We start from the raw sequence: 57,671 nt of genomic DNA, 5'->3' as shown, positions 1-57,671 counted from the left end.
ACAATAGACCAGTCTCCCATTGGCAGGACTCCCAGATCCAATCCGGCTACCTATACCAATCTCTTCACACCCATACGTGAATTATTTGCCCAGACAAAACTTTCCAAGTCCCGCGGCTATAAACCGGGTCGTTTCAGTTTCAATGTACGTGGAGGCCGTTGTGAGACCTGTGCCGGGGAGGGAATAATCACTATTGAAATGCACTTTTTGCCTGATGTTTATGTACCCTGTGAAGTCTGTCATGGTAAAAGGTACAACAGGGAAACCCTTGAGGTAACTTACAAGGGTAAAAGCATAGCCGCTGTACTGGATATGACAGTGGAAGAGGCCCTTGCTTTTTTTGAGAATGTGCCAAAAATAAAACGTAAGTTACAGACGCTTTTTGACGTTGGTCTGGGCTACATCAAACTTGGCCAGTCTTCAACTACGCTTTCCGGAGGAGAAGCCCAGCGTGTCAAACTTGCTACTGAGTTGAGTAAACGCTCTACCGGTAAAACGGTCTATATCCTTGATGAACCAACCACAGGGTTGCATTTTGATGATGTCAGGAAGTTACTTGAAGTGCTCCAGCGCCTCGTTGAGGGGGGAAATACAGTAATTGTCATAGAGCACAATCTGGATGTTATCAAGGTTGCAGATTGGATTATTGATCTTGGTCCCGAAGGTGGAGAAGGTGGAGGACTTGTTGTTGCAGAAGGGGTTCCTGAAAATGTGGCAAAGGTTGAAGGTTCCTATACCGGTGAATTTTTGAAAAACATTCTCTCCTGAGGATTCGTCCACAAGTTTTATTTTCTTTCAGGAAAAAATCAATATGGCTAATATAATGATTACCGGGTTTACCGGGGGTGTATGTATGGTAAGAAAAATCCGTTGCAAGAATATCAAGAATGACCTCGAATATTTGGGAGACATCATGTCACATCAGGAAGGCAGGGAGCCAACTCCTGATGTGGCCAGATTTAAAACTCAGATAGAATATAAGAAGACACTATGCAAAATACTAAGGGATGAAAAAGAGAAGGAAGAGCTTGATCGCTAATTCCTTCATATATCATATTTTTCAAAACATGGAAGGCAGTAATAGTTGCCGTTCATAACTCTTGCTCGGCTTTCCATCATTCCTTCGCCGCATTCGCTGCAGATGAGGGTCTGGAAAATAACTGCCTTTTCAGGCGGCTTTATTTCGATTTCCTCGATTTTGAACAGCTCTTCAAGAGGCATGTTCAGGACTTCATGGGATTTTTCTTCATGTTTTTGCTTGAACCGTTTCTTTTCCTCTTCCGTGGCACTACCTTCCCTGATCTTTGGAAACAGCTTCTGCTGTTCTTCATCATTTTTCATCCCATCAGGTTTCAGCACAAGCCGCAGAGCTTTATCGTCTCCCCGATTGAAAAAAGTGTATACATGTTTGCCGAAATCACGGTATATCAGATTACCTTTCCCAAAGGTGCATCCATTGACCACCTGTATGGCATCCACAGAGCATGACTTGTTTTCAACTATGCACACGAGCTCTTCATCCTCTGCCCTTATGTTTTTGAAATGTTTCTCTGCTGCTTTTGCAGCCCTGAATCCCAGAGATATTCCGGGACAAAGATGGCCGTGAAACTTTATTGCATCTTCAATTTCCATAAAATCCCTCATAGGTATTGTTTTCTTAAATTTTCAACTGTAATTTCAACTTGCTTAACAGCAGTACCCGTATATCTGTAAGGATCAACAAGTTTCTCGACATCCTCTTCATTAAGATAGCCGGATACTTCTTTATTTGCGAGTAAGGTTTCACGCAGGTGTTTTCCGCTCTCATGGGCCTGCATAGCAGCTGTACGTACTATCTCATGGGCTTCCTGTCTGCCGACACCTCTTTTTGCAAGTTCTATCATGACCGCTTCGCCCATATTAAGTCCTTTGAGCAATTCGAGGTTACGCTTTATGTTTTCTGGGTAGAAGCGCAGGTTATCGGTCACCCGGATGCCGAGTTTCAGGATGTGGTCGGTCAGCACACATGTTTCAGGGAAAACAACCCTTTCACATGAAGAGTTTGTAAGATCCCTCTCGTCCCATAGTGTGTTATTCATAAGTTCAGGCTCAATCATGGAGCGTACAATTCTTGCAAGTCCGCATATCTGTTCGGATTTGATGGGGTTGCGTTTATGGGGCATTGTAGAGGAGCCTACCTGTTTTTTGCCGAAACTTTCCTCTACTTCTGCGAGTTCACTTCTCTGCAGTGTTCGTAATTCAACACCAATTTTATCCAGTGTTGTTACGACATTTGCCATCCACATGACAAATTCCGCATGACGGTCCCTCTGGATAATCTGGTTGGAGACATCCACACCTGTGATCCCAAGATATTCCATCGCTTTTTTCTGGATTTCAATACCCTTCTCACCAAAAGCAGCCTGTGTGCCGACAGCCCCCGTCATCTGGCCTACCTCTACCCTAGGTTTGAGCTGCTCAAGCCTCTCGATATGCCTGCCAATCTCGGCTGCCCAGATTGCAAAACGCAGGCCGTAGGTTGTTGGTACACCGATCTGTCCGTGGGTTCTGCCTGCACATACAGTTTCTTTGTGTTCCTCAGCCTGACGCAGGAGTACTTCCAGTAGTTGTCTGATCTTTGGTTCCATTACTTCAATGGCGTCTTTCATCTGGAGACCGGTGGCTGTATCCAGCATATCGTTTGATGTTGCACCGAAATGTACCCATTTACTGGCATCTTCTTCACATTTTTCCGAGATAGCAAGCACAATTGCCATCATGTCATGATGGATCTCATCTTCGATTTCCTTGACCCTTTTGAGTTCCACATTTCCAATGCTTTGTTCTATTATCCTGGCAGCGTCTTCAGGGATTAATCCTGCATAAGCTTCTGCTTTTGCAAGGGCTGCCTCTGCTTTCATGATACATACCAGACGGTTCTCCTCACTCCAGACATGTTTCATTTCCTCGGTTCCGTATCGGTATTCTATGGGATGAATGGCCATTGATATTCTCCTTTTGTGACTATAATTTCAGATGATTGGTTTTACTGGAACTACAGATTGTTTTTAATTATAATTATGTTTGGGTTTCCAGTGTAAGCATTTCCATTGTATTTTTTTGAATAATAGCCGTCTCCTATCACTCCAAAGGAACTACCATCTTATAGCCGCTCACCTCACCAATGGTCACTTTGACCCCATAAACAGCTTCGATATTTTCAGGTGTGATTACTTCTTCCTTTCCGTGTGCAAACACTTCCCCATCCTTAATAAGGACATAACGATCGGAATATCGAATTGCCAGATTAATATCATGCATGCTTATTACTGCTGAAACGTGTTCTTTCCTGGCAACCTCTACAACAGTATTCAGGATACCCAGCTGGTTTTTCAGGTCCAGGCTGTTTGTGGGTTCATCCAGCAGGAGTATTCGGGGCTGTTGCACCAATGCACGGGCAAGGCTTACTTTTTGCAATTCACCGCCGCTCATCTCATCAATGTAGCGCAATGCAAGCTCTTCCATCCCCATATCCGATATTACCTGACGGGTAATTTTCATGTCTTTTTCTTTCATACCCCATTCGATGTGAGGTTTCCTCCCCAGTAATATTGCATCAAATGCTGTCAGACGACTGGGTTCTGTATTCTGGGGGACATAACCAAGCCTTTTTGCGATTTCTATGCGGGGAAGTTCCAGAACATTTTCCCCTTCTACAATTATACTTCCGGATTTTGGAGCAAGAATTGTGTTGATACAGCGAAGCAATGTGGTTTTCCCTACACCATTAGGTCCCAGAATTGTCAGTACTTCTCCGGGGTTGAGGTCAAATTCAATTTCCCTGAGTACTTCTCTTTTTTTATAGTCGAACTGAAGTTCTCTTATTTTTAGCATTAGTGGCTATACCCCCGGATAAGCAGATACAGGAACAAAGGTGCTCCCATGAATGCAGTAATAATACCCACAGGGAGTACATAGGGTGCAATTATCAGGCGTGCTGCAACGTCAGAAGCAAGTAGCAGAACCGCACCTACAATACAGGCAGAAGGTATCAGGAAACGCTGGTCGTCTCCTACAAACCGGCGGGCGATATGCGGGCACACCAGCCCGACAAATCCTATTATTCCAAGAAAAGACACAGCTACTGCAGTTGCCAGTGATGCCACCAGCATTCCTGTCAGACGCACCCTGTCAACATTCACTCCAAGTCCCCTGGCGACCTCATCTCCTGCATCAATCGCATTATAATTCCAGCGATTATAGAGGAAATAGGCTGAAGATAGCAGTGTGATAAATCCCATTATGTAGATACTTTCCCAGTAAGCTCTTCCAAGATCACCGAAGGTCCAGAAAACGATTTGCGGTAGTTCCGAGTCATCTGCAAAAAACTGTAACAACATAGTGGCAGCCGTAAGCAATGAACTCAATGCCACTCCAACAAGTATAAGCACTTCCGGGGTTGCATTTTTGTATTTTGCAATTGCGAGGATCGTTAAAGTTGATATCAGGGAAAAAGCAAAAGCTGAAAAGGTTGTCATGTAAGGCAAGTCGAGCATCGGTAGCCAGTTGCGTGTACCTGCCAGGATTGAAAGGGTGGCTCCAAAAGCGGCTGCATGGGAGATTCCCAGTGTGTAGGGTGAACCAAGGGGATTGCGCAGGATGGACTGCAATACAACCCCAGATATGGAAAGGGCGACACCTGCAATTATTGCAGCAATAGCACGGGGTATTCTCAGATTCCAGATAATTGATTTGGAATGCGTTAATTCAGTTGGCATTCCAAGGATCGCGCGGGTTATTTCAAAGATTGTAAGGTCGGCATTCCCTACTGAAAGGGAATACAGGAATATTCCTCCGGTCAACAATATTGAAAGGAGGATAAAGGAGACCTTCCTGCCAATGTAACTTCGGTATTCTTCAGGAAGTGTCCCCACTTCATCCTCATATTTTTTGCAGTAATATTCCATGTAATCCCCTGATTGTATTATTCAAAAGAAATCTGTCCAAACTCATGGCCGAAGTTGTCGGTCATAGTTTCGTAGATTTTTTCATTTACAGGCGATTCAGCATAGAGGAATGAATAGATCTCATTTGCTTTTTCCTGTGGATTCACATCTTCGAACTCTGCCGGATAGACAACTTTTCCTACATACCATGCATCTGCAAGCACATTTCCATGGTTTGTTGTATACCAGTTGTACGGCATCACTCCATAAATTTCACTGTTTTTCGCCGCGCCTAGCTCAGCATAAACCCCACCGCTTGCAAAAGAATTAATGCCGTATTTTCGTTGGTATGGGTGTTCCCATTCTCCGAAATCGTAGGTGCTCAGATCAACGAAAATGTAATCTATACCCGGATTTGAATCCCAGTTAAAAAGGGCATCAGCTCCTACCTGATAGCCTTCCCAATCCCCGGTTTTTGAAACGCCGGAAGCGACATTGTTAACATTAACATATTCAAAAGGTGGATAGTCCGGCTGTGTGGAAAGAATTCCGTGTGAGCCCCGGTAACTGATTCCTGCTATGTATGCAGTGGGAGTTTCTTTATCCTTAGTTCTCTCATTGAGTTCTGCAATTTCTTCTTCAAAGAAATTTATTACTTCGTTGGCTCTTTGTTCTCTGTCCATTACCTTGCCCATAATCTGGAGGGATTGCTTCATATTTTCATCTCCTGTATTGCCATAATTCAGACCAACTACCGGTATTCCGACATCAGAAGATAATTTATCCGCATCCTCAGCATTGGAATATGTGTAAAATATAACATCAGGAGTCTGTTTGAGAGTCAAAATGGATTCTGCATCATATTTACCCCTGAAAGCACCAATATAGGGATATTTTTCAGAATCTCCGAACTGGGGATTTGCGATCCTGTATGGTTTTTGAGGAGAATCGATGGATTCCTCCCATTGTTCAATGTCCTCCACTCCGACAACTGTGTCCTGTTCCCCAAGATAACACAGGTATCGTAATGCGCCCGGTCCCACACAAATAGTATGCTCAATGTTATCGGGAATTACTACTTGTCTTCCATAGGGATCTGTTATGGTTAACGCTTCATTATTTTCTTCATTTCCTTTATTTTGTGGTTCTGAGGAATCTATGCATCCACATGATGTTAGTAAAATTCCTAATATTGCCAGTGTGAGTAATATTCTTATTCTATTCATACAATCATCTTCAAATTTATGGTACACAAGAATAGTTCATACTGTCATACCAAGTGCTATTATTATTCAATTTCGTAGCAGTTAATTCTATAAATATTTGTTGCGTATTATTCATGAGTATTTTTTGTATCTTTTTAATACTACAGAGGATACCGATTTACCTAAAAGTTATATATGCAACTTTTTTATCCGGATAACAGAAATGTTGATGGTCTTGAGGATGCCATCAAAGAAGCCGGTGGTTCCATCCTTCCTGAGCAAATTTCAAAACATGAAACCGGTGAATGGTTCAGGACGATGAAAGTCAAAAGGCTTGGGCCTTCTTTTATTCCAGCAGAGGTTGTAGTTCCACAGGACAGGGTCAGTACGATAATCAATGAGATTAACGAAAAAATTTCGCTGCTTGTATTGATCGAAGGGATGGTTTCCCGGGATGGCGAAGTCGTACTCCTCTGTTTCATTCCTCATTCGGAGAGGTCTTTCAAGTTCAATATGGCATTCTCCCTGGGTCTCAGTATCATCAAGATTGCTGAAGATAACGGAGGCAGGATGTATGCTTCCGGTCTCTACTTTGCCGACCAGGCCGAGAAAGTTTACGGTGAAAGGCTCAAACAATTGATGGATGTCAAAAAGGAGTTTGACCCCTCCGATATAATGAATCCTGAGACATTTACCGGCAGAGGATTATTCACTTCTGCTCTTTCCATGGCAGGTAAAATGGAACCTATGATGCGCTTTGTGGGTAACATGTCAGGGGTGGATAAGACTGAATTCAAAGATCAGAAAAACATTCCAGGTGACATAATTTCCCATGCTTATACCTGTGCACAGTGTGGCTATTGTGTAAATGAATGCGATCAGTATTACGGGCGTGGATGGGAATCCCAATCTCCCCGGGGTAAATGGTTCTTTATCAAAGAATACCTGGCCGGAAGGGATGAGATTAATCAGGAACAAACGGATACTTTCCTTGCATGTACTACCTGTGAATTGTGTGATGTACGGTGCCAGCTGGATCTTCCCATTGAGAATTCATGGTTGCGCCTGAGGGAAAATCTTGTGCAGCAGCGTGGTAAGATGACCTTCCCGCCATTTGAGATCATGGCTCAGAGCCTGAACAAGGAACGCAATATCTGGGCACAATACCGCCAGGGCAGGGACGAGTGGGTTCCGGAAGACCTCAAACCCAAAATCAAGGAAAAGGCCGATTATGCCTATTTTGCAGGTTGTACGGCTTCTTTTGTAGAAAAGGATATCGCAGAAGCATCTGCCCGCATGCTTTCTGATGCCGGAATTGATTTTACTATTCTGGGTAAGGAAGAATCCTGCTGTGGTATTCCGATGCTTGCTGCCGGGAAGTGGGATGTTTTTGAAAACATCATGAAAATGAATGTGGGCAACATGAAGAAAAAAAGGTGTCAAAACCGTAATTACTTCCTGTCCTGCATGCTGGTTTGTGTGGCATACCTATTACCGACAGTGGGCTGAAAAACTGGGAATTGATTATGATTTTGAAGTCAAGCACTATTCCGAAGTACTTGCTGAAAGGATGGACGTACTTGAACCCAAACTCAAGGTTCCACTGGAAAAGACCGTTACTATCCATGATGCCCAAAATGATGCCGATGCTCCGCCTTCCCTGATGCCGAAGGTCTGCCGGATATGCTTGAAGCAATTACCCGTCATGTCCAGATGCCCGACCACATGGAAGAACAGCTCCCGGACCTGATGCCAAAAGCAATGGAGAATCTGATGCCCAACATGCTCCCACAGATTGCACCGCTTTTGACACCCCGGATGATAGAATACATCAAGCAGAACTAAGATTCGATACACCCCTATAAGGGGTGTCATTTTTCCTTTTCCTGCTTCCGTTGTGCTGTTACCTGTGTTTCCCTGTATTATTTATAAAATGAACACTTCTCTTTTATGGGGGCTGGAAGTTGTTATCGGAAATTCCTGCAATACTTGAGGAACTAGATCCTGAAAATATCGATAAAGAGGTATTAAGGGCAGCTATTATCGCAGAATTCGATGCGGTTAATATCTATGAACAGATGGCTGGCCTGACAAATGATGATGATCTACGTGCAGTGCTTCTGGATATTGCCAGGGAAGAAAAGCTCCATATTGTAATGTTTCAATCCGTTTTACTTGAATATGATCAGGAGTATCTGGAAATGATGGCAGATTATTCCCTTACACGCAAATGATACTTTGTCAGATAAAATTTATATATTTGCGGCTGTTTATTTTGATGTGAGAGGTGGGTAGGGGACCTTGTGATCAATTATGAACCTAAAAAATAATCGTATTCTGATAGTTTCAATTGTCGTTTTTGTGACATTTGCGTTATTTCTGGCATTTGTGGATGCAGGCGTTTCCACTTCAACTACAGGTGTTGAACAAAAGATAAGTGGCTATTCATTCTCCCAGCCCAATTCATCCGATCCGGCTCCAACAGGTGTTGTTTACCTTGATTTAAAAGGTGAAAATGGATTTTCTGTAATTCTTGAAGATGAAATTGCAGACCTTCTTGAAGAAAAAGGATTTAAAGTGGAAACAGTTTCAATGCAACCGGTTATTTATGACAGTACTGCACTTGCTGTTGTTGTAAATAAACCAGATATTTTCTACAATCCGTTTTACTCAACTGCAACTATGGATGTGGAATTTGTTTATTCCCATACAGGCAACATGGAATACCTGGATATGCTGATTGATGATTTTGATAAACCGGTTGTCTTTTCTTCTATGGATGGTTATCAGTTATTGCGACATGGGCAACTCACCTTAAATGATACTACAAAAGGTCTTGTAACCTATCCCTACTATAGGCGCCATCTTGCTGAAAATATAGCAGCCGGGGTAGTTGATAAAGCATTCAGTGATGATTTGTGAGTTGATAATGGAGGAATTGTATGCAACTGTCCACCAGCAAGCGTATTGAAATTCTGGATATTACCGATAAAGTGTCCGGTGTGGTGAGAAGCAGTAATATCGATGAAGGAATATGTGCGATTAGTACTTCCCACACAACCTGTGCGATAATTGTCAATGAACACGAGTCGGGTTTGGTTTTTGATATTATGGAATTGCTGGAAAAACTGGTTCCTTCAAATGCAGACTACTATCACGATAGAATAGATAACAATGCAGATGCCCACTTAAGAGCAGTTCTCCTGGGAAACAGTGAAACGATGCCTGTGAAAAAGGGGGACCTTGAGCTTGGTACATGGCAGAGTATATTTTTTGTGGAACTGGATGGGCCGCGCAAGAGGAATGTAGATATAGTGGTGTCATCATCTGATTTTAGGGGATGATTTCTCAGCCTCTACTATCTTTAATCAGTGCTAATTATGTATAGGTGGTCTATTATGGTGGAAAAAGAGAATAAGCAAGAAAAAGAAACTGAAGGCAAAGATAAGAAAAAGAAAGCGGCACATGTGGAACCGGTGCATCCTGGAGATGAGCGGGTAGGAAAAAGCCGACACCTGCTGGATACTGGTGAATAATATTTATGCCAGGGTCAGTGTGGTTGATCTTGGTGACAAATTCATCTCATTGCTACCGGTAACAGAAACGGTTCTTATAACGGGATTATTCCTTTTTACAAAAGTCATTTTAAGGTTGAGGGTGAGTGTTCCTTCTTCCCCTGTTTCAAAATTAACATTTAATTCAACAGGTTCACATATCTTGCATTTACTTATTTTGAATTTCCTGGATGCGTCAAGTATCTCAATCCCGACGAACTTGTTATTTTCGTCCATGTCAAGGATGATATCATCTAACATCAATGAGGATTTGTATTTGCGGTCCTGAGGATAGATGTACATACTGTCATTTAGCCAATCGTAATCGAAATGGCTATTTTTATAATGAACTACATTGCCGCTCATTTTACTCTCTCTGATGTGACCAAACGTTTTACTAACATCGTTTCAATATTTGTTTATTATTGGAGTGATTTATTATCTTAAAAAGTATAGGAAATATTAGATAGGCAACTCTAATTTTCCTTTGTACTTTTTATAACAGTTGTAGCAAATTGGTTTCAGTTTGCTGGAGTTTGTTTCTTTTCCACAGACATGACATACGTTTTCTGCATGATCTTCATTACCATATTTGTTCCATGTCATGAAGCAATCTTTGCAATATGGATGTAATGGATCTATCTTTATTTCTTTCTTACATCTAATACAATAACCGCTATCAGAGGATTTACTTTTTTTGTTATTTTCCTTTTTCTCTTCTTTACGAGCCACTTTCTCAACAGTCACCTTCCCTTCTTCACTAATTCTAAACAAACGTTTAGCTTCATCATTTATAGCATCATATAACTCTGGATCTGTCTCTTTGGAAACATATATCCCCATTTCGTTGTTGTTTTGTTGAGAAAATTCATAGAGGTTCATGGAGGTTACAAGTGCCTCTTTTTCATTTAAATAACATTTAGCATGTAAATTTTTACAGAAACCAGTTCTAACATAATCCAAATTTCTCAACCAATTATCCTCATCTGGTTGAATTTCTTTTTTTCCATAGATAACTTCAGTATTAATTTTAATTCGATTTTTATCTTCAATTAACTCTCTAATTCGTTCATTAATTTTCAAAAAAGGGCTAATCAAAATTAATTTTTCATCCGCACTTTTTATGATCTCTTCTAATTTGAAAGAAACTCCTGTAGTGGTCAAGAATTTAGGCATGAATGAAGATTTGAAATTCTATTATATAAAATATTTGAAGTTGCAATGTTGATCATCTAATACAAAATCGGCACTTAAAACAATTTGCAGATTTCTGTTTTTCAGCACCAACTATAACCCAAAAAAGATTGTGATGCGAGGGAAGGGATTCGAACCCTCGAACTCCTACGAGAATAGGCCCTGAACCTATCGCCTTTGGCCTAGCTGGGCAACCCTCGCACACGATTTCTGGCTATAGATGGGGCTTTTGATTCATAAGGGTTTTGGTCCTGGATAAACAGTAGGTCAGGGATATTTCACCCTGACATCTAAATACAGGAGTCTGTTTTTGGAGGTTGTAAGCCGGAAGTTTTTAACCTCCGGCAAGGGTTAGAATTTGTATTTCTCTCCCATCAACAGAATGCATGGGAGGTATATAGCCTCCGTTGCCTGTTTTTTCCAACGAGGGGTGACTATGAGTATGGCATTAAAAAATATAAAGGGCCATTAAATGAAAAAAGAACAAACGGATGAGCTACTTCTCATCCGATAAGTTTCAAAATCAGGGCTTTCTGTGCATGCAACCGGTTTTCTGCCTGATCGAAAACCACTGAATGGGTACCGTCCATAACTTCGGCCGATATCTCTTCTCCCCTGTGGGCCGGCAGACAATGCATAACGATTACATCATTCTTTGCGACATCAAGCAATTTACTGTTAATCTGGTAATCCGCCAGGTCACTCAGTCTTTTATCCCTTTCCTCTTCGTCTCCCATGGATATCCAGACATCGGTATAGAGAACGTCGGCATCAGTCGAAGCCTCAATCGGGTCCCTGAGGGTCTCAACCTTACCCCCCATTTCACGTGCATGCTTACGATATCATCGTCCGGTTCATAACCATCAGGACAGGCCACAGCAATTTCCATTCCCACCATGACACAACCAAGTATCATTGAATTGCACACATTGTTGCCATCGCCTACCCAGGTAAGTTTCCGCCCTTCTAATGTGCTTTTGTACTCCTTGATCGTCAGCAGGTCTGCCAGGATCTGGCAGGGGTGTTCCTTATCGGAGAGGGCATTGATCACAGGCACGGTAGCATGTTCTGCGAGTTCTTCCACGGTCGAGTGTTTGTTCACCCTGGCAGTAATAGCCGCCACATACCTGGAAAGGACCTTTGCGGTGTCTGCAACCGTTTCACCCCTGCCTATCTGCATGTCTCTCTGGTTAAGATAGAGGGAATGGCCGCCCATATCACTCATGGCCACCTCAAAGGAAACCCGGGTTCTGGTAGATGATTTTTCAAAGATCATTGCAAGGCTTTTGTTTTTCAGCAGATCAGTGACCTTGCCCTTAATTCTCTTTTCTTTCAGATCCTCTCCTGTCTCCAATATATTCAGTATATCTTCTTTGGAAAGGTCCGTCATTGACAGAACATTTTTCATTATATCAGCTCTGTTTTTACTCTCTTATTTTATTCATATGTGTGATTTTCTTTCGTACAAGAGCCCGGGTGCCGATATCCCGGCGTGAATGCAGATCGCCGATGATATTCTCAAGTGCATCCTGTGCTATTCTTTCAGCCTTGCTTATGGAATCAGCGATACCGACAACTGCTGCGGCGCGAGATGTGCTGGTATAGATTTTACCATCCTTTTCATATACACTGGAATAGAACAACATTGCATCGCCCATGTCCCCGAAAACGATTTCTTTGTCTGAATCAGGATTATCCGGATATCCTGCAGGAACCACGTACTTACACACAGTTGCCTTCTTGCTGAATATCACATCTAGATCATCCAGATGCTCTTCCACAATAGCTTCCATGACATCAAGCATATCGGTCTCAAGCAGAGGCATTATGTTCATAGCTTCGGGGTCTCCGAAGCGCGCATTGAACTCTATGACCTTTGGTCCTTTCCTGGTAAGGATGAACTGGCCGTAAAGGATGCCCTGGTACGGGATTCCTGTAACTTCACAGAGCTTTTCTACTACCTTTTGCATGATTGCTTTTGCCTTCTCCAGATCATCTACCATCATGAAAGGCAGGATTACATCGGTGTCGGAATAGGCTCCCATTCCGCCTGTGTTTGGTCCCAGGTCATTTTCAAATGCTCTCTTGTGGTCCTGTACGCAAGGGGTAAAGGCAAGAGTACTTCCATCCACAAATGCCTGCAGGGTGAATTCCTCTCCTTTCAGTTTTTCCTCAACAACCACACTATCGTTTTCGAGAATGCTAAGTGCATATTCATAGGCATCTGTGGTATCCGGCAGTTGGTCGCCCATAACCCTGACACCTTTACCCCCGGTAAGCCCGGAAGGTTTTATGGCGACATCCCCAAGTTCTTCAATATACTCTTTCAACCCTTTTTCATCATTGAATACTTTAAATGCAGGACATCCCTCGATATTTTCTTCCTTCATGAAAGTCCTTGACCACGATTTATCGAATTCAATCTGGGCAACATCCTTTTTCGGACCCACGGAAGGTATTTTGACTTTTTCAAGAGCATCTACAAGGCCGGCTGCAAGAGGTGCTTCCGGACCTATGAATGCAATGTCTATTTTTTGTGAAGTGGCATATTCAACCACTTTTTCCACATCTGTTTCTTTTTCAAGTAAGAAATCCCTGCAAAGCTTTGCTATACCGGGATTTTTTTGCTCATTACTGCATACAGTTGCGGCTCTCTCTTACTTCTGGAGATGGCTTCAGCAATGGCATGCTCTCTGCCGCCTCCACCGATAAGCAAAACATTCATGTGTAGACCTCTCTGATTAAAAATCCTATAAAACACGTTGCTAAATATTCATTTATATTATGCAAATTTGTGTTGTAAACAGTTATTATTAGAATAGAGCATTCCGGATAATTAAATAAATACTTTCCGCTTTGGCCGCTTATTCTTCTTTGAGCAGATCGGATGCTTTCACAAGTGGATTCAATGTCACATTTTCATTCCACAAATTTGCTTCTGCTCCTTCTTCCCTGTCAACAACGGTAATCACTTCATCGACATTGGCACCGAAGTCCCTGAGAAGATCGATCGCTTCAAGAACAGATCCGCCACTTGTGGTCACGTCTTCTATCAGTATGACTTTATCTCCTTCTTCCAGATCACCTACAAACCTTCCCCCGGTTCCATAAGCCTTTGCATCCTTGCGTATGAGTAAAAGGGGAATCTCTGTTTTCAGGGAGACAGCCGTTGCAAGAGGAACTCCTCCAAGGGCCACTCCGCCAATACGACTTGTTGCAGCAAGATCAATTCTGGCTGAAGCAATGTCTGATATTTTTTTGAGGGTTACAGGATCTGAAATTGCCTTTTTTATGTCGACGTAATATTTGCTGGTTTTTCCCGAAGCAAGGGTAAACTGGCCGAACTTGACGGCTTCACACTTCTTGAGAGCTTCTATGAGTTCATCTTTCTCATTGTTTTCCTGCATTGCATTTGTCTCCTGAGGTTACCAGGGTTCTTTCTTGATTCCAAGTACGTAACCTATTATATTGGTCCCTATGTGTAAAAGGGGTGTTAGTATAAGTAACACTATAATGATATTCAGTGTGAAATTTGCAACAAACCATTGTGGAGCTACAAGGTAGGTCAATATCCACGCACCTGCTACAAAATCAAGCTGATCTGCAACTGGCAAAGGAGCTCCTCTTTTCAGATTGATCCTCCTTTTAACAAAACTCATTGCCATATCACCAATAAGTGAGCCAATCGAAAGAGCAGCAATCGGAATTATTACATCCGGGATTGTAAACCCAAAAGGTGGTAATCTAATCCCCATAAACTCGATTCTGGTAAAGGCAATCCACGTTTGTAGAATCCCGGCAACAATTCCAATTAAACTTCCGGCGACAAATCCCCTTATCGTTTTTCCGTCACCAAGTATCCTTCTTCCGTCACCCATTGTTCTTTTGCCATCAATGGGTCTTCCTCCTCCCAAAAGAGCTGCAAAAGGACTTGGAAGGTAGGCAGGCACCATTAACCATATAGCGAGAATAATTGTATCAAGCGTCTTGATCAGCCCCTTTTGACTTCAGTTATTCTCGTTTTTATATAAGGGTTTGCTGTTTTATTCTTGTATGGAGGGGTGAAATTTGAACAAATTTCTTTACTTTATTCATTTGAGTAGAATCATTATCAGTTTAAACAATTAACAGTGTGAACTAAAAAGTGCAAACTCCTTTATACCTGAAAATCTTCCTTTCTGCTAATATATTTCTTACAGGACAGGCTTGATTGCATGGATATCCAAAACCTATTTTCCAGAAAAAACCTTATTTTTGTAACAGTGACAGTATTCGGGATACTTGCAGCTTTGTTAACAATTGGAATGCTGACGCCCCTGGTGATTCAGTTCTTAAGTGGGATGCAAATAGGTATGGATGCAACATATTTCAATAACAGGGCAGCACCGATTGCCGGTTTACTTGTAATCCTGCTCTGTGCCTGTTTGCTTGTCACCCATATCTCCAGCAGGTATATTGGTATGCTGCTTGGAGGTATAGTTCTATTGTCTGCGTTTATGGCAGTGTTTTCTCCGACCGGGAAACTGCTTGTAGACATTTCTATAATACCTATGCTTGCTGTTTTTGCGGCATCGCTGTACCGGTTGGCCCATGTTATCAGAAAACGCAGTGGCAAATCCCGTTTAAAGGGAATAGGTGCCCACATTATCCATATTGGGATTTTGCTGGTGATATTCGGTACCATTTTCAGTTCAGCAATGAAAGTAGAAGATTCAGCTGTAGTTAGCATTGGTGAAGAAACGGCATTTGAAGGGATTCCCTATTCTGTGAGTGTGATGGGTATGGATTCAAGTTTTGAAGGCACTCCCTATGACAATTATCCTGGTTCATCCTATGCAACGGATGTTGGTCTTATAATTTCCAAAAACGGGAATGAGTTTGACAGGGGTACAGTTCGGTATATAACCGATATAAAATGGAGGCAGACCTATACTTCTACATATATTTACCGCGGAATCATGGAAGAGGTTTTTATTGCCCCCAAAGCCCTCGATGAAAAATCCGGAGAAGTTGACCTGTATCTGCGTGTAGTACCATTTATCAGCTTTCTCTGGGCTGGTATTTACATAATGCTTGGGGGCATGTTCATACTACTCCTTGGAAGTATAGTGCTACCAGACAATGAAAATGAGGTGACCACATGAATTTCGGAATGATTATTATCTGGGTGGCATTTCTGTTTGGTTTGCTTGCTATGGTCTATTCATACCTGGGTTTTCGCAGAGAAGATGAGAAGTACCGGATACTTTCATCAAGACTTGAAATTGCCTGTGCTGTTTTGGTCACAGCTGCTTCTGTCATGCTGATGTACTATCTTTATGATGTTGCCGCGTTCTTTGAGTATGTTTATAATCATTCCAGTCTTGATCTTTCCACTTACTATCGCCTTTCAGCTTTCTGGGCGGGCCAGGCAGGTTCACTTTTGTTGTGGGCCTGGGCCATTTCGGTTATGCTTCTGGTTCTCAGGTATTCTTTCCGTTTTTCCAACGGCAATGTATTCATGGTCACAAGGATACTGTCCCTGGGTATCCTTTCGGTATTCCTCATGCTGCTTGTACTTGACAATCCGTTTGCAGTATACTACTCAAAAGCCGGCTCCGTTCTTGTAAGCAACTGGAATCCGTTTGTCCATCCCTATCATCTAACAGATGGGCAGGGCATGAATCCACTACTTCGCAATCCCTGGATGGCCGTCCATCCTCCCATCCTCTTTTTGGGTTATGCAGCTTTTACTATTCCTTTTGCATCTGCTATTGCGGGTCTGATCCTTAATGACAGCAGCTGGCGCAAAATAGCCAATAACTGGATGCGGGTTTCCTGGCTATTCCTGACTGCAGGGATAGGTCTGGGTGGTTTCTGGGCCTATGAGGTACTTGGCTGGGGTGCATGGTACTGGAGCTGGGACCCGGTTGAGACCTCGTCGTTGATTCCCTGGATAACCGCGACAGCTTATCTGCATACAATATACGGCAGACAGGGACAGTTCAGATTCCTGGCACCAGCAATGGCTATTTTCTCATTTATACTTGTAATTTTTGCAACTTTTGTTACGAGAAGTGGTATGTGGGCTTCTGTCCATTCCTGGCAGGATTTCAATGCAGAAAGCCTCTTAATAGGTATATTCCTAGCAGGAATTACGCTTGTGGGAACATCGCTGCTTGCAAAAAGATATTTTGAAGAACAGGATTGAAACTGTTCTTTGCTTATTATTTTTAGTGGGCAACAGCCAGGTTTTCAGTAGTGGTACGATCCGGTCGGGTGCGAATCGGGAGTTGAATTGTGAACTCACTACCCTTTCCTTCTACGCTTTCCACCAGGATTTGACCATTGTGACCTTCAATGATTTTCTTGCAGATGTAGAGACCAATGCCAGTTCCTCCATATTTTCTTCTGGTGGAGCCATCTACCTGATAAAAGCTTTTAAAAATGTTTTCTAACTTGCCCTTGGCTATTCCAATTCCTGAATCCCTTATTTTTATCTCGACGTATTTGCCTGTTCTACTGGTGGAAACTTTTATTTTACCATTTGCAGGAGTAAACTTGATTGCATTATCGAGTATATGGAATATAGCATTTTTCAGATATCTTTCATCAACATTTATATGTGGAATATTTTCCAGGCTTCTTTCAAGTTTCAGGTTGTATTTTGTAAAATTTATTGTCAGGTCATTTAGGATCTTGTCGAGAAGGGAATTTATATCTGTATCTTCAAAATTGTATGTCACATTCTGGCTACAGTCCTCACTGGCATAGAGAAGAGCATTGACATGTTGCTGTAGCCTATCACAATTCCTGATTATTGTAACTAGGGCGTCTTTTTGCTTGTTATTAATTACACCTAACTCGCCTTTAACGAGCAAATCACTGAAACCTTTGATGGATGCAAGAGGTATTTGTAATTCCCTGCTTATATTGGCAAGAAAGTCATTCCTCATGCCATCCAGTTCCTGAAGTTCTTTATTTGCCTCTACAAGGGCCATTTCTGCCTGTTTTTTTTCAGTAATATCTTCACCGGAACTGATGGTACCCATGATGCCTCCCTGATCGTCTTTGAGTACAACATCATGCCAGAAAACCAATCGTTCTTCACCTGTACGTGTAAGAATAGGTTTTTCAGAGAATTCGGGAGGTTCAATTTCTCCCTCCAGGACCATTTTATAGCCGGTTTTTATCATATCCCTTATTCTTTCCGGCAAAAAAACATCGAACCATTTCTGTCCTATAATTTCTTCCTGGGAATACCCCAGAATTTCAGAAGCTTTCTTATTGGCAAGTACGACTTTCAGGTCCCTGTCAACTACACCTATTATTGTTTGGGCAACGTCGATGTAAGTCTGTGCCTGGTCTCTTTCTTTTGCAAGTTTATCGTAAAGGCTTTTTATTTGTAGCAGGGAATTGATTCGTGTGAGGATTTCCAGATCATCGGATTGAGCGGTTATGAAATCATCTGCCCCATTTTTCAGAGCTTCCCTTATCTCTTCTTTGTCTGTTTTGGTGACCATAATTATGGGGAGATAATGATTACCTGTATTTTCCTTAAGCTCCCTGCAAATGCGGTAGTTAACCTCTTCAGACATAGTATTGTCAATTATAACTACAGTCGGTGTACTTTTTTTGATAAAAGAAATAGTATCTTTTTTGGGTTCTGCTTGTAGCACCCTGTATGCTGACAGATACCCCAGCAATTCATCATTATTTTTGCTGCTTATAAGGGCAATTGAGGCTATTTTATCATCGAGCATGTCACCGCATCCAGATACTATTAATATATTGTATATTCATACTTATATATTAATTCATTCTTTAAAAAGCCCTATGTTATCCTTGTTTAAAACATTGTCATAATTTTTATATCCCAGGATATTTGCTATCATATTGGTATGTTTTCCCTTTATTTTCTGCAATTCATCTGAGGTATAATCCGTAATTCCTTTCCCGAATACCTGCCCGTTGCACTCGAGTTTTACTATATCTCCGCGATCAAACTCGCCCTCTAAACCAATTACACCCGAAGGCAGGAGACTCATGCGGTTTCTTACCGCATCTCTGGCTCCTTCATCTACCACAATTGTGCCTGAGGAATGAGCCAGTAATATCCATCGAATGCGGTTCTTATGGACTTCTCCTTCAGCTAAAAAGAGGGTGCCGATTTCTTCACCCTCCATTATTTTGAGAATTGCGTTTTGAATAGAGCTGTTTGCAATTATCATATGGCAGCCTGCTATATTGCATATCTTTGCAGCATCTATCTTTGTTCTCATGCCACCGGTTCCCTTTGTACTTGATGGGCTCCCTCCGTAACTTTCTATAGTTGGTGTGATTTCAGGCACAGTTTTCAGTAATACAGCATCCTTGTGCCTTTTAGGATTTTTATCATATAAACCATCAATATCCGATAGGAGTATCAGCAGGTCGGCTTCCATTTTGCTGGCAACCATTGCGGAAAGCCTGTCATTATCTCCAAGGGTAGCTTCTATCTCGTGCACGCAGGTACTGTCATTCTCATTGATAATCGGGATCACCCCATATTCCAGTAACGTGGATATGCTGTTTCTCAGGTTGAGATATGTTAACCTGCTGGTGAAGGATTCGTAGGTCAAAAGAATCTGGGCAACATTGAGATCATAAGTACTAAAAGCCTCCATCCATTTTTGCATCAAAACATTTTGACCAACAGCTGCTGCTGCCTGTCGAACCGGAATTTCCCGCGGTTTACAGCCAAGTTGCATCAGGTCAATCCCCACTCCAATGGAGCCGGAGCTGACAAGAATGACTTCTTTTTCCAGACTGTGGAGGTATGCGACCTGGGAGGCCACATGTTTCATGAATTCCTCATTCAATCCTCCATAATCACTACTAATTGAAGTTGTTCCTATTTTGATGATAACTTTTTTTGTGTTGTCAAGAATGACTTTTCTCTTGCTCAAAATCACAATCCCCGGATATTATTTCAAATGATGTCGCTTATCTGTTTATCCAGTTTCCTGTGGGTAAATTGTTTTGCATTATCTCCTGCATAATCGGATACCCTGTCACCATTACCCAGAAGAATATACTTGTATATCAAAAGACCTTCCATTCCTACGGGTCCCCGTGCGTGTATTTTGTTTGTGCTGATGCCAACCTCTGCACCTTTTCCATACCTGAAACCGTCGGCAAATCTTGTAGAGACATTTACCATGACGCTTGAGGAATCCACAAGCTCGGTAAATGTGCGGCGCTTGTCCTTGTCCTTGGTGACAATGCAATCCGTATGATGGGAACCATACCTGTTAATATGATCGATTGCTTCATTTATTGAATCAACCATTTTCACAGACAGTACCAAATCATTATATTCGGTGCTCCACTCTTCATCGGATGCTTTTTTCAAATCCCGGATACCGGTATTTTCTGCAATAGTGTATGATTTTTCATCCAGGCGGATCTCGACACCTGCTTTGAAGAATTTTTCGATCATACCGGGCAGGAACTTGTCTGCAATATCACTGTTTACAAGCAATGTTTCCATTGCATTGCACACTGCAGGATACTGTACCTTTGAATCATAGCAGACATCAATAGCTTTTTCCATATCTGCTTCATTGTCCACATAGACATGGCATATCCCGTCTGCATGACCCAGTACGGGTATCCTGGTATTATCCTGTATGAACTTCACGAAAGCGTTTGAACCACGGGGTATGAGCAGGTCTATATAGGAATCAAGTGCCAGGATGTCCATTACTTCTTCCCGGGTTTCCATCAGTTGAAAGGCTGTTGCAGGAATATCCCCGATTTCTTCCAGGGCGCTTTTAAGTATGTTGAAAATAGTACGATTTGAATTAAAGGCCTCACTTCCACCCTTAAAGATCGTTGCATTACCGCTTTTCAGGCAGAGGGACATGATCTGCGGAACAACGTCAGGACGTGACTCGAAAATAACCCCAATAAGGCCAATCGGACAACTTACTTGGTACAGTTCTAGTCCTTCATCAAGTTCCAGGCAGCTGAGAGTTTTGCCTGTTGGGTCTTCAAGTTCCATGACATCTCTTATACCTGCGATCATTCCATCGATTTTGCTATCATTTACTTTCAGCCTATCCACAAGAGCCTGTGAGATTTTCCCTTGCTCTTTTAACTGCTCAGCAGATTCGAGGTCTTTGCGGTTTGCCTTAAGTATTGAGTCCCTATTTTGATCAAGGGCTTGTGCCATTGCTTCAAGACCTTTATTTTTTAGGAGTGTATTTATGCTGGCAAGTCTGATGGAGGCATCTTTTGCTGGTATGACTTTTTTCTCTGTATTATCGGTCATGGGAACACCTGGTTATATGGTTGTAACTATGGCAAGAGCAAATAAGATTATCGTATAAAAAAAAGCTTTTAGCTATTTAATTGGGGGTTTAAAAAATAGTAGGTGAAGTAGGCAAGGAGCCTACTTCGTATTGTGCTTATTTGGCCGGGATGATGAGGGATCTCTCACCAGCAGGCTCGAACTCACGAAGCGCACCGCGTCCGAACTCCTTCCTTGGCTGGGAGAAGTCGAATGGGAGCATTTCGTCGGCGAAACAGACCTTGATTAGTGGGTTGAGTGCATATGCATCTCCACGACCGGCGTGTGCTGCGGCTGCGATTGCAGCGTAGCCACCCTGGTGACCAACGTTCATTGCGTAGTTCGGATAGTTTGGACCACGGAGTTCGTGGGGCAGACCTTCATCGGACTGGTAGGAGAAGGTGTTGGTTGCACCACACTGGTCCTGCAGGTCGAATCCGAAGAAACCGAGACGTCCGTGACCTTCCTTGTGCAGGTACATACATAGATACCATGCGGAGAGACCGGCGTTTGCGTTACCGGTTGCAAGGACTCCTGCACTACCGGCAGCTGCGGAAAGGACGGTTGCTCTCTGGGATCCACCGAAGTGGTCTTCAAGGGCAACTGGGTATTTCTCGTAGTTCTCGAGACCGTAGAGTGTGGACTCTGTTGCGATGTCCTTGATAACATCCATGCTTGGGGCGACCTTGTTGTCGATACCCTTGTCGGCTGCACCGTCATACTTGTCGTTGATGTACTCAACGTCATAGTACAGGTTGTCATCCAGAATGTTGTTGGTGTATGCAGCAGTGGAGTACTGGGTAAAACCGACACCACCAGACATGTAGGATCCGAGCCAGATCTGGTCGTAGAGCATACAACCTGCACCGACTACCTCAAGGGTTACGTCTGCAGGGTCATCCGGGTTTATACGGCTGGTCTGGATTATGTCTGCAAGGTTACCGAAGGGGATACCACCAGGTTCGTTTGGTGCACGTGCACGTCTTGCAGGAAGCATATCACCCATACCGACAACACCTGCGTGCTTTGCTGCATAGGAAAGGTCTGCTACAGCTGCTTCACCGGCACACATTCCGTATGCTGCAATGTAAGACATACCGATCTGCATTGCAGTCCACCTTGTGGTCTGACCACCGTCTGTTGTTCTGGATACGATGGTTGGGATGTGGGCTGCCTGCCAGGTGGTATTGCCGATAGCGGATTTGAGCTGTTCTGCCTGTTCTGCGGGGAACTGTTTGTCGATGTCGATGAGGAACTGGTCATCGATTTCGTCTGCAAGTTCATCGTCACCTGTGAATATTTTCACGTAACAGTCATCAACGAGTGCAGGATGGCTCTCTACCATGTGTTCCTGAACAACTGCGCTACCAGGGAGTGCGTGGTTGAGCACTTCGAGGTAGTGGTTGATTGTTTCAGGGGTTACTTCGATGCCCAGTCTTTTCTCGAGGGTTTCGTGGGCCATATCCATACCGACAATACATGTTCTGCGTATGTCGTCCCACATCTGTTGCATTGCAGCGTTGTTGACATAGTGAAGGTCATCATTTTCGACCATCATGTCATCATTACCGGAGATAAAGGAAGGTGTAAGAGCTCTCTGACCGAGTGGTATACCACCGCAGTGCATCATAGGGTTATATCCTGCAAGACCTCTCTTTTCTGCAATTTCCTTACCGACTTTCTTCATTTCCAGTTTCCTGGGGTTCTGGTCGACACCGAGGCGGTAATATGGAATTCTCATATCCGTAATGTCGCCGCCGCCCATCTTGTTGGTGCCGTGCTCCTTTGTGAATTTATTTTCTAAATCTTTCTGGAACATTCTCTTTCTGTCGTCTGCCATTTTACTCACTCCTGTACAGCTGGCTTGTATCCATACATGGTTCTCTTTTCAAAGATCCTGTGTACCCATTCGAGGACTTCCTTATCCTCCCTGTATGGGACGTTATCTACACGATAGATTGTGGTCCTTTTTGCAGCTTCCTCCTCGGACATTGGTTTTCCGAGATCGACCTTCTTGTCGATTGGTCTTCCTACCTGGTCCTTCTGGACGATGATGGTTCCGTTTTCCAGACGTACTCTTTCGAGCATGTCAAACATTACACCATCTTCCTGAAGACGGAGGGAGTGACCGTGTACACTGGCACCACGAAGGCATGCAAGTGCAGGGCAGGTCATTTCGGTTTCAAGCTGGAATTTTGCAAGTTCTTCCATGTCCCTTTCACGGGCTTCAACGACCTGACGGCCGGAAAGTGTACCCGGGTCTACGCCTCTGAAGTTAATTGCAGCGTTGTAGGTCCTGAAGTATGGGGTGGAAGGTGCATTGTACATTGAATCTACAAACTGTACGTATCTGATCCTGTCACCTGCTTTTGCACCATCTGTAGGTTCTACCAGTTCACGGATGGAACATTCTGGTTCGCCCATTTCTGCCAGTGGTGGGTGGGTGCTTGGGTAATCTGTACCGGGAACACGGTGTCCGAGAATAATGGTTAAGTCGTCATCAGAGATTTCCCTGAGTTTTTCGACTTTACCGGACATGTGTTTCCTTCTGTTTTCCGCAACACTTGTTGCTCCGGGATAAAACTGTGCTTCATATGCCATATGATTACACTCCTTTGTTATCAATTGATTTCATTGTGGATTTCACTGCTTTGACGAGTTCGTTTAACTTATCTCTTGGACAAGTTTCTCCTCGCGTCACTCCAGTCACAATCTCCATCACTTTTCCCTTTGTCTGGATGTTTTTATCTTGAGGTTTTACCAATCTAGTATGGATACCGGCCTTTGCAAAATCTTCAAAGTCCACGATTGTCTGACAGACAACCACTGCCGGCACTTCTGCATAAACCAATATTTCCCTTACTTTCCTGACAACGTGATCACGAATGTTTCCTGTATGAATGACTGCCATCTTGTGCCTGTTTATCTGCTTGATCTCCTCCGGGTTGATGCCGAAGGAACCGGATTTCATTTGTTCATCGGGAACTCCTGATCCCGAATTTAGCACAAGTACACTTACCTGTATGTCTTCTTTGCGCATTCCGTAAGTCAGTTCGCAAATAGGCTTGGTGATATGGCGTTTTCCGGGACTCATAGCGACTGCGACTACGTCGGTCCTGCCGGCTTCGGAGAGTGTACCTCTTTGGGCAAGTCCGCCTCCTTTGCCAAGGCCCATTCCTTGTCTGCAATCTACAACCTGGGTTTCCCGGTCAAACATCTGGAATCATTCCTCTTCGTTTGTTTTCAGGAGGTTTACCTGTGATTCTACCTTGCTTTTCGGGTCATAAAGACCACATATAACAGGATCAGCTCCCGGGCCTCTTTTTGCAAAATCTGAAACCGTTTGCCTTGTCTGGATAAAACGTCCTTCCCTAATGTCATAATCGCAGGGAAGTGTGTCTACACAAATTGCATTTATTTCTTCCATGACTTCCTTTCCGGCAAGTTCCAGTGTGATCCTTCCCACAAGTACTTCCAGGCCCATTTCGGTCTTACCAAAATGTACATTTGTCCTTAATGGATGATGTACGGGTGTTCCGACAGCAGGTCCGAATGGTACTTTTGTAGGTAGGCGCGGCCCCTGTATGAATGCCCTTTGTATACCTTCCAGACTGCAAAGTTTGTTAAGCAGCCCTTCTACGGTATCGGGTTTCATCATACGCTTTGGGAAAATCTCGATTTGTATGGGTTTCTTTGTGTCTGAAGCAGAAGTTTCCATTATTGGTACCTTCAATCTTTGTGAATCATTTAGAGTGATTCAGCGACTGCTTTTATTGGTTCTCTGAATTCTTTGATTGAACCGAATACGTCACCTATGAGGCCGGATGTCTTTTCGATGGAGAACATCTGGGTACCTGCATCAAGTGCTACACTAGCGGATACACATGGAATTGCGAATCCTCTTGAGTGTCTGGTTACAATGTGGTTACCGTTGAATACACCGGGACCACCACCACCATAGATAGAGTGGCTGAAGAAAGAGAATCCGACAGCAGTACCCTGTGCCCTACCCATATCACAGCCAGGCAGGCCAGTTTCTTTCTCAATGATATCGTTGTAATACAGAATTGTGGATGACACATTCTGGGCAGCCCTGCCTGCACCACTGTTTACCATTGTAGCGGCAAGTTGACCGGCTGAGGCGTAAGCATTCCACATGGATACATCGTTTGCCTTGTAGAAGTTGTAACCTGAAGGAGCAGTGTTATCGACTTCGATTACATTGTCCTCAATTGCTCTTTCAACAACAGATTGTACTACGCTACCAATGGTTCCATTTTTGCCATTGTCTTTTACAAGATCGTATACTACGTTGTTAGCGTTAAGACCCTGACATGCAAATCCAAGAAGCTGATGTCTCTCGAATTCTCCGACTGCGTTACCCATTTCGAACATACCTGCCTGTTCAAAGATGGAAGACAGTGCTGCTGAGTTCATTGCTTTTTTCTCTGTAATTGCAGCAATGTGGTTGGTCATAATGTTTCTCAGGGAGTAACCCAGACCTTCATTCTTCTGTGGAATGTTCAGGATTGAAGCGACGTTTCCACCGGACAAGTCCATCGTCTGTGGATAGCCGCCCCATACTGCTCCTTTGACCACAGGCGCGTTGAACATGTCAATGTTGAACATGTCAACAATGGTCTGGACGGTTGCTGCTGCACTCACAGTAAGTGAGGACGAGTAGTCAGCACCGGCAGTGAGCCTTGCGGTTGGAAGCTGGACAAGAAGTTGCTTGCCGCCACCAAGAATCTCAATGTTTGTGTCGTCGTCACCGTCTACCTGTACAAATTCCTTCACGGAGTCTGCAATTGCACCAGCGTTTTCGACAATATCGAGTTCCATTTCACGTCCCGGCATGTGGCGACCTTTTCCGCCCATTTTACCGGTTGCGAGAGATTTTTGAATACCTCCCAGGTTGACTGCTACAGTCCTCTTTGTGTCTCCGATGATACGCTGAATTGCCGCGTTCCTTGTAGGAGCGAGCTCTTCAATTGCAACGCCGCTTTCTAAGAGTTTTCCTCTGTCGTCGTAGATGTCTATTTTGTCAGACACGTATTTTCCTCCTTTAAGTTTTTTAATGGAAAGAAATCCCCATTTGGAAAGCAACCACGCTTGAGCGAGGATATGCTGTAAGCACTTTCAGGGTGAGAATGCCTTCCAGTCGGTTTTCTTTAATTTATTCATGTCAGCAATGGAGTTTTTGCCTTTAAAACTTTTGCATTCGTTTTTTGACCCGGCACTATATGCAATGATTATTCATGATGTTTACTCAATTGCATTTGATTTCTTACGTTCTTTACCACAAAGATTTAGTAATATCTTTTTCTACCACTGGGTCACATGGAGATCGTTGCTGATATTGGAGGCAGTCCCGGAATTGACTGCCGAGGATTTTGTTCATACTGCTATTTTAAGAAGGTACAGGAAGTACCTCCTTTTGGTTGCAAACACTGTTTTCCTTTTGCAAAGGGCTGTGATTACTGTACACGTAGTATACGGGAATCCTATCCCGGCTTTAAACCTCTACAGATTGTAATGAGGGATGTATCCCAGAATTTACGCTTCTCATCTTCTGAACCGGATAAATTTACCATCAGTGGGGGTGGAGATATCAGCTGCTACCCCGAGCTCAAGGAACTTGTCAGTTCACTTTCTCGTTTTGGAAAGCCCATTCATCTGGGATACACAAGCGGAAAAGGCTTTGATGATCCCGATGACGCTTCCTTTTACATTGAAAACGGTGTCTGTGAGGTTTCGTTTACAGTTTTTGCCACTGACCCTCAACTCAGGGCCAAATACATGAATGATCCTGAGCCACAAGCATCTATTGAAATTCTTCGCCGCTTCTGTGGAGAATGTGATGTATATGCCGCTATCGTCCTGATTCCCGGTGTAAATGATGGTGATGTCCTGGAAAAAACCCTTTCAGATCTTCAGGAAATGGGTGCAAAGGGAGCAATACTGATGCGTTTTGCCAACAGTCGCGAAGAAGGTTTGATTCTACGCAATTCCCCTGTTCTGGAAAATATTACTACACATTCGATAGAGGAATTTGTGACCATAGTAAGAAATGCGGCAGACAAATTTGATCTGCGTATCACCGGCACACCTCTTGAAGATCCACTTATTGGCTGTCCCTTTGCCATAAGGAAGGACAAAGCAGCACTTTCCAAACTCCCGGAAGTTACAAAGACCGCGACCATTGTTACCAGTAAAGCTGCTCATCCGAGATTACAGGAATTTTTCGAGGCGCTGGATGCACCTGTCAATGTTGTGGCGGCAGGCAAGGACATTGGATGCCTTATCACAATTGAGGATTTCCAGGCACTTGACCTGTCTCAGATAAAGGAAACTGTAATGATTCCAGGCCGCACGCTTGCTCATGATCCTGAGATAAAATCGATCCTTTCAAATGACGGTGTGGAGAGACTTATCAGACGAGGTCCGGACCAGCTCACCTATGACGGCGAAATGTCCATTGGTCTGGATAGGGATCAAGTTCTTTCTTTTGAAATCGAGAATCTCACCGAGCTTATCCAGCACATAAACGTAGTTGGACTTCCTGTGGAATAATTACATATAATCCGCAAGTCCCATCTGTTTTGATTTATCGTTCTTAAACAACGACTCGATATCGTATCCGATAAGTTCGATGCGCTGCTGCGTATAACTTGATACATTATACTTTTTTGCAACCTTCAGTGACACTTCAAGATATTTCTTGACCGCTCCTTCATGAACAGTCAGTATGACTCTTCCGCCACAATGTGGGCATGTACCAGTAAGCGGTGCCCTTCTGAATTTCCCGCCACATTTGACACAACGCGTCCCCTGCCTGGAAAATGCCCTGAGGTTGCCAAAAAGATCGGGGAGGAAGTGCGATATAAGGACCCTTTCAGCCACATCTGCCACATCAACTGCACGTATTTTTTCCGCCAGGGAGAGTTGGGCATCCATTTTTTCCACCATAGAACCCAGTGTCTTGTATGCACTTTTGACCGGCCCTGCGGCAATATCCGAAGTATCGTGTGTAAACATAAATCCGTCAAACTGTGCCGGGGTCCCTAATCTGCTGCTGACCAGGTCCATGGTTTCTTCCAGTTCCTTGGGATTTGTATAATTCAAGGTAGTTTCATAAAATTCCAGAGGATAAGAAGAACAAACGTCAATGTTGTGAGCTTCCTTATCGACTTCACTGGGATCAATCCTGGTTGTAAGCACAAGTGGGGCATCCATCTTTCCCCCTCTTTTATCGGGCAGGTATTCATGTGAAAAATTAATCAGGCCGTCCATAAGCAACATGACACAATCCTCATCACCATCACAATTACGCCTTTTTGCTGCATGGAAGAAAGGATGAGCATACCCCACAGATGCTTTTGTGAATCCCACCAGTCTACCCAGAACTCCTGCTGATGTGTGTGGAGCCAGACCGATTAGCATCACCCCGATAACATCCTCTATAGTTTCTGCTTTGTAATAGGGTTCAAGTCCGTAATACTTCACCAGCAGGTCATCGATATACTTTGTAGTCTGGAGGATATATTCTGCCGCACCCCGGGACACCACCAGGTCCTGCACTTTAAGGGTTACGACCTGATCATCCTTCTCCAGTTTATTGCCGTGAATATCTGACTCATATCCCAGTTCAAGAAGTTTTTCAGCCGTGGTTCCCAGTTCATCGGCCCGGATATGTGTCAGGGGAATATCCGACATGTCGTATCTGACAGTTCCATCCTTGAATGTAAAAAGGTCATGTTTTGCTCGAAGGATTCCTTTTTCGAGAGGCTCAGGGGTCATGTGCTTTGACATCATCCTTTTTACCCCTTTGAAGGATTCCAGTTTATTTCGTTCCCCTAGCCTCTCAAATGCCCTGTCATATATCGTTTTAAAATTAATATTGTGGGCGGTCACACAGGACGTGGTAACCTTACATTTCGGACAGATGTCCTTATTGACAGCCCTGCCACAACGGGGACAGAAAAGTTTTGGGATTGTATGGGTGCCACATTCACATCTGAATTCATGGGTTTCCATCCCGCATGTGGGGCATATCCGATTTCCTATCTCAATCTTTATTTCGCCCACTTTGCTGTTGTTGTCGGCTTTATAGGACGCAGCACTGGAGAGCATGCGGGTATTTCCACCGCTTTCACCTATCGGAAACAATACATGCGGAGCAGGGGACATTTTACGCCGGTTCGCTTTTTCCGGTCTTCCCATCCTTGCCCCGATGCGCATTGGTGCTTTCTCTCTGACAGTCCATCCTGAGAGTTTATTGACACATTCAAGGATATCTTCACAAGGTAATTCTTCCCAATGTTTTTTAAGATTCTCTCCTAGCCCCAGACACTGTATAAAAGGCAAAGGATTGTCTATTGTTATTTTCCCATCATAAATCCGGTGTAATGCGAGAAGTTTTTCCAGAATCGTTTTTATTCCCTGCTCCTTTGCTTTTTCTTCAGGTAGCAATAGTCTATTTCCCTGGTCTTCTTTTATGCCATTTTGAGCAATGAATTCTGCAAGTTTTATGAATTCGTCTCTGTCGATGTCAGGCCAGGTATAGGTGTAATCAGGGTGCAGGGGAAGATTGTAATTGTTGCAAATATTCATTACTTCATGCTGGATTGGATTTTCAGGGGCATTCTGGCCAGTTTTTTTTGTGTATTCCTGTGCCCACCATTCCACACAGTAAGATGCAGGTATAAGTGGATGATTATTTTCCAGGAAATCCCCGTAATTGATAAGTATTTCACCGATGTCGATAATGGTTTCCACCTGTGAATGTAGCTCTATTGCAGTTTTTTCATCATCTATCCGAAGCACATCTCCGTTGTAGAGACGCACGGTTGGCCCTTCGATAGAGTCCACAGGTGCCATTCCGGCAGCTTTTCCGGGTCTTTCTATTTTCAGCTGGGTACCGGCAACAATGAAATTATCCATTATGACCATGCCTGCGGGATTTATGCCGGATGCCGCAAATGATGTGTTGCGTGACCTGCCATAGCGGAGCCTGAATCCCCCAGGTCTGGAGGGGTGGGAAAATACAGGTCTGCCTGCAATGAGGTCCCGCATGTATTTATCCTTGGGCTTGACCTTTGTCTTCTCATCTTTATCTTCCTCATCAGAACTTCCTCCTGAAATGAACGTATCCAGCCATTCCCATCCGTCGATTTTGAGTTTGTTCACATGTTTTTGTACTTTTGGAGCTTTTAAGGCCAGTCCTTCGGCAAGTACGAGTGCCATTCCCCCGCGAACCCTGTTTGTTTCGATCCTGTCAAGGTTTCTGTAACCTTCGACCTCTTCCTGTTCAGTGGGCTCTCCGTCTATGCAGATGGGACAATTATCAACGATCAGACGTATTTCGTCTTCCGAGGGCATGTACTGGAGAGTGGCAATTCTTCTGTATAGCAATATTTCTTCGACATATCTTTCCACTTCCTCCTTGCGGGGTTTGTACCTGTCAACACCGATTCCTCTCCTGACATAATCTCCCACAAGTACAGAAAGGGCCTGTGCTGTACCACCAGCACTGCGTATAGGTCCTGCGTAGTATATCTTGATGTATTCAGTACCATCGTCATTTTTGCCCAGGTCTACCCTGTCGATTCCCTCTATCGGGGCGGCAACTACACCTTCTGTAAGCATTGCAACCGCCACCCGTATGGCGCTTTCTATTGCCTCACGTTTTGTATCAAAGTTTCCCACATTGCCGGCAGCGATGTCTTTTCCAAGGGCCAGGGCTGCTTCTTCCCGCGAAAGATCGGTTTCCAGTTCCCGTATACGCCCGGCTACACCTTCAACCCCGATGAGATTTTCTACCCGGTCTGCAAGGTCTTTTGCCAGGGGAATCTCTGTATCGGGTTTTGGATCCTTTCCCTGTGAACGTGCCCTGTTTGCTATTTCAATTTCATTATGCAGCACTCCTTCCATTAGGTCGAAGTATTTCTGCATGGTTTCGCTTACTTCAATGTCTCCCATTATTATCTGCCTTTCACAAACAATATGTGGTATAGTAAAAAAAAGTCTGCCATAGGAAAATTCAGGCATACATACCTGCCACCTCAGGAGACATGACAAGTGTATTGATCTCTTTTTTGTATTTTTCAATGCTTTTGAGGACATCATCGGTGGTCAGGGTTTCGGTTTCTATATTTTCTAAGTCCGAGCGGGTTATGACATCAGGCATCTGTTTGCGCAATTTGACGATTTTATTAAATACACAGGCATTAATTATCCCTTTAACGTCAGCACCTGTTAGTCCTTTGCTTGCCTTTGCCAGTTTTTCATAATCCATTCCTTCCTCAAGGTTGCGTCCACTTAAGTGTATATAATAGATGTCCTGCAGGGCTTTTTCGTCGGGCAGGGGTACCTCCATTTTCAAATCAAATCTCCCCGGGCGCAGGAATGCCGGATCTATATGGTTGGGCCGGTTTGTAGCACCCATTATGATCACTCCTTTTGTACTTTCAATTCCGTCCATTTCCTGCAAAAGAAGGGATACTATCCTTACGGTAACTTCATGTGAAGTGTCTCTCTGAGGCATTAATGCATCAATCTCGTCAATAAAAATCACCGAAGGGCTGCTGGCCTTTGCTTTTTCGAAAAGTGTATTCAGGTTTTTCTCTGATTCTCCGTACCATTTCGAAAGGATGTCTGAACCATTTATGGAATAGAAGTTTGCATCAAGTTCTTTTGCAGCAGCTTTTGAAAGCATGGTCTTCCCGGTACCCGGCGGGCCATATAACAGAATTCCTCGAGGTAATTCTGCCTTGTAAACTTCATATATTTTAGGAAAACGTATACCCAGGTCGATTAGCATGAGTTGCTCTTTTGCTTCCTCGCAGCCCCCGACAGCTTCAAAATCAATATCCAAAAACTCACGGGGAATGACTTCGAATTTCCCCCCTTCTCCTGTTTTTTCTCCTTCCTTTTCTTCAAAAGAATGGGGTTTATATTCGGGTTCTCTTTGGGGCATTGGCACAAGGGATAGATCACTTTCTCCCTCGCCGGCTTCATATCCACAGTTTACAAGTGTCTCGAGTATTTCCAGGAAAACGGGAATGTTTTCTTTTAATTCGGCAGGGTCAAGAATTGAGGTTGAGGATATTTTGAATGTCTTTTTGGTATGACTGAGTATGTAGAGATTTTTGTTTTCCGTGTTGAGTATACGTAAACTTCTTTTTGTGCCTTCGATTGAGTACTTATCCCTTGGAAGTTCTCTTTTAAATAATTCGATGGTTTTTTCAGCACTTGCTTCGTCACCAAGGACGACTCTTCCGTATATATCATAAAGTTCATCGTTAAAGGAATGTGGAGATACAAGGACAGCTGAAATTTCATAAATCTCGTCCCTTGTATGCAGGGGAGAAAGTAATGAAACAACATTTTCTTCGTTGATTGAGAAGAATATATTATTATAATCCTTCATATTCAGGACATCACTGTTTATCTTAAAAGTCATATTTCAAAGTTTGATTTCCGTCTTTTAAAAAAGATTGCGCCATTTGGGTAGTGGTTTTCTGGTGGTGGTTTATGGGTTGAGCACAGTCTTTTGTCCCAATTTAGCAGGAATAAATATAACTAACATTAAACTCAAATTTATATTGATGTTTGTTGAGAGGTGAGTATTAATGAAGAAATTTATAACGATTCTAATGGCCCTATTTATCTTTTCCATGTCTGCAGGTGCCACTATTGTTGATGACATGAAAAGCGAGGTGGATGAATACAATGCCAATTCGGATGACATACCCTCTTCCCTGAAAAACATGCTGGGCAATGAGCGTATTCATGTCATAGTAGATATGAATAATGAGTCCGTTTTAAATCTCACAGCCGTGACAGTCGATGGCAAGATTGTTGAATTTGACGAAATGCAAGATGGTGAAGAATTTGAACCCTCTCTTATTGTAAACACTGATGAGGACACCGCAAGGGCCATAATGGATTCTGCGTCCCCGGCTCAGGTTTTCCTGGATGCTTATGACAGAGGGGATATTGAGATAACTTCTCCAAGTTTTACAAAAAAAGTATCTCTTACAGTGGGTAAATTTGTAGTGAAAATATCGCAATGGCTGGGGTTCTACTGATATAATTCTCTGGCTATGTCTCTTTTTTATTTTTACTGTATGGCTTTTCTACCAGAAACTACATAAAAGTTCATGCATAATTAGTTACAATTCTACTTATTGCATGTATGCTATTACTGGCATATTTTTGCCCGGTGTGGCCAATCTGAATTATCAATAAGAGGACATGAAGAGGTATTCTATGAAAGTTAAAATAACGGAAACAATTCTGAGGGATGCGCACCAGTCGCTTCTTGCGACAAGGATGCGCACGAGGAGTATGTTGCCTATTATTGAAGAACTGGACGAGGTTGGATATTATTCTCTCGAGATGTGGGGAGGAGCAACTTTTGATTCCTGCATCAGGTACCTCAATGAAGACCCCTGGGAAAGGCTGCGTGAACTTAAAAACCATATGGATAACACATATGCCCAGATGCTTCTGAGAGGACAGAATCTTGTCGGATACAGGCATTATTCCGATGATGTGGTCGAAAAGTTCGTGACCAAGGCCTATGAAAATGGAATTGATATTTTCCGTATATTCGATGCTGTTAATGATATACGTAACATGGAAACGTCAATTACCGTTGCAAAAGGACTGGGTGCACATGTACAGGGTACAATCAGTTATACCACAAGCCCGGTTCACACAGTTGAAAAATATGTGGATTTTGCTAATGAGCTGGCTGCTATGGATTGTGATTCGATTTGTATCAAAGATATGGCAGGCCTTTTGACACCTCATGAAGCCAAAGAACTGGTTAGTTCTCTAAAAAAGGAAGTTGGCCTGCCTGTAGATCTCCACTGTCATTGCACTTCTGGTATGGCTCCTATGACTTACATGGCGGCATGTGATGCAGGTGTAGATATACTGGATACTGCCCTGTCTCCCTTTGCCTGGGGTACTTCCCAGCCTCCCACCGAATCCGTGGTAGCTGCACTGCAAGGAACACCTTATGATACTGGTCTGGATCTCGAGCAGCTTGCCGTAGTAAGCCGTTATTTCAAGGATATCAAATCCAAATACAGCGGGGTAATCAATCCGATATCCGAGCAGATTGATACCAATGTACTATTGTATCAGATTCCGGGAGGTATGCTTTCCAACCTTGTATCCCAGTTGAAGGAGCAGAACGCTCTTGACAGGTATGATGATGTACTGGAAGAGATGCCCAAAGTCAGGGCTGAACTTGGATATCCACCTCTTGTAACACCTACAAGTCAGATAGTGGGATCACAGGCTGTCCTTAACGTTCTCATGGGGGAGCGGTACAAAGTTATTCCCAAGGAAGTCAAGGATTACGTGAGAGGTCTGTATGGCCGTTCACCATCACCTATCAGTGATGATATCGTTACAATGATCATTGGTGAAGAAGATCCAATCGATGTAAGGCCGGCAGACCTGCTTGAACCTGAATACGATAAAAGGAAAAAGGAAGCCGAAGAAATGGGCCTTGTCAAAAAGGAAGAAGACATATTGACATATATCCTGTATCCTTCCATCGCTCCGAAATTCCTGCGTGGGGAGGCCAGGGAAGAAAAACTTGCACCTGCCAAACAAACTGCATCACCACCCCTGCCACAGGTATCCATACCTACCAGATTCAAGGTGGAAGTGGATAATGAAGTGTTCGATGTACATGTGGAACCAATGGACGGTAGTGTTGTTGCAGTCGAGGAAAGCAGTCCAAAGGCATCTTCTGTTTCAGCATCTTCTCCTGGTGCCGTAACATGTCATATGCAAGGCATGGTCCTCTCAGTTGATGTCAACATTGGGGACAATGTTGAAGAGGGAGACAAGATTGGCGTCATTGAAGCAATGAAGATGGAAAATGCCATAAATTCACCGCATGGCGGCGTGGTCAAGGAAATCCTTGTTGCTGAAGGCGATTCCGTGACAACGGATGATGTGATAATGATCATTGAGTGATTTAGCCGGAGGTTTTCGATGTTTAAGAAAATACTGATTGCAAACCGAGGTGAGATCGCGATCAGGGTAATGAGGGCCTGCAAAGAGCTTGATGTGTCCACGGTTGCGGTGTATTCCGAAGCCGATAGTAACGCTCTTTTTGCCAAATATGCGGACGAGGCGTACTGTATAGGTCCACCTCCCTCTTCCAAAAGTTATCTGAATATAGATGCAATTATCGACGTGGCCAAAAAATCAGGGGCAGAAGCAGTTCATCCGGGATATGGATTCCTTTCGGAGAATGCGAAATTTGCCAGTGCCTGTGAAAAAGCAGGCATCAAGTTTATCGGCCCGTCGAGTGAAGTTATCGAAAAAATGGGTAGCAAGATCGCTGCCCGTTCGGCAATGATCGAGGCCGGTGTACCGGTGGTTCCCGGTGATGGAAGGGCTGTTGAGGATGATGCCACGGCAATTGAAATAGGCGAATCCATCGGTTATCCTTTGATGGTGAAAGCTTCTGCCGGAGGTGGTGGTATAGGCATGAAAGTTGTTTATACTCCCGACGAGCTGACCCGGGCACTTTCATCCATACGTAATGTTGCAGCTTCTACATTTGGTGATTCAACCGTCTTCATTGAAAAATATCTTGAAGAACCACGCCACATAGAGATACAGATATTGGCTGATTCTCATGGCAACTGTCTCTATCTCGGTGACCGTGAATGTTCCATTCAGAGAAGACACCAGAAACTGATTGAAGAGGCTCCTTCTCCTATAATGACTCCTGAACTTCGCAAGGATATGGGTGAAGCTGCTGTCAAAGCCGCCAAATCAATAGGATATGTGAATGCTGGTACTGTTGAATTCCTGTATTCAAAGGGTGATTATTATTTCCTTGAAGTAAACACAAGGCTTCAGGTAGAACATGGAGTTACGGAACTTGTTACTGGCATCGATATAGTAAAACAGCAGTTGCGTGTTGCCTGTGATGAAAAATTACCCTTTACACAGGATGATATCGAGATCCGGGGTTCGGCTATTGAATGTCGTATCAATGCCGAGGATCCGTTGAATGATTTCGCTCCTTCACCTGGTAAAATACGCAGGTATCGTTCAGCAGGTGGCCCGGGAGTGAGGGTGGATAGTGGAGTTCATATGGGTTATGCTATTCCTCCATTTTATGATTCAATGATCTCCAAACTCTGTGTATGGGGAAGTGATCGTGAGGAAGCCATTGCACGTATGAAAAGAGCCCTCTATGAATATGTTGTTGTAGGTGTGCAAACCAACATTCCTTTCCACAGAACGGTTTTGTCCATTGATGCATTTGTAAAAGGGGATCTAACAACACACTTTATTGATGACCACGATGTGCTTTCAGCTTTAGGGAAGGTTGCTTTATCTGATAGTGAAAGATGTGCAACTCTTTCTTCTGCTCTTGAGGATCGCAACAAGAAGATTGCTGCGATCAGTACTGCAGTTGGTTCATATATGAATGCCGCAAAAAGGCATGATATGAAAGGCTCAGATGAATGACGACAGATAACTTTTTTTTTATCTGTCTCTCTTTCTTTATTGCGGGGAGTTTTTGTGGAGAATAAAAAAATTGAATTGATACGTCTTCTTTCTCAGACCGAGAGCAAGCCTATTTCCGGGGAACAGATTGGCAGAAAACTGGAAATTTCCAGGACAATGGTTTGGAAATATATTCAGTCGCTTCAAAGCCAGGGGTATTCAATTATCTCATCCCCTGGTAAAGGCTATCTTTTAAACTCGGTTCCTGATTCTCTTTTGCCAGAACTTGTGCAAGCAGGTCTTGAAACAGATATTTTGGGTAAGGACATCCGGCATTTTATGGAACTTGAGTCCACCAACGATCATGCAAAAACAATTGCAAGAGATGCAAATGAAGGCACTGTTATAATTGCAGAAGTCCAGAAAAAGGGACGTGGTAGAAAGGGGTTTGATTGGGTATCTCCTCAAGGGGGGATATGGATGTCTATAGTCCTTAAACCATCGATAGTTCCTGCGGATGCTTCAAGATTGACTCTTTTGGGCGGACTTGCTGTGGTTGATTCTCTGAAATCAATTGGCCTTAATCCGTCTTTGAAATGGCCAAACGATGTGCTTGTTAACAGCAAAAAGATTTGTGGAATTCTTACAGAAATGGAAGCTGAAATAGATCGGGTTGAATATATTGTCCTGGGTCTGGGAATTAATTTAAACTTTGATACCGATATGTTGCCGGAGGAAATCCGGGATGGTTCCACAACCATAAGTGATGAGCTTGGTAACTATGTGGATAGGCTCGAATTTGTCCGCTCTTTACTTTATAATCTGGAACAGTATTATATCCATTTTAAGACACAACCCTTTGAGGAATTAATGGAAAGGTGGATAGATTCTTCGGATACTATTGGTAGAAACGTACGTATAGTCACTCCTTCTAAAATGGTGGATGGCAGAGCAATTGGGATAGGCCTCTCCGGGGGTTTGCTTTTGCAGAAAAATGATGGTTCAACCGAAGAAATTATGTCTGGCCGCTGTATCTACATCTGCCGGGGATTGTGATGAAGGACATTCCATATTTTAAAATTTTTTATTGTTTTATACTATGTAGTATTCTTTTATGTGGTGTGGTAACTGCCGGGGATTCTGATATAATCCTCAATGGTACATCCGTGTATGTTAAAGCCGGAGAGACTTTCGGTTTTGAGCAGGATTATTCTTTGCATGTCAAGTATGTCAATCCGGAAAGTGAAAGAATATGGATATCCCTTTCATTGAATGATGAAAGTGTGGCGGATTCCATTCTGGGCCGGGGTGAGATATTTACCTACTCCAGTAATTCATCAACGGTATTCAATATTACAATGGGTAAGATATATTATGGTTCCAGTGGTGAGCTGGTAACGTTTGACCCGGTTTATCAATATGTAGATCAGAGGTATCCTTATAATCCGGAGGATGAAGAGATGCAGAATAAAATGCCAAATTCATCTGAAAATGAATCTAAAAATCAGGGAGTGCCCTTTTTAAACCCGGCACTCCTGGTTCTGTTTGCATTTCTGTTGCCCTATGTGTATGAAAACAGGTAATTTTAGAGTTTGATATCTCCTTTATCCATAAGGACTCTCAGTTCTTCAAGACTGAGTTTGCCGGTCTTTTCAAACTTTTCTTTTGCGGCAACGTGCTGATTACTCTTTTTTTGTTCGTCCTTATGAGTTTGTATATCATTCAATTTATCAAGATAGATGCTAAGTTCATCCCTCAAACTAGATATTTTTGTTTTGAGAGGATCTATCTTTTCACGAGTAGGAGCAATTACCTGGTAGGTTTCTTTAATCTGCGAATGGAATTTATCCGCTTCCTTACGGATCTCATCGACCTGCTTATATAGCTCTATCATATTCAAATGATGTTGCTGGGATTTTTCTGCAAGTTGCTTTATTTCCTTTGAAACATCTCTTTCCTCGTCACCAATGTCTCTGGTATTTTCATAAGTATTGATGACCTGCTTGTGGAAATCATTGGCAGATTTTGCTGCTTCAAGACGCTTTTCCAGTTCGTTGAGTTTTTCAAAAAGATCCTGCTCGTGCTTCAGGGGAATGTCAGCGTTGAGGAATTTATCAAGGTCTTCTGCATAGGCTTTAGAAAGGGTTTCCAAACTCCCTTTTGATTGTTCGTTATATTGATCACGCTTTTTCTTGAGATCATTTATATCTTTCACGACCTTGTTTCTTTCACCAGCAACTTCATTCCTTCTGGATTTTAAATCAGCTATCTTCTTGTTGATCTCATCACGTTGAGTTTTTTCTTCCCGTGCCTCTTTTGCAAGTTCCCTGACTTTTGCATTGAGCTCATTCCTTTTCTCTTTGAGTTCATCAATATTAGTTTTATGAAGTTTGAGTTCTTCGAAAACCCCCTTTAAGCTCTTTTCATGCTGGGATATCTCTTTCCTGTAATTATTTACAGTATCTTTGAGTTCGCGTTCTGTCATTGAAGATACATCTTTCATGCAACATTCCCCGCAATCACTTCTTTTTGGTTTTTCCAGTACTCAAGTGCTTCTTTGTGGCTTTTGATCCTTCTTTCCAGCCAGTTATGCCTGGGTTTTTTTTCACCAAGTTCTTTATGAATCTGATCCATGTTTTCTTCTTTTTCCATAGATTTTACCAGGGATGATATTTCGGAGGAAGCTTTTGAAGCTTCTTGTATGCGGGCTTTTATCTGGCTGGTGTATTCACGTGTATTCTCGTTTTCAAGTTCAGCTATTTTTCCCAGGACATCTTGAACAGTTTTTTCTTCATTTTCCAGCTGTCTTGTCCTTTTCAACTCCTCGATGTCATCATTTGTGGAGTGCATAATTCGATTATCAAGTTCTTCGGGACAGGCTGAGAACATTTCTCCCAGCAGATTATTCGCCTGGTGATACAATTGCTGCTTTTTTTCCTTGAGTACTTCTAAGCGGTTTTTCTCTTCTTCCCTTTTCTTTTTAGAGTTGCTTATTGTATCCTCGAGTATTTTAACTTCATACTCAAGTTTACTGTATTCGGCATTGTACTCATTCAGAAACTTCTGGTGTTTTTCAATCACACCATTCACCACTCCTTCTTTGCCAGGGAAGGGTGAATTTTCTTCAACTGCACTCTCATTCATCTTAAAAACCTTTCGTAGTCTTATATCCTGTATAATTGCGCATGTGGCACGCCATTAATAGTAATTATTGATTCGGGATTGATCATCCCGCATTCCAGGGCACATTCAATTGTTTTCTTGCCAAACAGATTCGCACTGGTTGCCCTTCCAAGAGCAGATTGCACTTGTTTTTCAGATACGATGTCCCCTTTATAGAAACTTTCCGTTATTTCGACAACAACATTCCCGTGTTCCAATTTCTGTCCGATTAACTCCTGGTCACAAGCAGCAACAATCAGTCTGTCTCCGGCTCGGTGTTCTTTGAGGTACATATATTTCCTCATACCAGTCTTATATGTTTTTTATCAGGTGCCAGCAAATCACCCGTTCGTTTCATTTTCTGAATAAGCTCCTCTGCGTGTTCCCTATCTATATTTTCAGCTGAGGCTTCTTCATAGACTTCATCCAAAGGTGCTTTACCGCCGGCATGTTTCTGACTTACGTGCTTTATAATATCCTGAAGTATGTGTATTTTGTCACGCTGGCTTTTACTCGTACCTGATGCTATGACATCCACATCAAGAGCTCCGGTGTCAGGATCAACACCAACTTGTTTCATACATGCGAGGGAAATTTTAGTGGTACGTTTTGCATCTTCAAGGGTCACAGTGTTGCTAAGCCTTATTCGAGCATTGGATTCAGCAAGCCTGACCAGTGCTTCCAGCTGCCTTGCAGTGACAGGTACCGGTGAATCCTTATTCTCTCCCATCTTACGTAGATCTAGATAGAAATCGATCAGATGTTGCCTGGCTTCTTCTTCCATAATGGGGTAGACCATCCTGCGTGCATAGGCAACGTATTTGCGTAATAATTCCGTCTCGATTTCAGGCAGGATTACTTTCTGGTGAGAGGCAACTTTTCCTGTGTTATTGTGGAGGTGGATAATTTGTCCCATTGTTCATAGAGTTCTCCGGCATAATGGGATTTGAGAATATGGTTTGCGATATTAGCATCCATTTTTGAATCCGGTACATCAAGCAGGATGAAAATCAGATCAAACCTGGATATGAGGGCTGGAGGCATATTGATCTGTTCTGCCAGTCCTTCGTATCTGTCAAACCTTCCGTATTTAGGGTTTGCCGCTCCCAGCAGGGCACAACGGGATTTCAGTGTTGCCAGGATTCCAGCTTTTGCCACAGAGATTGTCTGTTGTTCCATTGCCTCATGGAGTGCACTTTTGTCTTCCCTGCTCATCTTATCCATTTCGTCCACTGCCGCAATTCCCATATCTGCCATGACCAGGGCACCGGCTTCCAGTGTCCAGCGACCGTCTCCCAGTTCATCCTTGACCGCTGCTGCAGTCAGCCCACTTGATGAGGCACTCTTACCTGAAGCAAACACACCTCTTGGGGATAATTTCACCATGTATCTGAGTAACTGACTTTTCGCAATACCGGGATCTCCTACAAGCAACAGGTGGATATCTCCTCTAATACGTCCTCCGTCAGGCAGGGATTTTGGGACTCCTGAGAATAACTGTAAAGTTAGTGCTTCTTTGATATTCTCATAACCATAAATTGAAGGTGCTATGGATTTTATAATTTTATTATATATCTGTGGATCATTGCTAAGTTCTATTATTTCGTCTTCTTCTTCCGGGGATATATCCAGCTCATCAAATTCCTGATCCAGGTATTCTATGGAATTGCAGTGTAAGACAAGATCGTAAAATGTGGATTTACCTTCACGTGTGGTTCTCTGGTGGGACCTGAGAATACCGTTTACTACTACACGGTCACCTGGCTTCACAATGCCGGCCAGTTCATCTTCGGCATCGACATCAATACTCTGGGGCTGACTTCCTCCCTTGAGACTTTCGGGAGATTCCTGTACCTGGAGCTTCTGGGCATCGATGAAATTGGATTTATCAATGAGAAGTTTGAATGGCCCTCTTTTGCCGCAACTCTCTTCTTCACATTCGCCGGGTTCCACGAATTTTGGCCCGCTCTGGGGTACATAATTTACTGTTTCACAACGCATACAGTAAAATGCCGCATTGGTAATCTTTGGGCGTACTTCGGTTGCCTTGCGTATCATTCCTTCAACTGCAATGAATTTAAGGAGATGATTGCTCCTGAGGTCACGTATTGTAACTTTGTTTGGAATACTGGTAAACTGGATGTGTGCATCATGCAGTTGTTTTTCAACAGGGAGCTCAATTTGTTTAAGAGCTTCTTCAGCCGAGGGGATAACCTCATCCGGCGTTTGTAATAATTCTTCGGAAAGTTCCCTGTCGAATTGTTCCAGATCTGTAAAATTTACTTCTATACTTCGTAATTCCGGGTATTCGTTGGCAAGTTTAAGTATATCATGCCAGCAATATCGTTTAAGAAAATCCCGGAATTTATTTTCCCATTTTTCTTCCGTCATTAATATCAGTGCATACCAGATTTGAATTCGGATTATAAAAACTTACAAGCTTTATCTATCTTTCGTGTGTATCATTTCTTTTTTATTTGTATATCTCTGAGTACTCCTCTTAGTGTCTGTACTTCCCTTGGTGTCAGTTCTGCACGTCCGAATATCCTTTTCAACATAATTGAAGTTTTTTCCATCTTATGTTTGGGGTGTTTTATACCTGCAAGCACCTGTTCAAAATGGTCATATAATAATTGCAGATCAAAACCATCAGCAATTGGTCTCTTGCCGATTTCCAGATTGCTCATCTCATACATTGTAACTGTTGCTGCATGGGAGATGTTCATTATGGGATATTTTTCTGATGTTGGAATTGTCATTATCATATCGCACCTTTTGAGTTCTTCCCGGGTAAATCCATTATCCTCTCTTCCGAAAAGGAAGGCAATCTTTCCATTAGTTTCCCTGAATTTATCCCTGATTTCGGAGGGAGTATATGCAGGCATGCGTATGTGCTGGTCGGTTTTTATACCTGTGATTCCGGATGTTCCAATTACTATATCTGTATCTTCAATAGCTTCTTCCAATGAGTCTACTCTAGGGGCACTTTCCAGTAAATCACGTGCATGGCATGACATTGCTCTTGCCTGTCCTTCGAGCTTACAGGGATTTACAAGAACCAGGTCATCAAATCCGAAGTTTTCCATTGAGCGTGTAACCGAACCTACATTTCCCTGGTATAAAGGTTCTACAAGTACGATTCTAATTTGCGGTGACATGTCTTCCTTTTTGAATACGCTCTTTACTATAATATCTTGCGAATGGTTGTCTGTTTGCAGTTGGGTTGATGCAATATTTCGTGCCAAAAAATGTTATATACTATACGAACAATCTATTTTCTGCTGCTCTAATAGCATTACGATGGAGTGATTTCATGAGTCTTGAGAAAATATTGAAAGATACTTTCAAAGGGGAAACGACAGAAGTTGGATGGTACCTTGCCATGTCAAAACTGGCAGAGAGGGAAGGCTATCCTGAAGTTGCAGTTTACTTGCGCCAGATTGCAATGGATGAGGCCTGGCATGCCGCAGAGACTGCGGAGATTCTTGGATTGATCAAAGATACCACAATTGAGAACATCAAGATGATGCTTGAAGGTGAAACCATGGCAGAAGGTGAAAAAAAGTGACGCTGCTAAAATTGCCAGGGATGAAGGTAATGTACAGGCAGCTCTTTTCTTCGAGAAAGCTTCCTTTGATGAGGCAAGGCATAAAGAAGGCCTTAAAGGTCTGCTGAAAAGACTGGAAAAAGAGTGCTAATGAGGGATTATTAATGTCAAAAGATATTCTTGAAAAGGGTGCCATTCTCCAGAGGGACCGTGAAACATTCGCTATTGCCCCCAAACCCCTGGAGGCCTTGTATCAGCTGATATGTTGCGTACGATTGCGGACACTGCGGACAAATATGAGGCAGCTGCCATTAAACTGACATCTGCTCAACGTGTTTGTATTATAGGTCTCAAGGAGGACGATATAGACAATGCCTGGGATGACCTGGGTATGAAACCAGCTGCTGCAATCGGTCCATGTGTGAGAAGTATCAAAATCTGTCCGGGTACTACTTTCTGTAAACGTGGTCAGCAGGATGCTGTAACTCTCGGTCTTGAACTGGATGAGAAATACCATGGAATGCAACTTCCTTCCAAATTCAAAATAGCGGTTTCAGGCTGCATGAATTCATGTTCCGAACCTGCTGTCAGAGATATAGGTATCATGGGTACTCCAAAAGGTTATACCGTGATGGTCGGGGGTAATGCAGGTATTCGTCCAAGACTTGGTGATGTGATAGCTGATGAACTGAATGATGATGAGGTCAAAGAACTAGTTGACACGATTGTCAGCTTTTACAAGACCCACGCAAAAAACATAGAATCGGACGCATGATCGATGATATGGGTCTTGAAAATTTCAAAAAGGAAATAGGCCTTTAATTAAGGGATTCTTTCCTTTCCTTTTTTCTAATTCTCCTCTCCTGTTTTGTTTTTTGCATAATGAAAATATTTAAATACAATTGTTACCACCAATAAACCATCTTATAATTACTACTGCTAATAATTTTTGTAAAATATCTTTTAAAATGGTATCAGGAGATAGAATTTATGGCTATGGAATATTATTCTGGCATATCCGATGCTATGAGGATCACATTCGTGCAGGTCATGATATTGGCCACGATCGCAATTGTGATATTCCTCTATGGAATGTATATAAATTTGAAAAAATGGGGATTGGGTGCTGAAGGTTACGGACAAAAACCTTCCAAAGGCAGCATCTTTACTTTCCCGAAAACACTTGCCTATCAGCTGAGTGAGGATGGGCATGGTCATAAGCAGAATATTATTGTAACTCTTGTACTTGATATTCTATTGCAGCGTCGTATAATGCGCCGCAGTCCCCTTCGATGGTTCATGCACATTACCATTTTCGTAGGCTGGATGACCCTTTTCCTATTGTCCCTTCTCATGTTCCTTGTGGAATTACTACACATGGCACATCTGGGAATCGGGCCCGAACCTGCAGTCTTCAGGGAATTCCTCGGTCCAATTAATGACCTGTTCAGCTACATTCTGCTTACAGGTATAATAATTGCAATCGCAAGAAGGCTCTTTATTCCAAGAATGCGTGAAGCTACCATTGCATATGACTCCATACTGCTTGGTGGACTGACCCTCATTACTGTTACAGGGTTTATTGCTGATGGTATCAGGAACGGCACTTTCTGGGGCTTTGGTATTGAATACCCCTATGCTCCACCAGCTGCACTGTTCCACGTGATAATTTCCCTGCTCTTCTGTATTGCTTACATCCCGTACAGCAAATACATCCACATGATTGCAACACCTCTTACTATTTTGGCCAACAAGGGAGGCGAATAAAATGGTACGTGATAATCCGTCTATTACAACGGAAAACCTTACAGCTGTCCAGCTTATGGAAATCGATTCCTGCACACGTTGTGGTGAATGTGTACAGTGGTGCCCGACCTATGATGCAAGAAACCAGGACCCTGGACTTGCACCCAGGGATAAGATCCTGCGCTGGCAGGAGTACATGAAGAAATCCTATGGTCTGCGTGCCCGGCTCTTTGGGCCCAAACAGGTTCCAGAGGAAGAAATTGAACAATTCAAGGAAGATGTTTTTGATTGTACCACTTGTGGAATGTGTGGTACAGTGTGTGAATCCGGCATCAATACCGTTGAACTCTGGGAAGCAATGCGTGCCAATCTTGTAAAACGTGGCAATGGTCCTGTTGGTAAACAGCCCATGTTTGTCAAGCTTATAGGAGAATATGGCAACCCATATATGGCAGATCCCAAGGAACGTCTCAGCTGGGTTCCCGATGATGTTAAAATAGAAGATAAAGCAGATATTCTCTATTTCGGTGGCTGTACCGCTGAACTGAGACAGAAAAAACTTGCTTTTGCAACCGCACGTGTACTGAACCATCTGGAGATTCCATTCACCATGCTCGGTGAGGATGAACAATGCTGCTGTTCTGCTCTTGTAAGAACAGGCCAGTATGAAATGGAGGATATTGCCAGAAGGATGGCACGCAAGAATGTGGATGGAATTAAGGCTAAGGGAGCAACCAAAGTACTGTTTGCCTGTGCTGGTTGTTACAGAACTGCAAAAATAGACTGGCCAAGATTGCTTGGTGAAGAACTTCCATTCGAGGTTATCCATATAACTGAGTACCTTGACAAACTCATCGATGAAGGCAAGATCAACTGGAAACAGCCCTTTGATAATAAGACAATTACCTACCACGACCCATGTCACCTGGGACGTCACGTGGGAGTCTTTGAACCACCACGTAAAGTATTGCGCAGTATCCCCGGTCTGAACTTTATTGAAATGGACCGTATAAAGGAGAATCAACGCTGCTGCGGAGCAGGTGGTGGTGTCAAAGCAGGCATTCCTGACCTTGCACTTGGTGTTGCCGAGACGAGGGTTGAAGATGCTCTTGCCAAGAGTCCGGATATTCTTTCCAGTGCCTGTCCATTCTGTAAGAGAAATCTTTGTGATGGTAGGGACTCTGTCAAGGCAGAATCACTGGAAGTCGAAGATGTCATTGTTTTGACCGCTGAAGCTCTTGGTATCGATCTTTCTGATTGTGAAGATCAGGCACGATAATCAACTCAAGGGGTTATACCCCTTTTATTTTCTTTTTTTTAGAAACCTACATAAATTATCAGTTACGTCTTGTTGCTGCTATGCAAATTCCCTATGAGTTTTTAGGCAGGATATTCATATACCTGATAATTCTGGCTTTGGCAGGGATACTGTTGGCACTTATAGTGGGTGCTTACAGTTTCAGGAAAAGGCACATAATTTTCCCAGGTTTTGTCCTTTTCATTCTCTATATGTTCTATACTCCGGCCAAATGGATATGCAGGGTATTCCATATCAGGGATACCCTGGTTGATGAGATTCTGATCGAAGTGCGCAATGCTGTAATGCTGGATGAATTTAGGAACAGTAGCGGTTTACGTGTTGTATTCCTGCCACAATGTCTCAGGCATGCCCGGTGTCCTGCGCGTTGTGATCCTATTCATGGCTATGAATGTCAGCGATGCGGCCTTTGTTCTATTGGTTATATCAGTGCAGAAGCTGAAAAACGTGGCTTCCGCGCTTTTGTAATTCCCGGGGGAAGTTTCATAAAGAAAATCATAAAAAACTATCATCCTACTTCATGCATCGCAGTGGCCTGTTATACTGAACTTGCAGAGGCTATGGAAGAGGTTTCATTTATGCCAGTACAGGGAATCTGCCTTTTAAAAGATGGTTGTTTTGAAACAGAAGTTGACGTAGAGGCTGTAATTGATAAAATGGAGGCATGTAATGTACGATCTGATAGGTAAATTGCTGATAGGATTCGTGGCAATATCTGTCTTATTGAGTAGTCTTGCTCTTTTTGTCAGCCGCATCAGCCTTAATCGGCATGTACGTCTTGCAGGTATTTTTGCATGGATACTTGATTTATTCTACCTGCCTATCAAATATTTCTTTTGCAAGTTGTCCGATCCACGTATTCTGGATAGCTGGATGGTTTCCCTGAAAAACATCGCTCATTACCATGCTTTCAGAAGGACTCGTAAAAGGATAATGCTTTTACCACATTGTATGCGTTTTCTGGATTGCCCTGCCAATGCTTCAAGATATGGTATACAATGCAAGGAATGTGGCAGGTGTATAGTTGGACAGGTAAAAAGGGATGCACAAAGGTATGGTTATCGTTTCTACATTATAACAGGCTCCTCATTTGTGAAGCATGTATTGAAAGAAAAGCCTGCAGATGGAATTCTGGTTGTTGGTTGTAATTATGAGATTAACAAGGGTATGCGTTTTCTACGAGATAAAGGTGTTATTGCTTATGGTGTCCCTCTTGAAAGTGATGGTTGCTATAATACCTCTATAAGTTATGAAAAAATAGCAGGTATTCTTGAAGAATTCGGCCCGGTTGATAATAGTTTGTGAGTGAGGGGAGTAAGCTCCCTTCTGTTGATGCAAAGATGCATTGGCAGTATTCGGCTAAGCGTCACACCAAAACGGGGGTTGTCCGAACAACAACTTTGATCCCATTTCGACTTGCACCCGCGAGGATTCGCCGTTCCATCCGTACCCTGCGCGACCTCAATTTTTCATATCATTGCTTTAACGCAGGTCGGTATCGTTTCTGTGCCATCATGCGGTAAAACCGCAAGAGCCGGTTTCCCGGCTGCCCGGGCTCTCGCCCGATACCCTTTACAGGTATTCGCGCGTCCGGAAGGTGGGGAGACTTTCCTCAGACCAGAAGGCCCGGAAACTGCCCTCCCTCTCTCACAAGGTCCTTAATTCATCGGATATATAGAAATACTTATCGCAATGATTTTTATCTATTTTCTTATTCAGGATTGAAATTCAGGGAAATTGAGTCGATGCAAAAGTGCTCTCCGGTGGGAGCTGGTCCATCATCAAAAACATGGCCCAGGTGCCCTCCACAACGGCTGCATATTACTTCGATGCGCTTCATTCCCAGGGAATAGTCCGGTATTCTTTCAATGCTGTCTTCGGATATTGCTTCCCAGAAGCTTGGCCATCCGGTGCCTGCATCGTACTTTGTGGAGGAAGAGAATAAATCCTGATCACATCCGGCACAGGAGTAGATACCTTTTTCGTAAAAATCATTGTATTTGCCACTGAAAGGTGCTTCTGTTCCTTTTTTCCTGAGGACACGAAACTGTTCTGTAGACAATCGTTTTTTCCATTCCTCTTCTGAAATTTGTTTCCAGTTTTCGGACATATCAACTCTCAATAAAGATATTGCAAACGGCTGGATGGAGAATGTTTGGTAGGATGGACACAGCCGTTCGCAACCATGCTAACATCGTGTTTGGATTATATAATCGTTTGCCTGAAGCTATGTGCCTTAGGGTACGACCAATACCTGTGTTTTGGAATGTCTTACCACATTTTCTGCCACACTGCCAAGCAAAAGGTGACTGATGCCGGTTCTACCCAGTGTCCCCATCACGATTAGGTCTATCCCGTTTTCCGCAGCAAATTTGGTGATGCCATCTGCGGGATTGCCCTCAATGATTAGAGGTTCTACCTCGACATCTGCTTTCTTCCCGGCTTCAACAACGTATTGTGTTGCGCTTTTCCCTTCATCTTTCAGGTGATTGCGCAATGAATCGGCCCACCTTTCTCCGCGGGTTGCGATAGATACACTTACGGGTGGCAAAACGTAGACTGCCCTGACCTTTGCACCGGTTGCTTTTGCAAGTTCAATACCCCAGCTAACGGCATTCTTTACATTCTCAGATCCGTCGGTGGCGATCATTATCTTTTCAATTTTCGTACTCATCAATATACCCCCGCTAAGATGTTGTGATTATAATGCTATATTTCTTTTGGTTGTATTTGCCAATATATCACAATCTTAATTTATGGCTACTATCATTTAATCCATGATGGGCGAAACGATTCTTGTTGCAGAGGATATTTTCCGGGATTATGGTTGCCTACATGCTCTAAATGGAATTAACCTGCGTGTGGAAAAAGGTGAATTTATTGCAATTATCGGTCCCAATGGGGCAGGCAAATCTACCCTTCTGAAAATTTTAGCCTCTCTGAGCTCTCCTACCAAAGGTACATTGCATATCTTTGGAACAAAAGATAAAGACAGGGAGGATGTACAGGATAGAATAGGAATGCTTTCCCATGAAACTTTCCTGTATGACAACCTGACAGCTCGTGAAAATCTTTTGTTTTTGGGAAACTGTATGGCATGGAACCTGCTGCTCTTGATGAGAGATGTGATTATCTTATCCGGAAAGTCGGTCTGTGGAAAAGGGCCGAAGATCCTGTTAAAATTTTCTCAAGAGGAATGAAACAGCGTCTGTCCTTTGCAAGGGCTATTATCCATGCCCCTTCCTTGCTATTACTTGATGAGCCTTATACCGGCCTTGACATGAATGCAGCTTTACTTATGGAAAACCTCCTTCTGGAAAAACCGGATTTGACTAAGATAATGGTAACCCATGACATGGACCGGGCATTTCGTCTGTGCAGTCGCCTGTTAATTATGGAGGCCGGGAATATTGTTCATGATGTGGTGGCCAACGACCCAAATGCCCGTAAATTTGCCGAAGCCGTCTGTTTTTCTGCTGGAGGGCAATTTAAATGCTAAAGGGATTGAATATAGCCTTTAAGGATTTGAAAATTGAAAGCAGGGCCAGGGAGATATTCATTTCGATGGTTGTTTTTTCGTTATTGATCCTTATTATCTTTAGTATTGCTTTTTCTGACCTGTTGTCTTCTGCCAGCAAAACTGCAACGGTGGCTTCGGGTGTGCTCTGGATATGTTTCATATTTGCAGGGACTCTGGGTTTAAACCGCACTTTTGCTACAGAGGTCCAGAACGGTTGTATGGATGCCCTGAAAATGTGTCCCATACCCCCCAATTCAATTTACCTTTCCAAGGTAATCTTTGTGTTCTTGCTGATGCTACTGGTAGAAATAATTACTATCCCAATGTTTTCTGTCCTCTTTAATTACCAGTTTACTGCCATTATCTGGGTTGGTATTGTTATATTACTGGGATCCTTTGGCTTTGTTGTGGTGGGATGTCTGATATCTGCTCTTGTTATACGGGCCCGTGCCGGGGAAATGCTGCTTCCTGTCCTGCTTTTACCTCTGTCCCTGCCGGTTATCATCCCGGCGGTGTCTGCCACTTCGGGCCTATTGAGGGGTGAGGATATATTTTCTTTAATGTCATATATCCGACTGCTGGTGGTTTATGACTTTGTCTTCTTTGCAGTTTCAATGCTGGTTTTTGAATATGTCGTAGAGGATTAATATACAGTGAGTTCCATAGTCATGCAGACATCTGAAATAACCCTTACAAACCGGTGATGCTAGTTGCAGTGGGAAAAATATTCCAAACCATTTTACATGTTCACAGTTCTGATGCTTGTTGTAGCATTCGGGGCCATTTTTTTCTATCTGCCGGTCATGAAAGATTCGGCGGGTAATGTACTGGATTCCAGTTTTAATATATTCTATTTCCACATGCCGATTGCAATTGTTGCCTATCTGGCCTTTTTTGTTGTTTTTGTTTCGAGTATCCTTTATCTGCGTGAGAATGATTCGAAATGGGATATGGTATCTCTTTCTGCTGCAGAAGTAGGTGTCATATTTGCATTCCTTGTGCTTGCCACCGGCTCCATCTGGGCAAAGGCTATATGGGGCTGGTACTGGGTATGGGAGCCCCGGTTAACGACCTCTCTTGTGCTTTTTCTTGTGTATGTAGGCTATCTCATGCTCAGGACAGCCCTGGATGACCCTCTTAAAAGGGCCCGGTTATCTGCTGTTTTCGGGATTGTGGCCTTTGTATCAGTTCCCTTGAGTTTTCTTTCCATTCGTATCTGGAGAAGTGCCCATCCCCTGATGTTTGGAGGTTCTCTTTATGGTCAGGACGGAGGCGGGCTTGAAGGTTCTTCCTTACTTCTTGTGCTGCTTTTCAATATGCTGGCATTTGTGATGCTGTTTATAGGCCTTACTTCTTTTAAGTTCCAAAATGAAAAGCTTGGAAGAGAACTGGAAATGGCTAAAGGTCGTTGAGTAAAGCATATATGCCCCTGCGGGCATGAATATTGAAATATGCTATTCGATCCGATCAATATTGAAGGTTTATCCATCCCGAACAGATTTGTACGCTCAGCAACCCATGAATGGCTGGCAGAGGAAGACGGCACACCCACAGCAGCCATAGGGGATATCTATGAAGAATTAGCCAAAAACGAGGTTGGGCTTATTGTAACGGGGTATTCTTACGTAAATCCTGCCGGAAAGAGCGATTATCTGCAGCAGGGTATCTATGATGACCGCTTCATAGGCCCTTACAGGAAGATTGTTGAGAGGGTTCATTCCTATGGTAGTAAAATCGTTCTCCAGATAGTACATGGAGGACGGCAATCAATGGCACAGCACGGTTATCCTCTGCTTGCTCCTTCAGCGGTTGAAGACAGTTCCACAGGTAAACTTCCAAGGGCAATGACAGAAGAAGAAATCCTGGAGACCATTGATGATTTTGTTAATGCTACCCGCAGGGCAATGGAGGCAGGTTTTGATGGAATACAACTGCACTGTGCCCATGGCTTTTTGCTGAGCAGTTTTATTTCACCCTATACCAACAGGCGTGAGGATAAATGGGGGGGTTCTGTGGAAAACCGTACACATATTATCACCGAGATAGTGCGCCGTATCCGGGAGGATGTCTCTCCCGATTTTCCTGTAATGGTCAAACTGAATGCAACCGACGGTTTCGATATATATTCTGGTCATATTAGCCTGGATGCACCGGAATGCGTGGAAATTGCTGCCCTTCTTGAAAAAGCGGGAGTATGTGCCATAGAGGTAAGTGGTGGAATTGTTGAGGCTGGTTCTGTAATGTCCCAGCCCGGAGTTGATTCAGAGGAAAAGGAAGCTTACTTCAGACGTTATGCCAAGATGATAAAGGATACTGTAAGTATGCCCATAATACTGGTGGGGGGTATCCGCACAAGAGCCATTATGGATGAAGTCCTCAGGGTTTATGCGGATATGGTCTCCATGAGCCGCCCGTTCATCAGCGAACCAGACCTTGTGAAAAAACTGGAACAAGGGGCAGAAGGAGCACGCTGTGTTTCATGTAACCGCTGTTTTGATAAAGGTGGCATTAGGTGCAATTATGATTTTGACCTCTAAGGGCAGGATCATTTTTAAAAAGTAAGCAGGAAATATCTTTGGGCATAAATATTATTAATTTTTGTACAGGTCAACTTACCCTATATATAGGGCGTTGTACATCTTGTATCTCATGCGACTTGATGTATATCTTATAGAAACCGGCTTTTTCAGTTCCCGCGGAAGGGCCAAGAAGGCAATTAGTGAAGGTCATGTGAAGGTTGACGGGAACGTTATAACGAAATCTTCCCGTGAAGTGTCCGAGTTCAATGAAATAGAAGTCGATGAAGGCCTCGATAAACCCCGGGGATATTTTAAACTTCGTAACATACAGGAAAAATTCGATTTAATCAAAGAAGGCGACAGCGTATTGGACCTGGGTTCCAGTGCCGGAGGTTTCCTGATGTTTGCCTGTGAACTCGGTGCGAATGCCGTAGGGATTGAATACAGCCGCCATTTTCGCTCAGAACTTGGCAGGCTGGCTTATGAAAATCCAAATATTACCATAATCCTTGATGATGTATTTACGATGCCGATTTCTAAAATACCGGGAAGTCCCTTTGACGTATTGCTTACTGATATGACTCTTGAACCTGAGGCTTCGATAGAGGCTCTTGGCAAGGTGCTTCCCCTTCTCAAGGAAGGTGGAATGATTTTTCAGATAATTAAACTGGGCAGGGGAAGAAATAAAAAACACCTGGTTGAAAAGATTAAATCGCTGGGAATCGAAGTCCTGGAAGTTCTGGATTCTGCCCAGAGGGAATTTTACGTAGTGGCAAAAAAGACATGAGGAACTTATGTTGCTCAAGGTTTATGGTAAGGGCAGGCCCTACAGGCTTTTTGCTGCAGGGATGCATGGTGGTGAGTGGAAAGACACTTCCAACCTCCTGCTGGAATTGAACCCTCCATTGTCGGGTTCTCTTTTCCTGTTGCCTCTTGTTGACCGGGGTAGCTACCTCTCAACTCTTCAGGAAGGCTACTACAAAGGTCCCGGTTCTAAAATCCCTGTTTTTGTGAACAATTGTGCCCCTGAGATATATGTTGAGATTCATTCCTATTCAAAGCAGAATTTCCATAAACTTGCCGGAGGAGATCGTATTTCCAGAACAGGGGTTCCTCCTTACAGTGTGCTGGAAGAAGGCCTGCTGCTTGGTTCGGTGTCTCCTCACATCAGGCTACATTTCCCCAAAGAGGCCCTCTGCTTATCTCTGGAGGTGCAAAGGGAAAATCCTGCATCAGATGAACTTGCACTTCATATGCTTGATAGGATGAAAGAGTGTAAGGGTCGGGATGATTTTATTGCCTTTTTTGAAAAAAAAGTATCCAGCTGCGGCTCTTAAGGCAATTGAGGATTACAAAAAATTTTATGGCCTGTGAATATGTCACAGGCCACACGGCAATTTAGAAAGGCCTGTTGTAGTTATGGATGTTATGTTCGGGATTGACATCCATCATATCTTTTTTCTGTGCCCTCATCATGTCGTCGATCCTGAGGATCATGGTTGCAACTTCTGAAGCAGACCTTATAGTTTGGGTCTTTACACGAAGAGGATCCACGATTCCTTTTTCAACCATGTCAAGGTAATCGCCGCTGTAGATGTCCAATCCTATATTGGGATTTTCGATATGTGCATTACGCAGTTTCAGGATTACGGATGTCGCATCCATTCCACCGTTTTCAGCAATAGCCATGGGTATGGATTCTACAGCATCGGCAAATGCAGTAATTGCAAGTTGTTCCCTGCCACCTATGGATGAAGCATAATTGCGCAGTCTCTGGGCAATTTCCACTTCTGCTGCACCGCCACCAGCCACAATCTTGCCATCCTCTAAGACTGAGTTGATAACGTGGAGTGCGTCATCAAAGGCTCTTTCCAGGTTGTCAGTGACATGCTCGGTACTTCCACGAAGCAGAATGGTAATTACCTTTGTATTTTCACATTTCTTTATGAAAATCTTGGCAACGGTGGACTCTCCCTCTTCTCCAACTTCGCCTGCATGTCCCAGGTCCTCTTCACTGAGATCAAAGACCCTTTTCACGATTTTTGCACCTGTTGCATAGGACAGGTTCCTGATATCATCATCACTGACTCTGCGGATTCCCATCACACCGCTCTTTTGCAAGTAATGTGCTACCTTGTCGCCGATATTCTTGGAGCATATCACGACGTTTGCCCCGCTCTGGATGATATGGTCAGCCATATGTTTGAAATCATCCTCTTCACGGGCAAGGAACTTTTGCATTTCATCAGCATTGCTAATTTGTAATTTGGATGTGTTTGATGTTTTCTGGGTTTCAAGAGGTGTGTCTATAATAGCGATCTTTGCATCCTTTACAGTTTTTGGCATACCAGGGTGTACCCTGTACTTGTTGAGCATTATGCCATCGAGGATTTCTGTTTCACTGACACTTTTTCCAGGTTCCTGTCTGAGGATTATGTCGTTGTCTACATTGACACTTCCCTTTTTGCTAATCTGCAGGATTGCATCCACACAAAGTGATGCAAGTATTTCCTTGTTGGTTTCGGAAGCCTTTCCTGACATAGAAGTGCTGGCTATCTTTTCAAGAACTTCCCTGTTTCCTTCGGATACATCTATGGCAAATTCATTGAGAATTTCCAGAGCTTTTTCAGATGCATTTTCGAATCCTCTTACAAGAACACGTGCGTGCACACCTTCTTCTATGAGATCGGATGCTTTGTCAAGTAATGTACCTGCAGTCACAACTGCACTGGTTGTACCGTCACCTGCAATCTCTTCCTGGGTACGGGCAACCTCTACAATCATTTTGGCAGTTGGATGCTCGATATCCATTCCCTTGAGGATAATGGCCCCGTCGTTGGTTAGGACTATGTCTCCAATGGAGTTTACCATCATTTTGTCCATGCCCTTGGGCCCAAGGGTAGTTTTGACAATGTTTGCTACTGCCTTTGCCGCGGCGATGTTTACGGATAAAGCATCTCTTCCCTGCTTGTGTTCGGTGCGGGGATTCATGATGTAGGCGGGTTGTCCGCCATAATGTCCTGGCATTGATGTTGAACCTCCTGATGAATAATCTGTATATAAAGAAATCTAACTGTCTATGGTTCTATAAATACGTTTCGCAGTAGCTCTTTGCTATTGCTAGCCTTTTCAAAACCTTTAATATATAGAGCGGGCTCTTATAAAGCCTATGCTTTATTTTGTCGGACTTGGGTTATTTGATGAAAAGGATGTTTCTGTAAAGGGGCTTGAAGTTATAAAAAATGCCGATAAGGTGTATGTGGAATTTTATACTTCCCGATTGATGGGTGCGGATAAAGAAAAGATGGAAAACCTGTATGGCAGGGAAATACACGTTCTTGACAGGCAGGAAGTAGAGCAAGATCCCTGGTGGCTGGAAGAAGCAAAAGAGATGGATATAGCTTTTCTAACAGGTGGGGACACGATGGTATCCACTACTCATGTAGATATCCAACTCAGAGCAATGGAGTTGGGCATTGAAACCCGTTTGGTCCACGGCTCTTCCATAGTCTCCGCTATCTGTGGTCTGACTGGCCTCCAGAATTACAGGTTTGGCAAAGCGGCAACCATTCCTCATCCATACACGAGCACCCGGGGAAATACCATTATTTCTGAAACTCCCTATGATACTATTCTACACAACAGGCAGATGGGTCTGCATACGGCTGTATTTCTTGATATTGATATGAATAAAGGCTATATGACGGTAAATCAGGGAATTGAACTTTTGCTTAAGATAGATGAAAAAAGAGGGCAAAATCTCATAAAAGGTTCAATAGCTGTAGGTATTGCAAACGCAGGTTCTGAAAAACCTATTGTAAAGGCAGATTTTGCTGAAAATCTCGAAAGTTACGATTTTGGCTCTCCCCTGCACATTGTAGCTATTCCGGCAGATCTGCATTTTGTCGAGGCAGAGGCCCTTGTTAAACTTGCGGGTGCACCTGAATATATCCTTGAAGAAGGGGAAGAAAATTAATTTGAAGTATTCTGTGTAAAAATCATTTACTGGTGAGAGTATAATATGGTACGTGGTTCAGTAGGAGTAATATTCGGTGAAACAGGAACTCTTAATTTCAAGTTCCTGATATCGGACAGTACGGCAGTTCTGAGAGGGCATTATGTCAAAATATGGCATGAGACAGATGGCTGGATACTTGCGCAGGTAATGTCAATTGTGCGCTCCAGTGAAAAATATTCTCTGGAAGAAGCTAAAAAAGGGCAGAGAAAAGATCGAAATGATGACCGTATAGTGGCCTCTGCCACAATAATAGGAAGCAGGGATGATCGTGGTCTTTTAAGGGCACCTATGAGTCCTTTCAGTCCCGGGGATCTGGTCTATCTGGCAGATGATACACTTATTAGAGATACACTGGGTCTTGTGGGAGATGACATGTATATCGGATTGCTTGAAGGTACCGGTATTCCTGTACATCTTAATGTGAACAGTCTTGTGCAGAAACATTGTAGCATCCTTGCAAAGACCGGTAGTGGTAAGTCTTACACGGCCGGAGTAATTCTTGAAGAATTACTTGATCATGATGTGCCCATGTTGATAATTGATCCTCATAGTGAATATTCTTCCCTTAAAGAATCAGCCAGTGGGAATGACGGTGATCTAAAAAAATACGGTATAAAATCCAAAGGATACGGCTCCAGGGTACAGGTTTATACTCCTGCCGATAAATCAATTAATCCAAATGCTGATCATCTTTTCAGGTTAAACGGGGTTAATCTTACTCCCAGTGAACTGATGACTTTATTTCCTGATAATTTTAACAGTACCCATTCCGGCATTCTCTATGAAGCTGTACACAGGTTACGTGCTGATGTGGAAACCTATTTCCTTGATGATATAATCAGGGAGGTCAGTAATAATGAAAGCAAGGCCCGCTGGAATGTAATTAATTTACTTGAAGATATTAACCAGCTGGATATACTTTCCCCTCAACCTACTCCGGTTGAAGAATTAATGCAGGATGGTAAGGCTTCGATTATTGACCTGAAAGGGGTCCCCCCTCATATACAGACAATGATTGTGGCCCAGCTCTGTGATACTCTTTTTGAAGCTCGCAAACTTGGCACAATTCCTCCGGGAATGCTGGTTGTGGAAGAAGCCCATAATTTTGCTCCTGAAAGAGGGTATAGCAAGAGTTCCAGTTCCGAAATTCTCC

57 protein-coding genes, 1 tRNA gene, 1 other RNA gene and 4 pseudogenes (1 of these 63 cut by a window edge) are annotated in these 57,671 nt (G+C 43.2%); 32 read left to right on the top strand and 31 right to left on the bottom strand.

Annotated features, from left to right (window positions below; genetic code table 11):
• Together uvrA and C9889_RS02830 are read left to right on the top strand one after the other, a co-directional pair.
• Window positions 1–768: the end of an excinuclease ABC subunit UvrA gene (uvrA, locus tag C9889_RS02835; protein WP_129597021.1), read on the top strand. The gene continues 2,058 nt to the left of window position 1, outside the view; 768 of the gene's 2,826 nt are visible here — the last part of the coding sequence; the start codon falls outside the window, past its left edge; its stop codon occupies window positions 766–768.
• An 85-nt stretch (window positions 769–853) separates the two neighbouring features.
• Window positions 854–1,039 (top strand): hypothetical protein, encoded by a 186-nt coding sequence (locus C9889_RS02830; protein WP_129597019.1) that lies wholly within the window; start codon window positions 854–856, stop codon window positions 1,037–1,039.
• Window positions 1,040–1,044: 5 nt separating this feature from the next.
• On the opposite strand, the gene C9889_RS02825 is transcribed toward C9889_RS02830, so the two are convergent.
• The 5 genes from C9889_RS02825 to C9889_RS02805 form a co-directional block, all read right to left on the bottom strand.
• Window positions 1,045–1,632 carry an FmdE family protein gene (locus tag C9889_RS02825; protein WP_129597017.1) on the bottom strand — a complete coding sequence of 196 codons (588 nt, stop codon included), beginning with the start codon at window positions 1,630–1,632 and terminating at the stop codon, window positions 1,045–1,047.
• Window positions 1,633–1,640: 8 nt separating this feature from the next.
• Window positions 1,641–2,984, bottom strand: a complete 1,344-nt coding sequence (gene purB, locus C9889_RS02820) for an adenylosuccinate lyase (protein ID WP_129597015.1) — start codon at window positions 2,982–2,984, stop codon at window positions 1,641–1,643.
• A gap of 136 nt (window positions 2,985–3,120) precedes the next feature.
• Window positions 3,121–3,873 (bottom strand): ABC transporter ATP-binding protein, encoded by a 753-nt coding sequence (locus tag C9889_RS02815; protein WP_129597014.1) that lies wholly within the window; start codon window positions 3,871–3,873, stop codon window positions 3,121–3,123.
• Window positions 3,873–4,946: a FecCD family ABC transporter permease gene (locus C9889_RS02810; RefSeq protein WP_129597012.1), complete on the bottom strand. Its 1,074-nt coding sequence runs from the start codon at window positions 4,944–4,946 to the stop codon at window positions 3,873–3,875. The genes C9889_RS02815 and C9889_RS02810 overlap by 1 nt, the downstream gene beginning before the upstream one ends.
• Before the next feature lie 17 nt (window positions 4,947–4,963).
• A complete protein-coding gene (locus C9889_RS02805; protein WP_129597010.1) occupies window positions 4,964–6,151 on the bottom strand; it encodes an ABC transporter substrate-binding protein in 1,188 nt (395 codons plus the stop codon).
• A 174-nt stretch (window positions 6,152–6,325) separates the two neighbouring features.
• Between C9889_RS02805 and C9889_RS02800 the strand changes: the two genes are divergently transcribed.
• The 6 genes from C9889_RS02800 (at window position 6,326) to C9889_RS10030 (ending at window position 9,666) form a co-directional block, all read left to right on the top strand.
• Window positions 6,326–7,639 (top strand): (Fe-S)-binding protein, encoded by a 1,314-nt coding sequence (locus C9889_RS02800; RefSeq protein ID WP_318531499.1) that lies wholly within the window; start codon window positions 6,326–6,328, stop codon window positions 7,637–7,639.
• Window positions 7,608–7,880: a hypothetical protein gene (locus C9889_RS11070; RefSeq protein ID WP_318531498.1), complete on the top strand. Its 273-nt coding sequence runs from the start codon at window positions 7,608–7,610 to the stop codon at window positions 7,878–7,880. Before C9889_RS02800 ends, C9889_RS11070 begins: the two co-directional genes overlap by 32 nt.
• Window positions 7,881–8,094: 214 nt before the next feature.
• Window positions 8,095–8,364 (top strand): ferritin family protein, encoded by a 270-nt coding sequence (locus C9889_RS02795; protein WP_129597008.1) that lies wholly within the window; start codon window positions 8,095–8,097, stop codon window positions 8,362–8,364.
• Window positions 8,365–8,443: 79 nt separating this feature from the next.
• Window positions 8,444–9,052, top strand: a complete 609-nt coding sequence (locus tag C9889_RS02790) for a hypothetical protein (RefSeq protein WP_129597006.1) — start codon at window positions 8,444–8,446, stop codon at window positions 9,050–9,052.
• 20 nt (window positions 9,053–9,072) lie between these two features.
• The gene (locus C9889_RS02785; protein WP_129597004.1) at window positions 9,073–9,474 is read left to right on the top strand and encodes a secondary thiamine-phosphate synthase enzyme YjbQ; all 402 of its coding nucleotides are present in this window, start codon (window positions 9,073–9,075) and stop codon (window positions 9,472–9,474) included.
• A gap of 54 nt (window positions 9,475–9,528) precedes the next feature.
• Complete coding sequence (locus C9889_RS10030; RefSeq protein WP_164999262.1) at window positions 9,529–9,666, top strand: hypothetical protein; 138 nt, start codon at window positions 9,529–9,531, stop codon at window positions 9,664–9,666.
• Between the two features lie 3 nt (window positions 9,667–9,669).
• Here the strand turns inward: C9889_RS10030 and C9889_RS02780 are convergent, their stop codons facing one another.
• From C9889_RS02780 to C9889_RS02750, 7 genes and pseudogenes are all read right to left on the bottom strand, one after another.
• Entirely contained in the window at window positions 9,670–10,050 is a 381-nt protein-coding gene (locus C9889_RS02780) for a DUF2283 domain-containing protein (protein ID WP_129597002.1), read from the bottom strand.
• A 96-nt stretch (window positions 10,051–10,146) separates the two neighbouring features.
• Entirely contained in the window at window positions 10,147–10,860 is a 714-nt protein-coding gene (locus C9889_RS02775; RefSeq protein ID WP_129597000.1) for a phospholipase D family protein, read from the bottom strand.
• 134 nt (window positions 10,861–10,994) lie between these two features.
• A tRNA-Leu gene (locus tag C9889_RS02770) sits at window positions 10,995–11,079 on the bottom strand.
• 302 nt (window positions 11,080–11,381) lie between these two features.
• A pseudogene (gene argF, locus C9889_RS02765) lies at window positions 11,382–12,289 on the bottom strand (ornithine carbamoyltransferase).
• Between the two features lie 13 nt (window positions 12,290–12,302).
• Window positions 12,303–13,603 (bottom strand): annotated as a pseudogene (gene purD, locus C9889_RS02760) (phosphoribosylamine--glycine ligase).
• 139 nt (window positions 13,604–13,742) lie between these two features.
• A complete protein-coding gene (gene pyrE / locus C9889_RS02755) occupies window positions 13,743–14,285 on the bottom strand; it encodes an orotate phosphoribosyltransferase (RefSeq protein WP_129596998.1) in 543 nt (180 codons plus the stop codon).
• A gap of 18 nt (window positions 14,286–14,303) precedes the next feature.
• Entirely contained in the window at window positions 14,304–14,852 is a 549-nt protein-coding gene (locus tag C9889_RS02750) for a CDP-2,3-bis-(O-geranylgeranyl)-sn-glycerol synthase (protein ID WP_263854011.1), read from the bottom strand.
• A 240-nt stretch (window positions 14,853–15,092) separates the two neighbouring features.
• Between C9889_RS02750 and C9889_RS02745 the strand changes: the two genes are divergently transcribed.
• Both C9889_RS02745 and ccsA read left to right on the top strand, forming a co-directional pair.
• Window positions 15,093–16,022, top strand: a complete 930-nt coding sequence (locus C9889_RS02745; RefSeq protein WP_129596994.1) for a cytochrome c-type biogenesis CcmF C-terminal domain-containing protein — start codon at window positions 15,093–15,095, stop codon at window positions 16,020–16,022.
• Window positions 16,019–17,068 carry a cytochrome c biogenesis protein CcsA gene (ccsA, locus tag C9889_RS02740; protein ID WP_129596992.1) on the top strand — a complete coding sequence of 350 codons (1,050 nt, stop codon included), beginning with the start codon at window positions 16,019–16,021 and terminating at the stop codon, window positions 17,066–17,068. The genes C9889_RS02745 and ccsA overlap by 4 nt, the downstream gene beginning before the upstream one ends.
• Window positions 17,069–17,090: 22 nt before the next feature.
• On the opposite strand, the gene C9889_RS02735 is transcribed toward ccsA, so the two are convergent.
• The 8 genes from C9889_RS02735 to mcrB form a co-directional block, all read right to left on the bottom strand.
• Window positions 17,091–18,620 (bottom strand): ATP-binding protein, encoded by a 1,530-nt coding sequence (locus tag C9889_RS02735; RefSeq protein ID WP_129596990.1) that lies wholly within the window; start codon window positions 18,618–18,620, stop codon window positions 17,091–17,093.
• A 54-nt stretch (window positions 18,621–18,674) separates the two neighbouring features.
• Complete coding sequence (gene proB, locus C9889_RS02730; protein WP_129596988.1) at window positions 18,675–19,805, bottom strand: glutamate 5-kinase; 1,131 nt, start codon at window positions 19,803–19,805, stop codon at window positions 18,675–18,677.
• A gap of 23 nt (window positions 19,806–19,828) precedes the next feature.
• Window positions 19,829–21,172: a glutamate-5-semialdehyde dehydrogenase gene (locus C9889_RS02725; RefSeq protein ID WP_129596986.1), complete on the bottom strand. Its 1,344-nt coding sequence runs from the start codon at window positions 21,170–21,172 to the stop codon at window positions 19,829–19,831.
• A 136-nt stretch (window positions 21,173–21,308) separates the two neighbouring features.
• A complete protein-coding gene (mcrA, locus tag C9889_RS02720; protein ID WP_129596984.1) occupies window positions 21,309–23,030 on the bottom strand; it encodes a coenzyme-B sulfoethylthiotransferase subunit alpha in 1,722 nt (573 codons plus the stop codon).
• Between the two features lie 5 nt (window positions 23,031–23,035).
• On the bottom strand, window positions 23,036–23,791 hold the full coding sequence (gene mcrG / locus C9889_RS02715; protein WP_129596982.1) for a coenzyme-B sulfoethylthiotransferase subunit gamma: 756 nt from the start codon (window positions 23,789–23,791) through the stop codon (window positions 23,036–23,038).
• Between the two features lie 4 nt (window positions 23,792–23,795).
• On the bottom strand, window positions 23,796–24,407 hold the full coding sequence (mcrC, locus tag C9889_RS02710) for a methyl-coenzyme M reductase I operon protein C (RefSeq protein ID WP_129596980.1): 612 nt from the start codon (window positions 24,405–24,407) through the stop codon (window positions 23,796–23,798).
• A 6-nt stretch (window positions 24,408–24,413) separates the two neighbouring features.
• Complete coding sequence (mcrD, locus tag C9889_RS02705; protein ID WP_129596978.1) at window positions 24,414–24,908, bottom strand: methyl-coenzyme M reductase operon protein D; 495 nt, start codon at window positions 24,906–24,908, stop codon at window positions 24,414–24,416.
• A 29-nt stretch (window positions 24,909–24,937) separates the two neighbouring features.
• The gene (mcrB, locus tag C9889_RS02700; protein ID WP_129596976.1) at window positions 24,938–26,242 is read right to left on the bottom strand and encodes a coenzyme-B sulfoethylthiotransferase subunit beta; all 1,305 of its coding nucleotides are present in this window, start codon (window positions 26,240–26,242) and stop codon (window positions 24,938–24,940) included.
• Between the two features lie 288 nt (window positions 26,243–26,530).
• Here mcrB and mmp10 point away from each other — a divergent pair, with 288 nt between their 5' ends.
• The gene (gene mmp10, locus C9889_RS02695) at window positions 26,531–27,763 is read left to right on the top strand and encodes a methyl coenzyme M reductase-arginine methyltransferase Mmp10 (protein ID WP_129596974.1); all 1,233 of its coding nucleotides are present in this window, start codon (window positions 26,531–26,533) and stop codon (window positions 27,761–27,763) included.
• Here mmp10 and C9889_RS02690 read toward each other — a convergent pair whose 3' ends face one another.
• Both C9889_RS02690 and C9889_RS02685 read right to left on the bottom strand, forming a co-directional pair.
• Window positions 27,764–31,171 carry a DNA polymerase II large subunit gene (locus C9889_RS02690; protein WP_129599384.1) on the bottom strand — a complete coding sequence of 1,136 codons (3,408 nt, stop codon included), beginning with the start codon at window positions 31,169–31,171 and terminating at the stop codon, window positions 27,764–27,766.
• Window positions 31,172–31,232: 61 nt separating this feature from the next.
• Window positions 31,233–32,654 (bottom strand): ATP-binding protein, encoded by a 1,422-nt coding sequence (locus tag C9889_RS02685; RefSeq protein WP_129596972.1) that lies wholly within the window; start codon window positions 32,652–32,654, stop codon window positions 31,233–31,235.
• 169 nt (window positions 32,655–32,823) lie between these two features.
• On the opposite strand from C9889_RS02685, the gene C9889_RS02680 reads away from it, so the two are divergent.
• From C9889_RS02680 to C9889_RS02660, 5 genes are all read left to right on the top strand, one after another.
• A complete protein-coding gene (locus tag C9889_RS02680; protein ID WP_129596970.1) occupies window positions 32,824–33,282 on the top strand; it encodes a hypothetical protein in 459 nt (152 codons plus the stop codon).
• Window positions 33,283–33,463: 181 nt separating this feature from the next.
• On the top strand, window positions 33,464–35,194 hold the full coding sequence (oadA, locus tag C9889_RS02675; protein WP_129596968.1) for a sodium-extruding oxaloacetate decarboxylase subunit alpha: 1,731 nt from the start codon (window positions 33,464–33,466) through the stop codon (window positions 35,192–35,194).
• Between the two features lie 18 nt (window positions 35,195–35,212).
• Window positions 35,213–36,709, top strand: a complete 1,497-nt coding sequence (locus tag C9889_RS02670; RefSeq protein ID WP_129596966.1) for an acetyl-CoA carboxylase biotin carboxylase subunit — start codon at window positions 35,213–35,215, stop codon at window positions 36,707–36,709.
• 54 nt (window positions 36,710–36,763) lie between these two features.
• Window positions 36,764–37,744: a biotin--[acetyl-CoA-carboxylase] ligase gene (locus tag C9889_RS02665; protein WP_129596964.1), complete on the top strand. Its 981-nt coding sequence runs from the start codon at window positions 36,764–36,766 to the stop codon at window positions 37,742–37,744.
• Between the two features lie 65 nt (window positions 37,745–37,809).
• Window positions 37,810–38,271 carry an S-layer protein domain-containing protein gene (locus C9889_RS02660; protein ID WP_164999261.1) on the top strand — a complete coding sequence of 154 codons (462 nt, stop codon included), beginning with the start codon at window positions 37,810–37,812 and terminating at the stop codon, window positions 38,269–38,271.
• 2 nt (window positions 38,272–38,273) lie between these two features.
• Here the strand turns inward: C9889_RS02660 and C9889_RS02655 are convergent, their stop codons facing one another.
• The 5 genes and pseudogenes from C9889_RS02655 to C9889_RS02635 all read right to left on the bottom strand — a co-directional run bounded on the left by C9889_RS02655 (window position 38,274) and on the right by C9889_RS02635 (window position 43,008).
• Complete coding sequence (locus C9889_RS02655) at window positions 38,274–39,191, bottom strand: coiled-coil protein (protein ID WP_129596960.1); 918 nt, start codon at window positions 39,189–39,191, stop codon at window positions 38,274–38,276.
• Window positions 39,188–39,832 (bottom strand): GumC domain-containing protein, encoded by a 645-nt coding sequence (locus C9889_RS02650; RefSeq protein ID WP_129596958.1) that lies wholly within the window; start codon window positions 39,830–39,832, stop codon window positions 39,188–39,190. The genes C9889_RS02655 and C9889_RS02650 overlap by 4 nt, the downstream gene beginning before the upstream one ends.
• A gap of 20 nt (window positions 39,833–39,852) precedes the next feature.
• Window positions 39,853–40,143 (bottom strand): DUF424 domain-containing protein, encoded by a 291-nt coding sequence (locus tag C9889_RS02645; RefSeq protein ID WP_072359460.1) that lies wholly within the window; start codon window positions 40,141–40,143, stop codon window positions 39,853–39,855.
• An 8-nt stretch (window positions 40,144–40,151) separates the two neighbouring features.
• Window positions 40,152–42,241 (bottom strand): annotated as a pseudogene (locus tag C9889_RS02640) (minichromosome maintenance protein MCM).
• Between the two features lie 71 nt (window positions 42,242–42,312).
• A complete protein-coding gene (locus tag C9889_RS02635; RefSeq protein ID WP_129596956.1) occupies window positions 42,313–43,008 on the bottom strand; it encodes an RNA methyltransferase in 696 nt (231 codons plus the stop codon).
• Between the two features lie 155 nt (window positions 43,009–43,163).
• Between C9889_RS02635 and C9889_RS02630 the strand changes: the two genes are divergently transcribed.
• The 7 genes and pseudogenes from C9889_RS02630 to C9889_RS02605 all read left to right on the top strand — a co-directional run bounded on the left by C9889_RS02630 (window position 43,164) and on the right by C9889_RS02605 (window position 47,766).
• A complete protein-coding gene (locus C9889_RS02630; RefSeq protein ID WP_225419955.1) occupies window positions 43,164–43,418 on the top strand; it encodes a ferritin family protein in 255 nt (84 codons plus the stop codon).
• Window positions 43,405–43,548 carry a ferritin family protein gene (locus C9889_RS10280; protein ID WP_225419954.1) on the top strand — a complete coding sequence of 48 codons (144 nt, stop codon included), beginning with the start codon at window positions 43,405–43,407 and terminating at the stop codon, window positions 43,546–43,548. Before C9889_RS02630 ends, C9889_RS10280 begins: the two co-directional genes overlap by 14 nt.
• 13 nt (window positions 43,549–43,561) lie before the next feature.
• Window positions 43,562–44,219, top strand: a pseudogene (locus tag C9889_RS02625) (NAD(P)/FAD-dependent oxidoreductase).
• Between the two features lie 168 nt (window positions 44,220–44,387).
• Entirely contained in the window at window positions 44,388–45,164 is a 777-nt protein-coding gene (locus C9889_RS02620) for a disulfide reductase (protein WP_013037100.1), read from the top strand.
• A 1-nt stretch (window position 45,165) separates the two neighbouring features.
• Window positions 45,166–46,422: a (Fe-S)-binding protein gene (locus C9889_RS02615; RefSeq protein WP_129596954.1), complete on the top strand. Its 1,257-nt coding sequence runs from the start codon at window positions 45,166–45,168 to the stop codon at window positions 46,420–46,422.
• Window positions 46,423–46,502: 80 nt separating this feature from the next.
• Entirely contained in the window at window positions 46,503–47,150 is a 648-nt protein-coding gene (locus C9889_RS02610; protein WP_129596952.1) for a DUF116 domain-containing protein, read from the top strand.
• Window positions 47,131–47,766 (top strand): DUF116 domain-containing protein, encoded by a 636-nt coding sequence (locus C9889_RS02605; RefSeq protein ID WP_129596950.1) that lies wholly within the window; start codon window positions 47,131–47,133, stop codon window positions 47,764–47,766. The genes C9889_RS02610 and C9889_RS02605 overlap by 20 nt, the downstream gene beginning before the upstream one ends.
• Here C9889_RS02605 and rnpB read toward each other — a convergent pair.
• From rnpB to C9889_RS02590, 3 genes are all read right to left on the bottom strand, one after another.
• Window positions 47,765–48,110: RNase P RNA component (rnpB, locus tag C9889_RS02600), an RNA gene on the bottom strand. The two genes, C9889_RS02605 and rnpB, sit on opposite strands and share 2 nt — an antisense overlap.
• Window positions 48,111–48,172: 62 nt before the next feature.
• Window positions 48,173–48,571, bottom strand: coding sequence for a peptide-methionine (R)-S-oxide reductase MsrB (msrB, locus tag C9889_RS02595; RefSeq protein WP_129596948.1), 399 nt, complete (start codon window positions 48,569–48,571; stop codon window positions 48,173–48,175).
• A 126-nt stretch (window positions 48,572–48,697) separates the two neighbouring features.
• Complete coding sequence (locus tag C9889_RS02590) at window positions 48,698–49,135, bottom strand: universal stress protein (protein WP_129596946.1); 438 nt, start codon at window positions 49,133–49,135, stop codon at window positions 48,698–48,700.
• A 103-nt stretch (window positions 49,136–49,238) separates the two neighbouring features.
• Between C9889_RS02590 and C9889_RS10725 the strand changes: the two genes are divergently transcribed.
• From C9889_RS10725 to C9889_RS02555, 7 genes are all read left to right on the top strand, one after another.
• Window positions 49,239–49,661 carry an ATP-binding cassette domain-containing protein gene (locus C9889_RS10725; protein WP_129596944.1) on the top strand — a complete coding sequence of 141 codons (423 nt, stop codon included), beginning with the start codon at window positions 49,239–49,241 and terminating at the stop codon, window positions 49,659–49,661.
• Window positions 49,559–49,960, top strand: a complete 402-nt coding sequence (locus C9889_RS10720) for an ATP-binding cassette domain-containing protein (protein WP_129596942.1) — start codon at window positions 49,559–49,561, stop codon at window positions 49,958–49,960. The genes C9889_RS10725 and C9889_RS10720 overlap by 103 nt, the downstream gene beginning before the upstream one ends.
• On the top strand, window positions 49,954–50,628 hold the full coding sequence (locus tag C9889_RS02575) for a heme exporter protein CcmB (RefSeq protein WP_129596940.1): 675 nt from the start codon (window positions 49,954–49,956) through the stop codon (window positions 50,626–50,628). Before C9889_RS10720 ends, C9889_RS02575 begins: the two co-directional genes overlap by 7 nt.
• Window positions 50,629–50,724: 96 nt before the next feature.
• Window positions 50,725–51,393, top strand: a complete 669-nt coding sequence (locus C9889_RS02570; RefSeq protein WP_129599381.1) for a cytochrome c biogenesis protein — start codon at window positions 50,725–50,727, stop codon at window positions 51,391–51,393.
• 39 nt (window positions 51,394–51,432) lie between these two features.
• Window positions 51,433–52,518, top strand: a complete 1,086-nt coding sequence (locus tag C9889_RS02565; RefSeq protein WP_129596938.1) for an NADH:flavin oxidoreductase — start codon at window positions 51,433–51,435, stop codon at window positions 52,516–52,518.
• 112 nt (window positions 52,519–52,630) lie between these two features.
• Window positions 52,631–53,287 carry a S4 domain-containing protein gene (locus C9889_RS02560; protein WP_129596936.1) on the top strand — a complete coding sequence of 219 codons (657 nt, stop codon included), beginning with the start codon at window positions 52,631–52,633 and terminating at the stop codon, window positions 53,285–53,287.
• A gap of 7 nt (window positions 53,288–53,294) precedes the next feature.
• Entirely contained in the window at window positions 53,295–53,837 is a 543-nt protein-coding gene (locus C9889_RS02555) for a DUF2119 domain-containing protein (RefSeq protein WP_225419953.1), read from the top strand.
• A 61-nt stretch (window positions 53,838–53,898) separates the two neighbouring features.
• Here C9889_RS02555 and thsA read toward each other — a convergent pair whose 3' ends face one another.
• Entirely contained in the window at window positions 53,899–55,527 is a 1,629-nt protein-coding gene (thsA, locus tag C9889_RS02550) for a thermosome subunit alpha (protein WP_129596934.1), read from the bottom strand.
• Between the two features lie 142 nt (window positions 55,528–55,669).
• On the opposite strand from thsA, the gene dph5 reads away from it, so the two are divergent.
• Both dph5 and C9889_RS02540 read left to right on the top strand, forming a co-directional pair.
• Entirely contained in the window at window positions 55,670–56,476 is an 807-nt protein-coding gene (gene dph5 / locus C9889_RS02545) for a diphthine synthase (RefSeq protein ID WP_129596932.1), read from the top strand.
• A 45-nt stretch (window positions 56,477–56,521) separates the two neighbouring features.
• Window positions 56,522–57,671: ATP-binding protein (locus C9889_RS02540; RefSeq protein WP_129599378.1), on the top strand; the 1,150-nt coding region annotated here is incomplete at its 3' end.

The organism is Methanohalophilus profundi, from assembly GCF_004137855.1.
GTDB classification, from domain to species: domain Archaea; phylum Halobacteriota; class Methanosarcinia; order Methanosarcinales; family Methanosarcinaceae; genus Methanohalophilus; species Methanohalophilus profundi.
The sequence above is the reverse complement of the archived record's forward strand: the minus strand, read 5'-3'. Positions and strand labels throughout refer to the sequence as shown.

Coding starts and splice junctions, on each gene's coding strand:
- C9889_RS02830 (WP_129597019.1), top strand. CDS start 854: ATGGTAAGAAAAATCCGTTGCAAGAATATCAAGAATGACCTCGAATAT.
- C9889_RS02825 (WP_129597017.1), bottom strand. CDS start 1,632: ATGGAAATTGAAGATGCAATAAAGTTTCACGGCCATCTTTGTCCCGGA.
- purB (WP_129597015.1), bottom strand. CDS start 2,984: ATGGCCATTCATCCCATAGAATACCGATACGGAACCGAGGAAATGAAA.
- C9889_RS02815 (WP_129597014.1), bottom strand. CDS start 3,873: ATGCTAAAAATAAGAGAACTTCAGTTCGACTATAAAAAAAGAGAAGTA.
- C9889_RS02810 (WP_129597012.1), bottom strand. CDS start 4,946: ATGGAATATTACTGCAAAAAATATGAGGATGAAGTGGGGACACTTCCT.
- C9889_RS02805 (WP_129597010.1), bottom strand. CDS start 6,151: ATGAATAGAATAAGAATATTACTCACACTGGCAATATTAGGAATTTTA.
- C9889_RS02800 (WP_318531499.1), top strand. CDS start 6,326: ATGCAACTTTTTTATCCGGATAACAGAAATGTTGATGGTCTTGAGGAT.
- C9889_RS02790 (WP_129597006.1), top strand. CDS start 8,444: ATGAACCTAAAAAATAATCGTATTCTGATAGTTTCAATTGTCGTTTTT.
- C9889_RS02785 (WP_129597004.1), top strand. CDS start 9,073: ATGCAACTGTCCACCAGCAAGCGTATTGAAATTCTGGATATTACCGAT.
- C9889_RS10030 (WP_164999262.1), top strand. CDS start 9,529: ATGGTGGAAAAAGAGAATAAGCAAGAAAAAGAAACTGAAGGCAAAGAT.
- C9889_RS02780 (WP_129597002.1), bottom strand. CDS start 10,050: ATGAGCGGCAATGTAGTTCATTATAAAAATAGCCATTTCGATTACGAT.
- C9889_RS02775 (WP_129597000.1), bottom strand. CDS start 10,860: ATGCCTAAATTCTTGACCACTACAGGAGTTTCTTTCAAATTAGAAGAG.
- pyrE (WP_129596998.1), bottom strand. CDS start 14,285: ATGCAGGAAAACAATGAGAAAGATGAACTCATAGAAGCTCTCAAGAAG.
- C9889_RS02745 (WP_129596994.1), top strand. CDS start 15,093: ATGGATATCCAAAACCTATTTTCCAGAAAAAACCTTATTTTTGTAACA.
- ccsA (WP_129596992.1), top strand. CDS start 16,019: ATGAATTTCGGAATGATTATTATCTGGGTGGCATTTCTGTTTGGTTTG.
- C9889_RS02735 (WP_129596990.1), bottom strand. CDS start 18,620: ATGCTCGATGATAAAATAGCCTCAATTGCCCTTATAAGCAGCAAAAAT.
- C9889_RS02725 (WP_129596986.1), bottom strand. CDS start 21,172: ATGACCGATAATACAGAGAAAAAAGTCATACCAGCAAAAGATGCCTCC.
- mcrA (WP_129596984.1), bottom strand. CDS start 23,030: ATGGCAGACGACAGAAAGAGAATGTTCCAGAAAGATTTAGAAAATAAA.
- mcrG (WP_129596982.1), bottom strand. CDS start 23,791: ATGGCATATGAAGCACAGTTTTATCCCGGAGCAACAAGTGTTGCGGAA.
- mcrC (WP_129596980.1), bottom strand. CDS start 24,407: ATGTTTGACCGGGAAACCCAGGTTGTAGATTGCAGACAAGGAATGGGC.
- mcrD (WP_129596978.1), bottom strand. CDS start 24,908: ATGGAAACTTCTGCTTCAGACACAAAGAAACCCATACAAATCGAGATT.
- mmp10 (WP_129596974.1), top strand. CDS start 26,531: ATGGAGATCGTTGCTGATATTGGAGGCAGTCCCGGAATTGACTGCCGA.
- C9889_RS02690 (WP_129599384.1), bottom strand. CDS start 31,171: ATGGGAGACATTGAAGTAAGCGAAACCATGCAGAAATACTTCGACCTA.
- C9889_RS02685 (WP_129596972.1), bottom strand. CDS start 32,654: ATGACTTTTAAGATAAACAGTGATGTCCTGAATATGAAGGATTATAAT.
- C9889_RS02680 (WP_129596970.1), top strand. CDS start 32,824: ATGAAGAAATTTATAACGATTCTAATGGCCCTATTTATCTTTTCCATG.
- oadA (WP_129596968.1), top strand. CDS start 33,464: ATGAAAGTTAAAATAACGGAAACAATTCTGAGGGATGCGCACCAGTCG.
- C9889_RS02670 (WP_129596966.1), top strand. CDS start 35,213: ATGTTTAAGAAAATACTGATTGCAAACCGAGGTGAGATCGCGATCAGG.
- C9889_RS02655 (WP_129596960.1), bottom strand. CDS start 39,191: ATGAAAGATGTATCTTCAATGACAGAACGCGAACTCAAAGATACTGTA.
- C9889_RS02650 (WP_129596958.1), bottom strand. CDS start 39,832: ATGAATGAGAGTGCAGTTGAAGAAAATTCACCCTTCCCTGGCAAAGAA.
- C9889_RS02645 (WP_072359460.1), bottom strand. CDS start 40,143: ATGTACCTCAAAGAACACCGAGCCGGAGACAGACTGATTGTTGCTGCT.
- C9889_RS02635 (WP_129596956.1), bottom strand. CDS start 43,008: ATGTCACCGCAAATTAGAATCGTACTTGTAGAACCTTTATACCAGGGA.
- C9889_RS02630 (WP_225419955.1), top strand. CDS start 43,164: ATGAGTCTTGAGAAAATATTGAAAGATACTTTCAAAGGGGAAACGACA.
- C9889_RS02620 (WP_013037100.1), top strand. CDS start 44,388: ATGGCTATGGAATATTATTCTGGCATATCCGATGCTATGAGGATCACA.
- C9889_RS02615 (WP_129596954.1), top strand. CDS start 45,166: ATGGTACGTGATAATCCGTCTATTACAACGGAAAACCTTACAGCTGTC.
- C9889_RS02610 (WP_129596952.1), top strand. CDS start 46,503: ATGCAAATTCCCTATGAGTTTTTAGGCAGGATATTCATATACCTGATA.
- C9889_RS02605 (WP_129596950.1), top strand. CDS start 47,131: ATGTACGATCTGATAGGTAAATTGCTGATAGGATTCGTGGCAATATCT.
- msrB (WP_129596948.1), bottom strand. CDS start 48,571: ATGTCCGAAAACTGGAAACAAATTTCAGAAGAGGAATGGAAAAAACGA.
- C9889_RS02590 (WP_129596946.1), bottom strand. CDS start 49,135: ATGAGTACGAAAATTGAAAAGATAATGATCGCCACCGACGGATCTGAG.
- C9889_RS10725 (WP_129596944.1), top strand. CDS start 49,239: ATGATGGGCGAAACGATTCTTGTTGCAGAGGATATTTTCCGGGATTAT.
- C9889_RS10720 (WP_129596942.1), top strand. CDS start 49,559: ATGGAACCTGCTGCTCTTGATGAGAGATGTGATTATCTTATCCGGAAA.
- C9889_RS02575 (WP_129596940.1), top strand. CDS start 49,954: ATGCTAAAGGGATTGAATATAGCCTTTAAGGATTTGAAAATTGAAAGC.
- C9889_RS02570 (WP_129599381.1), top strand. CDS start 50,725: ATGTTCACAGTTCTGATGCTTGTTGTAGCATTCGGGGCCATTTTTTTC.
- C9889_RS02565 (WP_129596938.1), top strand. CDS start 51,433: ATGCTATTCGATCCGATCAATATTGAAGGTTTATCCATCCCGAACAGA.
- C9889_RS02560 (WP_129596936.1), top strand. CDS start 52,631: ATGCGACTTGATGTATATCTTATAGAAACCGGCTTTTTCAGTTCCCGC.
- C9889_RS02555 (WP_225419953.1), top strand. CDS start 53,295: ATGTTGCTCAAGGTTTATGGTAAGGGCAGGCCCTACAGGCTTTTTGCT.
- thsA (WP_129596934.1), bottom strand. CDS start 55,527: ATGCCAGGACATTATGGCGGACAACCCGCCTACATCATGAATCCCCGC.
- dph5 (WP_129596932.1), top strand. CDS start 55,670: ATGCTTTATTTTGTCGGACTTGGGTTATTTGATGAAAAGGATGTTTCT.